This is a genomic window from Aliidiomarina sp., assembly GCF_022565475.1.
In the GTDB taxonomy this organism is placed as follows: domain Bacteria; phylum Pseudomonadota; class Gammaproteobacteria; order Enterobacterales; family Alteromonadaceae; genus Aliidiomarina.
In genome coordinates this window covers 57,672-115,342 of the sequence record NZ_JAIUMR010000001.1, presented here as the reverse complement: position 1 = coordinate 115,342, position 57,671 = coordinate 57,672, and the positions used below count along the sequence as shown (strand labels likewise).

At 48.3% G+C, this 57,671-nt stretch carries 46 protein-coding genes (2 of these 46 cut by a window edge); 35 read left to right on the top strand and 11 right to left on the bottom strand.

Annotation, left to right across the window (positions count from 1 at the left end; all coding sequences use genetic code 11):
- The 10 genes in view from LAT77_RS00505 to LAT77_RS00460 are tightly spaced (at most 49 nt apart) and all read left to right on the top strand, a layout consistent with a single transcriptional unit that may run on beyond the window.
- A protein-coding gene (locus LAT77_RS00505; RefSeq protein ID WP_290562579.1) for a DUF523 and DUF1722 domain-containing protein crosses the window boundary here: on the top strand, positions 1-466 show its 3' end. Its footprint begins 479 nt before the window's first position; only the last 466 of its 945 coding nucleotides appear in the window; its start codon lies beyond the left edge, outside the window; its stop codon occupies positions 464-466.
- A gap of 31 nt (positions 467-497) precedes the next feature.
- Positions 498-1,931 (top strand): deoxyribodipyrimidine photo-lyase, encoded by a 1,434-nt coding sequence (gene phrB / locus LAT77_RS00500; RefSeq protein WP_290562578.1) that lies wholly within the window; start codon positions 498-500, stop codon positions 1,929-1,931.
- A gap of 26 nt (positions 1,932-1,957) precedes the next feature.
- Positions 1,958-2,410 carry a nuclear transport factor 2 family protein gene (locus LAT77_RS00495; protein WP_290562577.1) on the top strand — a complete coding sequence of 151 codons (453 nt, stop codon included), beginning with the start codon at positions 1,958-1,960 and terminating at the stop codon, positions 2,408-2,410.
- A complete protein-coding gene (locus LAT77_RS00490) occupies positions 2,407-3,144 on the top strand; it encodes an SDR family NAD(P)-dependent oxidoreductase (protein ID WP_290562576.1) in 738 nt (245 codons plus the stop codon). Before LAT77_RS00495 ends, LAT77_RS00490 begins: the two co-directional genes overlap by 4 nt.
- 49 nt (positions 3,145-3,193) lie before the next feature.
- Positions 3,194-4,495 carry an FAD-dependent oxidoreductase gene (locus tag LAT77_RS00485; protein ID WP_290562575.1) on the top strand — a complete coding sequence of 434 codons (1,302 nt, stop codon included), beginning with the start codon at positions 3,194-3,196 and terminating at the stop codon, positions 4,493-4,495.
- The gene (locus tag LAT77_RS00480; protein ID WP_290562574.1) at positions 4,488-5,249 is read left to right on the top strand and encodes a DUF1365 domain-containing protein; all 762 of its coding nucleotides are present in this window, start codon (positions 4,488-4,490) and stop codon (positions 5,247-5,249) included. Before LAT77_RS00485 ends, LAT77_RS00480 begins: the two co-directional genes overlap by 8 nt.
- A gap of 44 nt (positions 5,250-5,293) precedes the next feature.
- Complete coding sequence (locus LAT77_RS00475) at positions 5,294-6,538, top strand: cyclopropane-fatty-acyl-phospholipid synthase family protein (protein ID WP_290562573.1); 1,245 nt, start codon at positions 5,294-5,296, stop codon at positions 6,536-6,538.
- The gene (locus LAT77_RS00470) at positions 6,511-7,077 is read left to right on the top strand and encodes a DUF2878 domain-containing protein (protein ID WP_290562572.1); all 567 of its coding nucleotides are present in this window, start codon (positions 6,511-6,513) and stop codon (positions 7,075-7,077) included. The genes LAT77_RS00475 and LAT77_RS00470 overlap by 28 nt, the downstream gene beginning before the upstream one ends.
- A gap of 12 nt (positions 7,078-7,089) precedes the next feature.
- Positions 7,090-7,641: a chalcone isomerase family protein gene (locus LAT77_RS00465; RefSeq protein ID WP_290562571.1), complete on the top strand. Its 552-nt coding sequence runs from the start codon at positions 7,090-7,092 to the stop codon at positions 7,639-7,641.
- Positions 7,638-8,180: a DUF3833 domain-containing protein gene (locus LAT77_RS00460; protein ID WP_290562570.1), complete on the top strand. Its 543-nt coding sequence runs from the start codon at positions 7,638-7,640 to the stop codon at positions 8,178-8,180. The genes LAT77_RS00465 and LAT77_RS00460 overlap by 4 nt, the downstream gene beginning before the upstream one ends.
- A gap of 17 nt (positions 8,181-8,197) precedes the next feature.
- Here the strand turns inward: LAT77_RS00460 and LAT77_RS00455 are convergent, their stop codons facing one another.
- A complete protein-coding gene (locus LAT77_RS00455; RefSeq protein ID WP_290562569.1) occupies positions 8,198-8,539 on the bottom strand; it encodes a hypothetical protein in 342 nt (113 codons plus the stop codon).
- A 90-nt stretch (positions 8,540-8,629) separates the two neighbouring features.
- On the opposite strand from LAT77_RS00455, the gene LAT77_RS00450 reads away from it, so the two are divergent.
- The 3 genes from LAT77_RS00450 to LAT77_RS00440 are packed head-to-tail and all read left to right on the top strand — an operon-like array spanning position 8,630 to position 11,150.
- Positions 8,630-9,385 (top strand): Nif3-like dinuclear metal center hexameric protein, encoded by a 756-nt coding sequence (locus LAT77_RS00450; RefSeq protein ID WP_290562568.1) that lies wholly within the window; start codon positions 8,630-8,632, stop codon positions 9,383-9,385.
- 10 nt (positions 9,386-9,395) lie between these two features.
- Entirely contained in the window at positions 9,396-10,244 is an 849-nt protein-coding gene (locus LAT77_RS00445; protein WP_290562567.1) for a methyltransferase domain-containing protein, read from the top strand.
- A gap of 18 nt (positions 10,245-10,262) precedes the next feature.
- The gene (locus tag LAT77_RS00440; protein WP_290562566.1) at positions 10,263-11,150 is read left to right on the top strand and encodes an NAD(P)-dependent oxidoreductase; all 888 of its coding nucleotides are present in this window, start codon (positions 10,263-10,265) and stop codon (positions 11,148-11,150) included.
- Between the two features lie 68 nt (positions 11,151-11,218).
- Here LAT77_RS00440 and LAT77_RS00435 read toward each other — a convergent pair whose 3' ends face one another.
- Positions 11,219-12,568 (bottom strand): DUF1329 domain-containing protein, encoded by a 1,350-nt coding sequence (locus LAT77_RS00435; RefSeq protein WP_290562565.1) that lies wholly within the window; start codon positions 12,566-12,568, stop codon positions 11,219-11,221.
- Positions 12,569-12,795: 227 nt separating this feature from the next.
- Between LAT77_RS00435 and LAT77_RS00430 the strand changes: the two genes are divergently transcribed.
- The 5 genes from LAT77_RS00430 (at position 12,796) to LAT77_RS00410 (ending at position 26,073) form a co-directional block, all read left to right on the top strand.
- The gene (locus LAT77_RS00430) at positions 12,796-13,941 is read left to right on the top strand and encodes a YCF48-related protein (protein ID WP_290562564.1); all 1,146 of its coding nucleotides are present in this window, start codon (positions 12,796-12,798) and stop codon (positions 13,939-13,941) included.
- Between the two features lie 15 nt (positions 13,942-13,956).
- Positions 13,957-16,323, top strand: a complete 2,367-nt coding sequence (locus tag LAT77_RS00425; protein ID WP_290562563.1) for an MMPL family transporter — start codon at positions 13,957-13,959, stop codon at positions 16,321-16,323.
- A 184-nt stretch (positions 16,324-16,507) separates the two neighbouring features.
- Positions 16,508-19,462, top strand: coding sequence for a TonB-dependent receptor plug domain-containing protein (locus tag LAT77_RS00420; RefSeq protein ID WP_290562562.1), 2,955 nt, complete (start codon positions 16,508-16,510; stop codon positions 19,460-19,462).
- A 399-nt stretch (positions 19,463-19,861) separates the two neighbouring features.
- On the top strand, positions 19,862-22,816 hold the full coding sequence (locus tag LAT77_RS00415; protein ID WP_290562561.1) for a TonB-dependent siderophore receptor: 2,955 nt from the start codon (positions 19,862-19,864) through the stop codon (positions 22,814-22,816).
- 314 nt (positions 22,817-23,130) lie between these two features.
- Positions 23,131-26,073 (top strand): TonB-dependent receptor, encoded by a 2,943-nt coding sequence (locus tag LAT77_RS00410; RefSeq protein ID WP_290562560.1) that lies wholly within the window; start codon positions 23,131-23,133, stop codon positions 26,071-26,073.
- Positions 26,074-26,148: 75 nt separating this feature from the next.
- Here LAT77_RS00410 and sbcB read toward each other — a convergent pair whose 3' ends face one another.
- Positions 26,149-27,597, bottom strand: coding sequence for an exodeoxyribonuclease I (gene sbcB / locus LAT77_RS00405; protein WP_290562559.1), 1,449 nt, complete (start codon positions 27,595-27,597; stop codon positions 26,149-26,151).
- 218 nt (positions 27,598-27,815) lie between these two features.
- Between sbcB and LAT77_RS00400 the strand changes: the two genes are divergently transcribed.
- The 3 genes from LAT77_RS00400 to hrpA all read left to right on the top strand — a co-directional run bounded on the left by LAT77_RS00400 (position 27,816) and on the right by hrpA (position 33,145).
- A complete protein-coding gene (locus LAT77_RS00400) occupies positions 27,816-28,868 on the top strand; it encodes an isoaspartyl peptidase/L-asparaginase family protein (protein ID WP_290562558.1) in 1,053 nt (350 codons plus the stop codon).
- Positions 28,869-28,873: 5 nt separating this feature from the next.
- Positions 28,874-29,290, top strand: a complete 417-nt coding sequence (locus tag LAT77_RS00395; RefSeq protein WP_290562557.1) for a CBS domain-containing protein — start codon at positions 28,874-28,876, stop codon at positions 29,288-29,290.
- A gap of 90 nt (positions 29,291-29,380) precedes the next feature.
- Positions 29,381-33,145 (top strand): ATP-dependent RNA helicase HrpA, encoded by a 3,765-nt coding sequence (gene hrpA / locus LAT77_RS00390; protein ID WP_290562556.1) that lies wholly within the window; start codon positions 29,381-29,383, stop codon positions 33,143-33,145.
- Positions 33,146-33,208: 63 nt separating this feature from the next.
- Here hrpA and LAT77_RS00385 read toward each other — a convergent pair whose 3' ends face one another.
- The 6 genes from LAT77_RS00385 to ubiG form a co-directional block, all read right to left on the bottom strand.
- Positions 33,209-33,472, bottom strand: coding sequence for a GrxA family glutaredoxin (locus LAT77_RS00385; RefSeq protein ID WP_290562555.1), 264 nt, complete (start codon positions 33,470-33,472; stop codon positions 33,209-33,211).
- A 100-nt stretch (positions 33,473-33,572) separates the two neighbouring features.
- Positions 33,573-33,836 (bottom strand): class I ribonucleotide reductase maintenance protein YfaE, encoded by a 264-nt coding sequence (gene yfaE, locus LAT77_RS00380; RefSeq protein ID WP_290562554.1) that lies wholly within the window; start codon positions 33,834-33,836, stop codon positions 33,573-33,575.
- A gap of 5 nt (positions 33,837-33,841) precedes the next feature.
- Positions 33,842-34,972 carry a class Ia ribonucleoside-diphosphate reductase subunit beta gene (gene nrdB / locus LAT77_RS00375; protein WP_290562553.1) on the bottom strand — a complete coding sequence of 377 codons (1,131 nt, stop codon included), beginning with the start codon at positions 34,970-34,972 and terminating at the stop codon, positions 33,842-33,844.
- Between the two features lie 8 nt (positions 34,973-34,980).
- Positions 34,981-37,320 (bottom strand): class 1a ribonucleoside-diphosphate reductase subunit alpha, encoded by a 2,340-nt coding sequence (gene nrdA / locus LAT77_RS00370; protein WP_290562552.1) that lies wholly within the window; start codon positions 37,318-37,320, stop codon positions 34,981-34,983.
- Between the two features lie 287 nt (positions 37,321-37,607).
- Positions 37,608-38,273 (bottom strand): HAD family hydrolase, encoded by a 666-nt coding sequence (locus LAT77_RS00365; RefSeq protein WP_290562551.1) that lies wholly within the window; start codon positions 38,271-38,273, stop codon positions 37,608-37,610.
- Positions 38,274-38,299: 26 nt separating this feature from the next.
- Positions 38,300-39,037: a bifunctional 2-polyprenyl-6-hydroxyphenol methylase/3-demethylubiquinol 3-O-methyltransferase UbiG gene (gene ubiG / locus LAT77_RS00360; RefSeq protein ID WP_290562550.1), complete on the bottom strand. Its 738-nt coding sequence runs from the start codon at positions 39,035-39,037 to the stop codon at positions 38,300-38,302.
- 248 nt (positions 39,038-39,285) lie between these two features.
- On the opposite strand from ubiG, the gene gyrA reads away from it, so the two are divergent.
- The 11 genes from gyrA (at position 39,286) to LAT77_RS00305 (ending at position 51,258) form a co-directional block, all read left to right on the top strand.
- On the top strand, positions 39,286-41,910 hold the full coding sequence (gene gyrA / locus LAT77_RS00355) for a DNA gyrase subunit A (RefSeq protein WP_290562549.1): 2,625 nt from the start codon (positions 39,286-39,288) through the stop codon (positions 41,908-41,910).
- Entirely contained in the window at positions 41,900-42,982 is a 1,083-nt protein-coding gene (serC, locus tag LAT77_RS00350; protein WP_290562548.1) for a 3-phosphoserine/phosphohydroxythreonine transaminase, read from the top strand. The genes gyrA and serC overlap by 11 nt, the downstream gene beginning before the upstream one ends.
- Positions 42,983-43,062: 80 nt before the next feature.
- Positions 43,063-44,163 carry a histidinol-phosphate transaminase gene (gene hisC / locus LAT77_RS00345; RefSeq protein ID WP_290562547.1) on the top strand — a complete coding sequence of 367 codons (1,101 nt, stop codon included), beginning with the start codon at positions 43,063-43,065 and terminating at the stop codon, positions 44,161-44,163.
- Positions 44,164-44,174: 11 nt separating this feature from the next.
- Entirely contained in the window at positions 44,175-45,485 is a 1,311-nt protein-coding gene (gene aroA, locus LAT77_RS00340) for a 3-phosphoshikimate 1-carboxyvinyltransferase (protein WP_290562828.1), read from the top strand.
- Between the two features lie 176 nt (positions 45,486-45,661).
- A complete protein-coding gene (cmk, locus tag LAT77_RS00335; RefSeq protein ID WP_290562546.1) occupies positions 45,662-46,387 on the top strand; it encodes a (d)CMP kinase in 726 nt (241 codons plus the stop codon).
- 143 nt (positions 46,388-46,530) lie between these two features.
- Positions 46,531-48,204, top strand: a complete 1,674-nt coding sequence (gene rpsA, locus LAT77_RS00330; RefSeq protein WP_290562545.1) for a 30S ribosomal protein S1 — start codon at positions 46,531-46,533, stop codon at positions 48,202-48,204.
- Positions 48,205-48,215: 11 nt separating this feature from the next.
- The gene (gene ihfB, locus LAT77_RS00325; protein WP_290562827.1) at positions 48,216-48,539 is read left to right on the top strand and encodes an integration host factor subunit beta; all 324 of its coding nucleotides are present in this window, start codon (positions 48,216-48,218) and stop codon (positions 48,537-48,539) included.
- Positions 48,540-48,622: 83 nt separating this feature from the next.
- Positions 48,623-48,898, top strand: a complete 276-nt coding sequence (locus LAT77_RS00320) for a LapA family protein (protein ID WP_290562544.1) — start codon at positions 48,623-48,625, stop codon at positions 48,896-48,898.
- Between the two features lie 9 nt (positions 48,899-48,907).
- The gene (gene lapB, locus LAT77_RS00315; protein WP_290562543.1) at positions 48,908-50,065 is read left to right on the top strand and encodes a lipopolysaccharide assembly protein LapB; all 1,158 of its coding nucleotides are present in this window, start codon (positions 48,908-48,910) and stop codon (positions 50,063-50,065) included.
- The gene (gene pyrF, locus LAT77_RS00310) at positions 50,066-50,770 is read left to right on the top strand and encodes an orotidine-5'-phosphate decarboxylase (RefSeq protein WP_290562542.1); all 705 of its coding nucleotides are present in this window, start codon (positions 50,066-50,068) and stop codon (positions 50,768-50,770) included.
- A 71-nt stretch (positions 50,771-50,841) separates the two neighbouring features.
- Positions 50,842-51,258: a helix-hairpin-helix domain-containing protein gene (locus LAT77_RS00305; protein ID WP_290562541.1), complete on the top strand. Its 417-nt coding sequence runs from the start codon at positions 50,842-50,844 to the stop codon at positions 51,256-51,258.
- Positions 51,259-51,336: 78 nt separating this feature from the next.
- Here LAT77_RS00305 and rne read toward each other — a convergent pair whose 3' ends face one another.
- A complete protein-coding gene (gene rne / locus LAT77_RS00300; protein ID WP_290562540.1) occupies positions 51,337-54,387 on the bottom strand; it encodes a ribonuclease E in 3,051 nt (1,016 codons plus the stop codon).
- Positions 54,388-55,038: 651 nt separating this feature from the next.
- Here rne and rluC point away from each other — a divergent pair.
- Both rluC and LAT77_RS00290 read left to right on the top strand, forming a co-directional pair.
- Positions 55,039-56,028 (top strand): 23S rRNA pseudouridine(955/2504/2580) synthase RluC, encoded by a 990-nt coding sequence (rluC, locus tag LAT77_RS00295; RefSeq protein ID WP_290562539.1) that lies wholly within the window; start codon positions 55,039-55,041, stop codon positions 56,026-56,028.
- Positions 56,029-56,095: 67 nt separating this feature from the next.
- Positions 56,096-56,776, top strand: a complete 681-nt coding sequence (locus LAT77_RS00290) for an HAD-IA family hydrolase (protein WP_290562538.1) — start codon at positions 56,096-56,098, stop codon at positions 56,774-56,776.
- Here the strand turns inward: LAT77_RS00290 and LAT77_RS00285 are convergent.
- Positions 56,747-57,337 carry a nucleoside triphosphate pyrophosphatase gene (locus LAT77_RS00285; RefSeq protein WP_290562537.1) on the bottom strand — a complete coding sequence of 197 codons (591 nt, stop codon included), beginning with the start codon at positions 57,335-57,337 and terminating at the stop codon, positions 56,747-56,749. The genes LAT77_RS00290 and LAT77_RS00285 overlap by 30 nt on opposite strands.
- 227 nt (positions 57,338-57,564) lie before the next feature.
- On the opposite strand from LAT77_RS00285, the gene yceD reads away from it, so the two are divergent.
- Positions 57,565-57,671, top strand: the 5' portion of a protein-coding gene (gene yceD, locus LAT77_RS00280) for a 23S rRNA accumulation protein YceD (protein WP_290562536.1). 412 nt of this gene lie beyond the right edge of the window; the window shows 107 of its 519 coding nt (coding positions 1-107); the start codon lies at positions 57,565-57,567; the stop codon falls past the right edge of the window.

Genomic DNA, 57,671 nt, shown 5'->3' with positions numbered 1-57,671 from the left:
TGTTTTACGCCTGTATGTTTACTATGAGTGGAAGAATCTGCCACAACCGGTTAGCAAAAAAGATTTGTATCAATTTCATGCACGTCACAAGCTACTGTTGCTTGCGCATAATCAACCTGTGTATCGAGCGCTTGGCAAAGAGCTTGCCGAACAGAAGGAACTGCATGAGGCGTTTCTGAGTAACTATATTTTTCGTTTGATGCGCGCGCTCACCGGGCCCGCATCGCGCCGCGACCACACCAATGTCTTACAACATGTGCAAGGCTATTTCCGCAAACATATTGACTCTAAGCAACGCACGGCATTAGCAAATCTCATTCTTGATTATCGCAAAGGAACAGAGCCCTTAGCCGCGCCATTAACCATGATGCGGCACTACTTGAATATGTACCCTGACGCTTATCTTCAGAGCCAATCTTATTTTCAGCCGTATCCCGATGATCTCAAATTGCGTTACGGTCTGTAAAAGGGGCTGATAATTAAAGAGGAAGGTGAACATGGGCAATGCACTCGTTTGGTTTCGTAACGACTTGCGGTTATTGGATAATGATGCGCTCAGGCTTGCTTGCGAACGTCATCAAACGGTTAAAGCAATCGTTGTACGTACGCCCAAACAATGGCTACAGCATGATTGGTCGGCAATTAAGTGGGATCTATATGAGCGCCGCCTGTGCGCCTTAGCCGACGATTTAGCTAGCTTAGGCATTGAATTGACCGTGTTTAGCACAGATGACTATGCGCAAGTGCCAGAGCTTATCAGTCAGTTTTGCCATACTCAGAAACTTGATAGGGTCTTTTGGAACCGTGATTATCCGCTCGATGAACTTAATCGTGATGCGGCTGTCGATGCGCGATTGCGGGCTGCAGGCATCGACGTCGTTCAATGCGACAGCAATCTCTGTGTTGCACCTGAGCAGATCAAAAACGGTAAAGGCGAATACTATCGCGTATTCACGCCGTTTTTTAAAGCCTGGCTAAAGCGTTTAGCAGAGAATGAGGTATCGCCGCCATACACACGCGACGCGCTGTTAAAGAGCAGCAACGTTGAGCATCGAGTTAGCAGAGAACAACCATTGCAGGATGCAGTACCTGTTTTGACGAGCGAAGGATGGTCGGTTTCCGAGTCTGATATTCGCCGGCAAACGCAAGCCTTTGTTCGTGAGCGGGTGAGTGCCTACAAGTCCGATCGCGATCGACCGGCAATTGATGGCACGTCAATCCTCTCAGCGTACTTTGAAATTGGCGTGATATCACCACGGGTCGTTTTGCATCTGCTGCAAAAACATAGCCCTGAGTTCCCTCACGGACTTAATCAAGGGATGCATACCTGGTTGTCAGAGATTGCTTGGCGTGAGTTTTATCAACACCTCATGTTTCATGAACCGCGCCTCAGTCGCGGCGAAAGTTTTGTCGCTGAAACGGACGCGATTAAGTGGCGGAACAATGCCCGTGAATTCAAAGCATGGTGTGAGGGAACGACCGGGTTTCCGATTGTTGACGCCGGCATGCGGCAATTAAATGCGACTGGCTGGATGCATAATCGGGTCAGAATGATTGTAGCTAGCTTTTTAGTGAAAGACTTACATATCGATTGGCGTTGGGGTGAGCGTTATTTTATGCAACGTTTGATCGATGGGAGTTTTCCCGCTAATAACGGCGGCTGGCAGTGGAGTGCGGGAACAGGAACCGATGCAGCGCCGTATTTTCGTGTATTTAATCCCGCTCGACAAAGTGAGAAATTTGATCCTGATGGTGAATACATTCGTAAGTGGATCAAGGAATTAGAACCGGTCCCGACAAAATACATTCATGAACCTGCAAGTTATCTACGAGCCACCTATGGTGATGAAAGTCCCTATCCGCAGCCGATCGTCGATCATAGTGAACGTCGCGAACAATTTATTGCTATGTTTAAAGCAGCGAAAGGTTAATAGCCTGAAGAGAAGAGGGATAGGTCATGATTAAAACCGCTGAACGACGTGAATTAATAACTCGCTTTCGTGACTTCTATAGTGATCTAGGCGAAAGCAACCTGACTACACTTGACCAAATTTACATCGAGGATTTAACGTTCAAAGATCCAGTGCAGTTAGTGCAAGGGCGAGATAACCTTTTGCATTATTTGGACCATGGTTTAGCGAATGCAATCCACTGTAAATTTGCCATCGAAACCGAAATGGTTGACCGCGAACAGGCCTTTTTAGTCTGGCAAATGCGGTTACAGCACGAAAAACTTGCGGGTGGTCGGGAAATTCAGGTGCCGGGCACGAGTCATTTGCGCTTTGCCGAAGACTCCAACCTTATTAAAGAGCATGTCGACTATTACGATCTTGGCGCTATGGTGTATGAGCATGTGCCTGTGTTGGGGTGGGTCATCAATAAAGTGCGTAGGAAAATGGAGGGCTCATGAACATTTTAATTACGGGCGCGAGCTCAGGAATCGGTAAGCAGCTCACGTGCGACTATTTAGCCGCTGGTCATACGGTGTATGTCTGTGGACGTAACGCAGAAAAACTCGACGCATTTCGGTCGACACTGAACCTTGCAGAGCAAGAACGTTTTCGCCCTCTGGTTTTCGATGTAACCGTGCAAGCAGAGGTGCATCAAACGTTGGCAAACCTTACTGATATCGATTTGGCGATTTTAAATGCGGGCGTTTGTGAATACGTAGACGATGTGATGAATTTCGATGCAGCACTGGTTGAGCGTGTTTTTGCCGCGAATTTTTTCGGCGTTGTGTATTGTTGCGAGGCACTGGTGAAAGTACTGCGTGCAGGAAGTCGCATAGCGATTGTCGACAGTATGGCTCGGCTGATTCCTTTCACTCGCGCGGAGGCCTATGGTGCCAGCAAAGCAGCAGTGCATTACTTTGCCGGTAGTTTACGTTCAGATCTACGCCCACACGGGATTGCGGTGACAACCATTTCGCCTGGGTTTGTTGAAACACCGATGACCGACGCCAATGACTTTGAGATGCCTATGCGCATTTCCGTCACCAAAGCGAGTGAAGCGATTCAAAAAGGTTTGCAGCGAGGTAAACCACATATTGCCTTTCCACGTATCTTCGGTTTGATTTTAGCAGCGCTCCATCGCTTGCCGTACCGCTGGCAGATCGCTCTTTCTGCGCGTATGCGCAATCAATGATGGTTGACGTTTGTTTTGCCTTGTTTCGATGAATTAGGAATGACTACCGATGAAAATAGCCGTGATAGGCTCCGGCATCGCCGGGATGACTGCAGCACATCTGCTCAGTCGTGAACACACTGTATGGATGTTTGAAAAAAATGATTATATTGGCGGCCATACAGCAACCATAGATGTTGAAGTAGAGGGCTCGAAATTTGCCATCGATACAGGTTTTATTGTCTTTAATGACCGGACTTACCCGCATTTTAAGACCTTGCTACGCGCCAACGGCGTCGACTGGCAAGACACGGAAATGAGTTTTAGTGTGACCAACCCAGTCACGGGACTCGAATATAATGGTCATTCATTTGCCACTCTCTTTGCGCAAAAACGTAATTTATTCCGTCCACGCTTCTATCGAATGCTGAGCGACATTGTTGCCTTTAATAAAGCTGCAAAACAAGCATTGGCAGAGCGCAGTCAAGTCGAGCTCGATACACTGACCCTCGCTGATTTCGTTGCCGAGTTAGGTTTAGGTGATGACTTTTCGCAGAACTACTTATTACCTATGTGTGCGGCAATATGGTCTGCAAGTTTGCGTGAATCTAGTCAGTTTCCTCTCGGGTTTTTTCTGCGTTTCTTCATAAATCATGGCCTGTTAAATATTCAGGATCGACCACAATGGCATGTCATTAAAGGGGGCTCACGTAGCTATATTCCTGCATTGACGGCTCCTTTCGCGGAGAGAATCATACTGAACGCGAACGTGGCCGCTGTAAGCCGTAATCCTGACGGCGTTACCTTGCACTTTGCAGATCAGCGCGAGGAGCAGTTTGATCAGGTTATTTTTGCCTGCCACAGTGATCAAGCACTCGCACTACTTGCTGATGCGACGCCCGCAGAAACTGAGATCCTCCAAGGTATTCCGTATCAAGAGAATGAGGTTGTTTTGCACACCGATATCGGCCAGTTACCGCGCCGTAAAGCGGCATGGGCCAGTTGGAATTATCGCCTGCCGAAGGATCAGGGACGTGAGGGTGCTGAGTTACCAGCGACGGTGACCTACAACATGAATATTTTGCAGGGAATTCAACAGGCTCCGGTGACATTCTGTGTCACCTTAAACAATACTGCCGCGATAGAGCCAAGTAAGATCTTGCGCACCTTTAAGTACGCCCATCCGGTGTATTCGGTCTCGTCATTTCAAGCGCGAGCCCGGCGGCATGAAATTTGTGGACACAACCATACCCATTTCTGCGGTGCTTATTGGTACAGTGGTTTCCATGAAGACGGTGTGCGTAGTGCTGTTGATGTTGTTCGTCGACTAGGCATTGAAGTCGTTGCGGATGAACCGGCCTATTATGAATAATCATGCAATTTATTTAGGTCAGATTGGCCATCAACGCTTCACCCCGAAAACCCATGGTTTCGGTTATAGGTTGTCGCAATGGTGGTTTGATCTCGATGATCTCGATTCAGCGAGTAAAACAAGTCGGTTGTTGTCGATCGATGGCGGCTTTGCGGCCTTTATGTTTCGTAGCTCGGATTATCTGCGTGACGAGTCGAGCGCAAGCCATCCGCGTTTGGCGGATAAAGTGCGTGCGAAAATGTCGGCATTGGCTGGACGTCCGCTGCAAGGACGTGTCTATTTACTTGGTAATGTGCGCTGCTTTGGCATTTATTTTAGTCCACTGAATTGCTACTACCTCGCTGATGAAAACGGAACGTTCACGCACCTGTTGGCGGAAGTGAGCAATACACCCTGGAATGAACGTCATTACTATTTACTTGCGTTGGACCAAGCACTCGAACACGAAAAATCATTTCATGTATCGCCCTTTAATCCAATCGAGATGGACTATCGCTGGCAATTACGGTTGCCGGAACTGCGGGAGGGCGCACCGCTTGGCGTCACTATTGAGTTATGGCGTAAAGAAAAAATTTTTACCGCCAGTATGAATTTAAAACGCTTACCACTAAACCGATCAAATATTCGCTACGTATTCAACAAAACGCCATGGATGACTGTCAAAGCGGTGGCGGGAATCTACTGGCAAGCATTACGGCTTGCTCTGAAACGAGTGCCATTTTATGGACATGCGCGCCGCAACATTAATGAGTAGTTGTACTTATATGAACGTGCGTTCTAAGTATCCAAGGAACCGATATGTCTTTATCAACCAGTGAATCTTTTGTGACTTCTATGCAAACCGTTTCAAAAATAGAGCGCTTCGCTCGACGCGTTTTATTTGCCGTACTATCCCGCAGTCAACGCGGTAGCTTTCTCGTCAAAGAAAATAATCGTGAAGTCGCGCACTTCCAGGGACAGTTGCCGGGGCCGCGTGCAGAAATTAATGTACTGAATGGCAAAACCTATCAAGCCATGGTTTTTTCGGGTGATATCGGCGCCGGCGAGGCCTTCATGGCAGGGCACTGGACGTCGCCTGATTTGACGTCCGTGATTGAATTTTTCGCTGCCAACCTGAACGTTTTGGATGCGTTAGAAAAACGTCTGTCTTGGTTAACTTGGCCGCTACATATGTTGTCGCACGTTCGTCGCCGCAACAGCAAAACCCGAGCGAAAGAGAACATTGCAGCCCATTACGATTTAGGCAATGAGTTATATACGCGCTTCCTCGATACGCGGTTGCAATATTCCAGTGCAGTTTTTGTATCGCCAGAAATGTCGCTTGAAGACGCTCAAGAGGAGAAACTACGTCGTCTGTGTGATCAATTACAACTTCAGCCGACGGACCACCTTGTTGAGATCGGTACGGGCTGGGGCGGCTTGGCCATCTTTGCCGCCGAACGATATGGCTGTAAAGTCACCACGACTACCATTTCGGCAGAGCAGTACGCGTACACTGAGCAGCTCATCAAGGAGAAAGGCTTACAAGACCAGATCACGCTTTTACAAGAAGATTATCGCGATTTAACCGGCCAGTACGACAAACTTGTCTCTGTGGAAATGATCGAGGCGGTTGGTGCTGAGTACATGAGCACCTTCTTTAAAAAGTGTAATGCTCTATTGAAACCCGGTGGGCTCATGGTGTTGCAAGCAATCACCATTGCTGACCAGCGTTTAGAGCGCTACAACCGGAGTGTTGATTTTATTCAAAAGTATATATTCCCCGGTGGCTATTTACCTTCGGTTGAATTAATTAGCGCCATGTATCGCAAGCACACGGACATGGTCGTGCGCTCGTTAAATGACATTGGCCTCGATTATGGCATGACCCTGAATGCTTGGCGCCAGCGCTTCAATGACCGTCGTCACGAACTCGAACCCATGGGGTATGACGAGCGTTTCTCGCGCATGTGGAACTATTATTTGTGTTATTGCGAAGGTGGCTTTAAGCAGCGAACAATTAGTGCGATTCAGTTATGCGCCAGCAAATCAGCGCTCGTATGATCGAGCTTATCAAGGGCGTGTTGCGTAACCACAGGTTAGCCGCATTCGTCATATTCGACTTTGTTTGGTTAGCGGCGGTGCTCGGTCGTGGTGAATGGTTGTGGGTCACAGCGCTACTCATCCTTGGCATGTTTGCGGCGACGCCAAAATTGCTTTGGCGCCAACGCCAGACGTTATTTTTTCTCGTCGTACTCGGTTGTCTAGCAGAATTCGCTACCGTTTATTTTGGTGTGATTCGTTACGAAGGCTCAGCACTCATTCCGATGTGGTTGATTTTACTGTGGGTAGGCTTCAGCGGTATGGCATTAATCGTTTTCGATTACTTGCATCGGCGTTATCTCGTGGCTGCCATTCTCGGTGCTATTTTTGGTCCAATCACTTACTTTGCCGGAGAGCGTTTAGGGGCGGCCGAAATTCTAGTTCCTTATTTTACCGCCGTTGTGGTCTACAGCATATTTTGGGCCGTAATCATGGTCATCATTGCCCGGTTTGCTATTCCTGCAACAGCGAACAAGGCTGTAAACGAGCCATCACGTTGATGAGAGATTTTTATGCGTTATATCCGTAAAGTTGCTGTTGCTGTATCGCTCATTGTACTCGCTTGTTCTGCCTCAGCAACGGCAGGGCAGCAGTGCTACTCTGCCTTATTGGATCAAGAACATGCTCCAACTTCGGTGCTCAAGCCGGTAGGTGAAACGCGTTTGCGGGTTCTACTTATGCGCATTTATGATGCCGCTTTGTTTACCCGTTCCGGAGAGTTTAATGGCATGGAACCGATGGTGTTGGCCATTGAATATGCGCGGGATATCTCTGCTCAGCAGTTAGTCAATCAAACCCGTGACGAGTGGCAACGTATGGACTTGTTCGATGAAAACTCAGAACAGTGGCTTGAACAACTTGCGAAAATGTGGCCGAACGTGTCGTCAGGTGATTGCTTGATTGCAGCGCGTACTGAAGACGGCACAACGCAGTTTTTTTCTGCTGAGAAATCTCTTGGTGAAATTGACGCACCTGAGTTTGCTGAGAAATTCTTTTCGATTTGGCTTGCCGAAAACGCACGCTTCCGCCGCAGCCGAGACGAATTAGTAGGAGAACGAGGATGAAAATTTTAATTGTAGTTATAGTGGCGCTGGGTTTTCTCGTCGGTTGCAGTAGTAAAATTCAAGACTATCAAGGCGTAGAACCCGCGTTACATCTCGATGAGTTTTTCGTTGGCGACTTGGTTGCCTATGGTATGGTTCAAGACCGCTCGGGTGCGGTTACGCAACGTTTCCGCGCGGACATAAAAGCCTCTTGGGACGGTAATCAAGGTCTGCTTGATGAAGTTTTCTATTGGGATGATGGTCGTGAGCAAACGCGTGTTTGGCGCTTGACTAAAACGGGCGAGAACACGTACGTGGGCACAGCCGGTGATGTCGTCGGCGAGGCAAAAGGAACAACAGCGGGCAATGCCTTACACTGGGTTTATCAGCTTGAAGTTCCATTTCGGGATGGCACCATCGCTATTACTTTAGACGATTGGATGTTCTTGCTTGATGAGCACCGCTTGATCAATAAGACTGAAATGCGTAAATTTGGCTTTCGCGTTGGTGAGATCACCATATTTATTGAACGCATGGATTCCGCGCGCTCACCCCTGTGAGTGCGCGCTGCCGTCAACTAACGCTCGGATTGCATGCCGCGAGGTAGTCTTGAGTAACTTCGCGTTTCTTCTAGGCGTTTCATCCACAATGCCTTAGCAGACAAACCAGCTGATTTGGCTGTTTCCGTTGTGCGTTTCTTACTCGCAACGTTCTTTTTGGGCGCTGATTTTTTCGGTGCTGAGTGAGCTTGACCCGTCAATGTCTTGGCCTCGTCGGCAAGCTGCGCTAAGCGCTTGTTTTTGCCACCATCAATACTATACCAACCGTTATTCTCTACAATTTCTGGCGGCTTGCCGTTCGCTTTCTCGTACGCTGCAGTGAAGTCGGTAAGCACCTGGTCTTTATCAAGTTTGCTCATCGTTGTTTCCCTGTGTGTTAAGATAATGAATTCAATATTTTTATACCGATTTTTTTCCTTGCTGTCTAATTTCTCGATTAAGGAGCAGCTATGCAACGCGCAGCTTTACTCGCCCAACTGAATGAATGGTTACAACCGGACATGGTACAAGACTATTGTCCTAACGGATTGCAAGTGCAAGGCCGCGATGTAATTGAACGGATTGTAACGGGTGTGACTGCGTCTCAGGCATTGCTTGATGCTGCTGTAGAAGTACAAGCCGATACAGTGATTGTCCATCACGGCTACTTTTGGAAAGGCGAACCCGAGGCTGTTGTCGGCATGAAGTATCGACGCCTACGCACGTTGTTTGCCCATGATATGAATTTGATTGCCTATCATTTACCGTTAGATATTCACCCCGAATTTGGCAACAATCGCTGTCTATTGCAGCTACTAAATTGCTCTGACATTCAAGCGGTCGAGGCGGTTAAACCGCAGGGAATTCTGCAACTGGGAACTTTCGCCGATGCGCTTTCAGGATATGAACTAGCGGATCGGATTGAATATGCGCTTGCACGTACCTTAGTTGCTTGTGAACTCAACGAACAGCCCATTTCTCGCATTGCAGTGTGTACGGGCGGTGGTCAAGGCTTTATTGAGCAAGCGCTTGCAGCTGGTGCCGATGCGTTTATTACCGGCGAGGTGTCGGAACAGACGATTCACGTTGCCCGCGAATGTGGTATTCAATTTTTTGCTGCGGGGCACCATGCGACAGAGCGTTATGGCGTGCAGGCATTAGGTGATAAAATCGCGTCACAATTCAATCTTGACGTGCAATTTATTGATATTGATAACCCTGCATAGGTCGTCCCGCGTGAAATTGCCAAACAAGAATGAACAAGTGAACCGTGACCGTGCCTTTAACGATGATGTGAGCCGGTTTCAACAGAATATTTATGCCACAGCTAAAGGCCGCATTCGGCAAGCTGTGTTGCAAGCTGATCTCGGTTTTCTGTTCGATAAACCGGCGTTAACTGTGCTCGACGTTGGCGCCGGCATAGGGCAAGTCAACAGTGAGTTTGCTCGCGTCGGGCATCGTGTGGTGCATACGGATATATCTGCAGAAATGGTGGCTAGCGCAGAAGCCTTTCACCGTCAGCAAGGTCTTTCAGAGCAGTACGAATATTATGCTTGTGCGTTACAAGCGTTGTCGCAACCACTCGGCGATCAACAGTTTGACGTAGTGCTATGCCACGCTGTCTTTGAGTGGTTAGAAGACCCAATGGCGGCTTTGCCGGCACTCATTGATCGCGTTAAGCCAGGCGGTTGGTTATCCTTGATGTTTTATAATGAGCATGCCCAGCGCATGGCGAACATGGTGTACGGTAATTTTGCGTACGTTCAAGCCGGCTTAAAAGTTAAGAAGAAGGTGAGGTTCAGCCCTAACTCACCGTTAACTCCGGACTATGTGCTCAGTCGTCTTCAGCAATACCCATTGACGCTTTATCGTCATAGCGGGGTTCGTTGTTTTCATGACTATTTGCGCGAGCCCACTCATCAAGCAATCTATCAGGAACGACGAGAAGCAACACAACTGGCTACCACGGCGCAGAATCTGCAAAATAGCCCAGAACTGATTGCGTTGGAATTGAAATATCGGCATACAGAGCCGTATCGTCAGCTTGGGCGTTATCAACATGTGTTGTTGCGCCGCACAGATTAATCGTTAAAAGGAGTACATATGCGTATTGCGTTTATTGGCTTAGGTGTCATGGGCTACCCGATGGCGGGACACCTACAACAAGCTGGCCACGATGTTCAAGTGTTTAATCGGACGGCGAAGAAAGCACAACAGTGGGTTGAGACGTATGCTGGCACAGCATTCCCCACGCCGGCGCAAGCGGCTCAGGGTGCTCAGGTGGTTTTTGTCTGTGTGGGCAATGATGACGACGTTCGTAGCGTGGTTTATGGCGAGGATGGCGTTCTTGCCAGTATGGCAGCAGGGACGGTGCTCGTTGATCATACGACGGCGTCAGCCGATCTCGCGCGCGAGTTAGATAGCGTTTGCCGGCGGCAACACGTTGCATTTCTCGATGCACCAGTTTCTGGTGGTCAGGCCGGTGCTGAGAACGGTCAATTGACCGTAATGGTTGGTGGCGAAGCGTCAACGCTAGATCAGGTTCAGCCATTACTGGCGACCTATTCCCGGTATGTCGGCCTGCAAGGCCCAGCCGGCTCTGGCCAATTGGCGAAAATGGTTAATCAGATCTGTATCGCCGGCGTGGTTCAAGGCCTAGCCGAGGGTTTACAATTTGCGAAGAATGCAGGTTTAGACCAAGAGAAATTGGTCGCAGCGATTAGTAAAGGTGCGGCGGGTAGTTGGCAGATGGAGAATCGCTCTGCGACAATGTGGCGCGGTGAATTCAATTTTGGTTTCGCCGTTGACTGGATGCGCAAAGATTTACAAATCGCAATAAATGAAGCGCAAAACAATGGTAGCCGTTTACCTTTGACTGCTCTGATTGATCAATTTTATGGTGATATTCAGGCGTCAGGCGGCAATCGCTTTGATACCTCCAGTTTAATCACACGCTTGGGTTCCGCGAAGGAAACGCAGGCAAAGTCCTAACAGCGATTAATTTACGCATAAAAAAACGGCAGCGAAGGCTGCCGTTTTTACTTCAGTAATTCGTTAACTTACCGAATACCCATGCGGCGTAGGGCCTGTTGGGTAAAGTCTTGACGACGAGGAGTAATGTCAAAGTTAATGAAATTACTCTCTTCGTTGGCTAGACCCAGTGCAATGTAACGGCCGTTATTAAGGTCATAGAGTGCCTCAGCCGCCATCCACGGAACATCACTACCGTAGAATTGTGCATTGTATGCTTCGGCCACACGCCACAGTTCGCCGCGACCGTCGTAGTGGTCGACAACTGATGCAGTCCACGTGTCTTCGTCGATAAAGAAGTTACGTTGTGCGTAAATATGACGTTCGCCGTCTTTCACGGTCGCTTCAACCACCCAAACCCGATGTAATTCATAACGAATATGTTCTGGATTGAGGTGACCTTGCTTAATGATATCGTCGTAACGTAGCGATGGATCCATCAACTTGTAGTTGTTGTATGGAATGTACATCTCTTTCTTACCGACTAAGTTCCACTCGTACTTATCTGGCGCACCGTTGTAGATATCGAGGCCATCGGATGTCCGCAGACCGTCAGAAGCAGTACCTGGACCGTCGTAGGCTACGTTTGGAGCACGACGTACACGACGTTGACCAGCATTGTACAACCATGCACGACGGCTTTCTTTGACTTGGTCAATCGTGTCATGAACTAACAGCACGGTCCCGGTTAGGCGCGCTGGTGCTAAAACTTCTTGTAAGAAGTAGAAAAGAATATTGTCGTCATCCGCAGTACGGCCACCTTCAAGGTGTTCAGGCCATACTAGCTGTTCACGTAAACGCACCATTTCGTAACGGCCGTTTGCCTGCACTGGGAACTGACCGACGGTCCGCTGCACGGCACCACCGCGATAACGGGTCAGGTGGTTCCAAATGACTTCTAAGCCGCTGTTCGGAATTGGGAAGGGGACATAACCTTCAAATCCGGCTAAGCCACTACCACCTTCAATTAAGCGTGCGTTCTCTGCGTTGCGGCGTACGATGTCATAAATTTCTTGCGGATAAGCGGCAGTCCGACGCGTTTCGTAAACATGCATACGATACGTGTCATAGCGCTCAAACATCGCGATTTGGCCTGGGCTCAGGCGGTCACGATGTTCGTTTAAATTTTCACGCGTAATGGTAAATAATGGACGATCATCTGGAAACGGGTTTTGCGGACGGTTAACGTCTTCACCCGGGCGCGAATAACCACCAGTCCATTCAGGGATGGTGCCATCGGCATTACCAGCACGCTCAGCACCTAGCGGAGTCAGGTCCTGACCCAAGCGGGCTGCTTCTTCTTGCGAAACCGCTGCGTTGACACCAGCTGATACCAGCGATAGCGCCATGACCCCGGCAGTAAGCATGATTTTTTTCATTGTCGTTGTCCTTAAGTTCCTGTGCGTTCTTTTAATTATGAACACCAGTCCGGAAATTAGTTCCGAATGGGTTAATCTGTAAGCTACACCAATTTGAAAGAAAATAAAATACAAGAAAAATTAGGTTAGAAGGGTTTTCAAACGCCTGTTAGACTATACAATCGTGAACAATAACAAATTTTGGGCGAAACGCCAGTTTCGCAGACAACAAAAACCGGAGTTAATCTATGAAACGGATTGCCATTGCGGGAATCTTAGCCAGTGTACTCGCCACAGCGTACGCGAGTGCTCCAGAGCCAATAGAGAATTATGACCCGCTACATACCCCAGCACCACAAGCTCAGCGTGCAGACCGTGGCCTGATTACGGGCATCTTGCAGCAGGGCGAGCAGTTTATCGCTGTGGGTGGTTTTGGAACCATTATTGAATTTAGTGATCCCGGACAATGGCAACAACGCGATGTGCCGACCAGTGTATTACTCACTGCAATCAATGCGATCGATGATCAGCACATTTGGGTCTCTGGCCACGACGGCGTGTTATTGCAAAGTACTGATGGTGGTCAAACATGGCAAATGCGTCTTGATGGTCATCAATTACTTGAACTTGAGTACGAATGGTTGCAGATGCGCCAAGCAGAGCTCGAAGAGGCAATTGAAAATGCCGAAGATGAATTCGAAGCTGAAGAACTCGAATTTGAACTGGATGAATTATTTTTCCATATTGGTGGGGCCGAAATTCAATTTGATGTCGGACCAACGAAGCCATTTCTTGATGTGCACTTCTTTAATCGCGATGTCGGTTTAGCGGTCGGCGCATACGGCACTATCTTGCGTACCACCGATGGGGGTGCCAATTGGTCGGTTAAGAACGGCGCAATTGACAATATTGTCGGTAATCACATCAACAAATTAGTTGAAGGCCCAAATGGCGAGCTTATCCTTGTTGGTGAAGCAGGTCTCCTTGCCCGTAGCGATGATCAAGGTGAAACCTTTGAAATGTTAGATTCACCGTACCATGGGTCTTTATTTGGCGCATTATTCGACAATCAAGGGCAACTTTGGATTTATGGTTTGCGCGGTAACGTGTTCGTGTCGAACGATGGTTATGACTTCGAGCAAGTCGAGACCAATACACGCTACAACTTGAATGCAGGGACCTTACTTAATGACGGTCGTGTGGTTTTAGCCGGACACTCGGGGACTTTGCTCGTGATTGATCCAGCCACGCGCGCATTGTTGCGTTTCGAGCATGAGTCCAGTTCACCTTTAGCTGGCGTGCGTCAAACCTCTGATCATCAATTGATTCTAATTGGTCGCTCAGGACTTCTCACCTTTACTTTGCCGGCAGTTACGGCAATGCGCGGCAACTAAGGGGATAGCATTCGAATGAACGAATCAAACAACAAAAAATTTGACCTTGTCGAGATTCATGGTCACTCAGGGCGTTTTGAAAAGATTTTATTTAATTTCCGCCTACCTTGGTTACTGTTTTTTGCAGTGATTACAGCGTTTTTATTCTATCACGCAGCACAAGTGCGCCCAGACGCAAGCCTGCAGAAAATGATTCCGGGTAATCATGAGTTCATCCAGAACTTCTTTAAGTACAGTGACGACTTGGCAGCAATGGGTAATGCGGTGCGCATTTCTGTGGAGACCACAGAAGGCGATATCTTTACCCCAGAGTATCAGGACTTACTGCGTGAAATCACCGATGAAATATCCTTTTTAAATGGTGTTAACCGTTCTGGCATGCGCTCGATTTGGACACCAAACGTGCGTTGGTCGGAAGTAACCGAAGAAGGTTTCGTTGGCGGGCCGGTGATTCCACAAAATTATGACGGCACGGAAGAATCCCTTGAACAACTTCAGCAGAACATTTTACGTTCGGGCACCGTGGGCGATTTAGTTGCGAATAACTTCCGCTCGGCTTTGATCTATGTACCGCTGAATGAAATCGATCCGGAAACCGGTGAAAGCCTCGACTATCACCAGTTTTCACAGCAGTTGGAAGCACAGATTCGAGCGCGCTATGAGACCGACACGATAAAAATTCAAATTGTCGGTTTTGCCAAGGTCATTGGTGATTTGATCGATGGGGCGTTGTTAGTGGGGGGCTTTTTCTTCCTCGCTATGCTGATTACGTTTGCAATGTTGTTTGCCTACAGTCGCTGTGTGCGCAGCTCTGTCGTGGTATTACTCTGCTCGGGTATCGCCGTAATCTGGCAGCTCGGTATTATTAAACTGATTGGTAGTGGCATTAACCCTTATTCGATGTTGGTCCCGTTCTTAGTCTTTGCGATTGGGGTCAGCCATGGCGTGCAAATTATCAATGCCGTGATCGCGAATCGCGTAGAAGGGTATGACAATCTTGGCGCCTCGCGCATTGCCTTCCGAGGTTTGTATGTTGCTGGCTTGACGGCGCTTATCTCTGATGCCGTCGGCTTTACTACCTTGATGGTTATTGATGTTGCGGTGATTAAAGAACTTGCGATTGCGGCGAGTATCGGCGTAGCGGTTATTGTGTTGACGAACCTAGGTTTGTTGCCCATTTTAACCTCGTACATTGGTGTGAGCCCACGCGGTGTTCGGTATTTGGAAAAGGTGCAGAAACAAGATCATCCTATTTTCCAGCTATTCGATCGTTTTACGCAGCCAAAATGGGCAATTGGTGCGGTGCTTATCGCAGGTTTGATGGCAACTTGGGGCATTTATAAGGCACAAGATCTACAAATCGGCGATTTAGACACAGGTGCACCAGAATTACGCGCTGATTCGCGCTACAACCTCGATAACGCCTTCCAAGTGGCCAACTACAGTGCTAGTACCGATATTTTCGTGGTCATGGCAGAGACCGCTCCAGGCGCCTGTATTCATTATGAGAACATGGCACTCATGGACCGTTTCCAATGGCACATGGAAAACGTTCCAGGCGTCCAAGCCGTTCGTTCGATTGCGTACGTGTCAAAACTAGGTATGGCTGGAATTAACGAGGGTAACTTGAAATGGTCGAGCATTAACCGTGATAACTTCGTCATGAATGCGTCGATTTCACAAGCACCTTCGGGTCTCATCAATGGCGACTGCAGTATGGCGCCGGTGATTATTTATCTGAACGATCATAAAGCCGACACATTAAATCGTGTGGTTGACGAAGTGCGAGCGTTTTCCGCCGCGTTCCCGTCGGATGATCTCGACTTCCTGCTTGCGGCCGGTAATGCCGGTATTGAAGCGGCAACCAATAAGGTCATCGAAGATGCGCAGTTCCGTATGTTGTTGTGGGTCTATGGTGTAGTGATTGTACTGTGTTTGATCACATTCCGAAGTATTCGAACCGTATTGTGTATTGTTCTGCCACTGATGTTTACCACGATTATGAGCCAAGCCTTAATGTCGATGCTCGGTATTGGTATTAAAGTTGCGACACTGCCAGTGATTGCGTTGGGTGTGGGTATCGGTGTCGATTACGGTATTTATATCTACAGCAAAATGCAGGAAGCCCTGAAGCAAGGCATGGATTTGACAGAAAGTTACCTCTACGCATTGTCAAAAACAGGTAAAGCGGTTGGGTTTACCGGTTTAACACTTGCTATAGGTGTCGCCACTTGGATTTGGTCGCCGATTAAATTCCAAGCAGATATGGGTTTATTGTTAACCTTCATGTTCATCTGGAACATGTTAGGTGCTTTGATCCTCATCCCAGCATTGGCGCGACTTTTCGGCGTAAAACCGAAGAAAAAGGCAGTTGGTTTATAAACACTGAATGTTAAGTGCATAAAGTTTTTTTAACATTCGGTTGATTTTTCATTTCATTTACATTTATTCTTGAGCTCACGGGGCGGATTATCCGCCCCGTACTAGTGCAGAAAAATAAGAAGTAGTCTGTGCTTGATAATAATAAATCCAAAATCACTATGTAGTGATCCAGGGAGAGCTCAAAATGTACACAAACTCAAAACTAAGCAAAGCTGTGCGCTTAGCACTCGCGTTCGGCGCTGCCTCAACGATGGCATTAGCTGGCGTTGCTGGGGCACAAGAAGAAGAAAATGAAGAGGAACGTGAAGCTCGTGAGAGCGAGCGTCCTGAACGAATTCAGGTAGTTGGTTCACGTATTCGTACTGACGGCATCGATAACGCGACACCAATTGACATCATTAGCGCGGAAATCGCCACCGAGCAAGGCTTGAACACGCTAGGTGAATTACTCCGTACTTCAACCATCGCATCAGGTTCTGACCAGTTAATCTCAGCATACTCGGTAGGCTTTGTAACCGCTGGTGGTGCTGGTGCTGAATCTATCTCAATGCGTGGTCTTGGTGCAAACCGTACACTCGTATTGTTAAACGGGCGTCGTGCCGGTCCTGCGGGTACCCGTGGTCAGGTCGCCGCGTTCGACATGAACTCATTACCTGTAACGGTTGTTGAACGTGTAGAAATCCTCAAAGATGGTGCGTCGTCACTGTACGGTTCTGACGCAGTTGCGGGTGTAATCAACATCATCACTAAACGTGGCGATGAGAAGAGCATCAACGTCAGTGGTAGCCAGCCATTTGATTCAGGCGGGGAAACCTTCCGTATCAATGGTACTTGGGGTACTGCATTTGACCGTGGTTCTTACCGCGTCGTGGCAGACTTCAACCATAACACTGGCTTGAAGCGTGGCGATCGTGACCACTTCGGTTGCCCAACCCGTTACTTCTTTGACCCTACATCAGGTGAGCGTGCTGACCCTATCGATCCGCGCACCGGTGACTATCACTGTAACGACTCAGGTTTTGGCTTATGGGTTAACAACGGTGGTCGTTTCCAGTTTGACCGTGATGGCTTTGGTTTCCCTGGCGCAGCATCGGGCTCGCCGTATGGCAACCCATTACTCACTCAAGCACCAGCAGGCTGGTACTGGGCGGGTCATACTAAAGAAACTGATGGTTGGTTTGACAATACAAGCGCTTTGCACAAAAATCGGACGATGATTCCAGAGACGCGGGTCTGGTCGGTTTATCAACAAGCGGACTATGATTTAACGGATACCGTGTCAATGTACGGTGAGATGATGCACAGCTCACGTGAAACCTACATTGACTCAGTACGTCAGTTCTGGACTAGTAACCCAGGTCTTGCGTCATACATTCCGGTGAACACCTTACCAGGCTGGGAAGCTTCAAACCCTGCGCTTGGCGTTATGCCAGTTGGTTTAACTGACCACTTCAGCAGCAAAACCACGGTTGACTACAGCCGCTTTGTTGCCGGTTTGGAAGGTTCGTTAGGCTATTGGAACTGGGACATCTCTTGGCAGCGTTCATTGAACCGTGGTGAATACCGTAACCAAATCATTTTCCAAGACTCAATGATCATGGCGCATGAGCATTTACTTGGCTTGAATGATTGTACCGGTATTACTGCAGTTTCATTGAAGCAGTGTACACAGGTCAACTGGTTTACTGACGGTCACTTATCAGGTACTGATTACGGCCCCGGTGTGAAAGACTTCTTATTCGGTGAAGAAGTAGGTAACACCATCTATAAGCAAGATACTATTGATGCGTATATCACGGGTGACTTATTCGACTTACCTGCAGGTGTATTAGCAACAGCAGTGGGTGTTTCCTATCAAACGGATAACCTGCAAGATACTCCGGGCTACCATACGCGTATGGGCAACTCGTGGGGCTTGACGGGTGCAGGTATCACAGCAGGTCGTTCAACGACCAAAGCAATTTATGCTGAGATTCAAGCACCACTGATTCGTGATTTACCATTAATCGAAGCGTTAGACCTCACTGCGTCAGCGCGTTATAACGAAGTCAACACCTACGGTAGCGGTGATACCTATAAGATCAGCGCAAACTGGACGATTGGTCACGGCTTCCGCATGCGTGCATCACGCGGTACGTCATTCCGTGCACCTGCACTGTTTGAATTGTTCCTCGAGAACCAAACTGGTTTCGCCGGTCAGAATACTGACCCGTGTGTGAACTGGATTGAATCAACCAACGAAATCTTGCAAGCAAACTGTCGCGCTGCTGGCGTACCAGAAAGCTACATTGCAGCCGTTGGTGGATCAATGACGTTAGTGACCGGTGGTGGTGCAGGTCAGCTTGACGCTGAAACTTCAACCTCTGAAGGTATTGGTTTAGTGTATACCAGCCCACAAAACCGCTTTGCAGCGTCGGTTGACTACTACGATGTAACGATTCGTGGTCAAATTTCAAACGTTGCGGGCAGTTCAGTCATGAGTCGTTGTTACTTCTCAGAAGCTGGCTTTGCAAACGAACCGTTCTGTCGTCAGATCACGCGTCGTACTGGTAACGAAGGTAATAACTTCGACTGGGGTGTGGAAGAAGTTCGTGGTGGTTACTTGAATACGTCTGAGCAGCGCGTACGTGGTGCTGACTTCGTGTTGACGTATCAAGACGAAACCCCTTGGGGTATGTTGCGCGTTCGCTTGAACCACACCTCGCAAATCGAGCGTTACTTCAAGCAGTTCGATGACAGCACACCAACTCAATTCGTTGGCCGCATCGGTAACCCGAAACAAACGGGTACGTTAAACACCACATTGATGCGTGACGGTATTAGTTACAACTGGAACATTCGCTACGTGAGCAGCGTGTCTAACTACCACTTATACACTCGTGGTAACCTGACGGCGTATCGTGGTGAAGACGTTCGCTTCATTGCTGATGCACCAACTTACTTCATGCACTCGTTCTCAGTGAACAAGCAGTATGACAGTGGTTTTGATGTGACTTTAGGTCTATCAAACGTATTTGATAAGCGTCCACCACAAGCGTCACCAGCTGCAGTTAATACTGCTGGTAACACTATGTTGTTTGCTTCTCAGTATGAACTGTTAGGTCGCCGTGCGTTCTTGAACGCGTCGTACAAGTTCTAAATTTAGTCGAAATTTTTCGACGTTAGAATGAATAAAACACCAGCTACAAAGCTGGTGTTTTTTTATGCTCATCGACATCTTATGCCTGTTTAATATTAGTAAATTTTAATTTTAACATTCCTCAGCGTATGTAAGTGTATGTAAGATAGAGACTTATAAAACCAGAGGTATATTAATTGTGTGTTTTTCCACCTTTTTTGTAAAGATTGCGATGAAACGTGCAAAATTAGCGTTTAAGTCGGTGTTGCTCTACATCCATTACCCCTAGTATCGGGCGTCAGGCGAACTTTGTAAGTGGTTGGTTATTGACTGCGAGTAAAGTTTTGCCGCAAAAAAATAACATACACACACGCAGATTTACTGCTGTTTACAGTAGAGAAATCTCCAGGGAGTAATGGGATGTTTACAAACTCACGATTAACTAAATCTGTGCGCATTGCACTTGCATTTGGTGCCGCTTCAACATTGGCACTAGCAGGTACTGTCAGCGCACAAGAAAATGACGATGAAGAAGAGCGCGAAGCTCGCTCAAGCGATCGTCCAGAACGAATTCAAGTTGTTGGTTCACGGATTCGTACTGACGGCTTAGATAATGCTACTCCGATTGATATCATTAGCACCGAAATTGCCACCGAACAGGGCTTAAACACCCTTGGTGAATTATTACGGACGTCAACGATTGCATCGGGTTCTGACCAGCTGATTTCAGCTTACTCGGTTGGTTTTGTCACCGCCGGTGGTGCTGGTGCGGAATCCATTTCGATGCGTGGTCTTGGCGCAAACCGTACCCTCGTGTTGTTGAACGGTCGTCGTGCTGGACCTGCAGGTACGCGTGGTCAGGTCGCATCTTTCGATATGAACGCACTGCCAGTTTCTGCGGTTGAGCGTGTTGAGATTTTGAAAGATGGCGCATCTTCGCTTTATGGATCTGACGCCGTAGCGGGTGTAATCAACATCATCACCAAGCGTGGCGACGAGAAAAGCATTAACGTTACTGCTAGCCAGCCGTTTGACTCAGGCGGAGAAACTTTCCGTGTTAACGGTACTTGGGGTACTGCGTTTGACCGTGGTTCATACCGTGTTGTTGCCGACTATAACCATAATACGGGCTTGAAACGCGGCGACCGTGACCATTTTGGTTGCCCAACGCGTTATTTCTTCGATCCAACCACAGGCGAGCGTGCTGATCCGATCGATCCGCGCACCGGTGAGTATCACTGTAATGGTTCTGGTTATGGCTTGTGGAACAACCACATGGGTCGTTTCCAATATGACAACACTGGCTTCGGTTTCCCACACTTAGCCTCTGGCGGCGACTACGGTAATCCGTTCGTCGTATCAGCTCCAGACGGCTGGTACTGGGCTGGTCACACGAAAGAAACTGATGGTTGGTTAGACAACACCAGTGACTTGCATCGTAACCAGACCATGATCCCTGAGTCAATTGTTTGGTCGATCTTCCAGCAAGCGGATTACGACGTCACTGACACCATGTCAGCGTTTTTCGAGTTGATGCACAGTCAGCGGACCACCAAAATTGACAGCGTGCGTCAATTCTGGACCAATAACCCTGACTTAGCATCTTACATCCCGATTAATACGTTGCCGGGCTGGCAGGACAATGGAGCTGGTTTAGCAGTCATGCCAGTTGCATTGACGGACCACTATAGCAGTGAAACGACTGTCGATTACACTCGCTTTGTTGCCGGACTTGAAGGTTCAATTGGTTACTGGAACTGGGAAGCCTCGTGGCAGCGTTCATTGAACCGTGGTGAGTACGAGCAAGAGATCATTTTTGCTGACTCGATGGTCATGGCGCATGAGCATTTACTTGGTTTAAATGACTGTACTGGTGTAACTGAATATTCAGGTCGCCAATGTACGCAAGTCAATTGGTTTACCCATGGCCATCTAAGTGGAACTGATCTGGGTCCAGGCGTTGCTGACTTCTTATTCGGCAATGACAAAGGTAAAACGGTTTATAAGCAAGACACAGTGGAAGGTTATATCACGGGTGACTTGTTTGATTTACCGCACGGTACGCTTGCAACGGCAGTCGGTGTTTCTTACCAAACTGACGAAATCCAAGATACTCCAGGCTTCCACACGCGCAATGGTAACTCGTGGGGCTTAAGCTCTGCAGGTATTACTGCGGGTCGCGGAACAACTACAGCAGTTTTTGCTGAAGTACAAGCTCCATTACTACGTGATTTACCGTTAATTGAAGCGTTAGATGTGACTGCATCTGCACGTCATACGCGTGTGAATACCTACGGTAGCGGTGACACCTATAAGTTGAGCGCGAACTGGACCATCGGTAACGGTTTCCGTGCACGTGCTTCACGTGGTACTTCATTCCGTGCTCCAGCGTTGTTCGAATTGTATCTTGAAGGTCAAACTGGTTTCTTAGGTCAGAACTCTGATCCATGTATCAACTGGGTTGAGTCAACTAACGAAATCCTTCAGGCTAACTGTCAAGCTGCTGGCGTTCCAGAAAGCTATGTTGCTGGTGTTGGTGGATCAATGACTTCAGTTACCGGTGGTGGTGCAGGCGTTCTTAACGCTGAAACTTCAACCTCTGAAGGTGTTGGTTTAGTGTATACCAGCCCTGAAAATACCTTCGCCGCATCTGTCGATTACTACGACGTGACCATCCGCAACCAGATTTCGAATGTTGCTGGCGGAAACGTATTGAACCAGTGTTACTTCTCAGAAAATGGTTTTGAAAACGAACCATTCTGCCGTCAGATCGATCGCCGTACTGGTACTGAAGCAAACAACTTCGACTGGGGTGTTGACGAAGTACGTGGTGGTTACCTGAATACTTCAGAGCAGCGTATTCGCGGTGCTGATGTAGTCTTGACTTATCAAACTGAAACGCCGTTTGGTCACATTCGTATGCGTTTGAACCACATGACGCAAATCGAGCGTTACTTCAAACAGTTTGCGGATAGCGTACCGACTCAGTATATCGGCCGTTTAGGTAACCCTAAGCAATCGGGTACGTTGAATACTACCTTGACGCGTGACGACTGGCGTTTCAACTGGAACATCCAGTACGTTAGCAAAGTGTCAAACTACCACCTTTACACTCGTGGTAACCTGACTACTTATCGTGACGAAGACGTGCGCTTCATCGCTGACGCTCCAACCTATTTGATGCATTCATTCTCAGTGAACAAAACACTGATGGATAACATGGACATCACACTTGGTTTAGCGAACGCATTTGATAAGCGTCCACCGCAAGCTTCTCCTGCAGCAGTAAACACCGCGGGTAACACCATGTTGTTTGCATCGCAGTATGAACTATTAGGCCGTCGTGCATTTGTGAACTTCTCTTATAGTTTCTAATTAACGACGAGAAAACGTACATTTTGTAGTTTCTTTTTGCACCAACTCTGCGGAGTTGGTGCTTTTTTTTTGTAAATTATTCTGAACTTTCTCGCTAATTTGGGCCATCAACGTTGCAATTAACATGGATTTAACCTTAATATGAGGTGTCAGTCTCAGTTTTTGACTGTTAATTTGGGTTTTTAATGCCTTTGTAGCGCCTGAATGGGCAGTCGACAGCTGCAGCTGTCTCGAATAATAAAACTTACGCTTACATCACTAAACTACATGTTTGTATAAAATGTAGTATGAGCAATGTACCAGGGAGTCTTGGAATGTTTACAAATACAAAACTGAGTAAATCAGTTCGTCTAGCCCTAGCGTTTGGGGCTGCGTCAACAATGGCATTAGCCGGCGTTGCTTCCGCACAAGACGAAAATGAAGAAGAAGAGCAGGCGCAACAGGAACGTCCTGAGCGTATCCAGGTGGTTGGTTCGCGGATCCGTACAGACGGTCTCGACAATGCGACTCCAATTGACATTATCAGTGCTGAAATTGCGACCGAGCAGGGTCTAGGTACATTGGGTGAACTACTCCGGACCTCAACCGTTGCATCGGGTTCAAACCAAATCATCTCGGCGATGACCGTCGGTTCAGTTACCGAAGGTGGTGCGGGTACTGAAACCATTTCAATGCGTGGTCTTGGTGCAAACCGTACACTCGTCTTGTTGAATGGCCGTCGTGCTGGACCGGCAGGTACACGTGGACAGGTTTCTGCATTCGACATGAATGCCCTGCCAATCTCTGCGGTAGAGCGCGTTGAAATCCTGAAAGACGGCGCCTCTTCACTGTATGGTTCTGACGCAGTTGCGGGTGTTATCAACATCATCACTAAACGTGGCGACGACTCGAGCGTCAACGTGAGCATGAGTCAGCCGTTAGAGTCTGGCGGTGAAACCTTCCGTATTAACGGTACCATGGGTCGTTCGTTTGACCGTGGTTCGATGCGGATTGTTGCCGACTACAATGTACAAACAGAAATGAAGCGCGGCGACCGTGATCATTTCGCTTGTGGCCAACGATATTTCTTTGATCCAGTAACTGGTGAGCGGGCTGATCCAATCGATCCAATTACCGGTGACTATCACTGTAACGACTTACCTTATGGTATGTGGTTATGGAACGCTGGTGCAGGTAACTATACTTCACAGATCACTGCGTTCGATTATAGCGGCTGGCATCGTCAGAACGGTAGCCCGGGTTATACACCAATGAACCCAGGTGATATTTCTGCCCCTCCAGGCTGGTTGCCAGTCGGTTATTCGAAAGAAACGGATGGTTGGGTTCCAGCGGATCACCCATTCCAAGATTTACAAAGTATGATCCCAGAAACGAAGAGCTGGTCGTTGTTCTTCCAAGGTGACTACGATTTAACTGACACCGTTTCAATGTATTCGGAGTTAATGCATTCAAACCGTCAAACAACGATTAACAGCTATCGCCAATTCTGGGAACCCTTCATTCCTGCATGGGCAGGTTTAGTTCCGGGATGGGATGGCTTTGTCTATCTTGACCCAACAGCAGTTACTGACCATTCAGGAAGTGTGACGACAATCGACTACTCGCGAGCCGTTGTTGGCCTCGAAGGTTCAATTGGTTTCTGGAACTGGGACGTTTCTTATCAGCGCACCATCAACCGCGGTGAATATGACACCAAGATCATCCTTCGCGATGGTTTAGAAATGGCATCAAATGCGATTTGGGGCGATCCTTGTGAAGGTCTACTGACGCCAGTTTCAGGTCGTCCGTGTTATGAAATCGACTTTTTCACACCGGATTACATCTACGGTAACTTTGACCAAGGTACCCGTGACCTGTTGTTCGGCATGGACTACGGTAAAACCATCTATAAGCAAGATACCTTAGATGCGTATATCACCGGTGACTTGTTCGATTTACCAGCAGGTACGGTCGCAACAGCGGTGGGTGTGGCGTATCAAACGGATGAAATCCAGGATACTCCGGGCGAGCAAACCATGCTGAACAACAGCTGGGGTATGACAAGCTCAGGTATCACAGCAGGTCGCTCAACGACGAAAGCTGCCTATGCTGAGTTCCAAATCCCACTGGTTCGTGACTTACCACTGATGGAAGCTTTAGACCTGACGGCTTCTGGTCGTTGGACTGACGTTTCTACTTACGGTAGCGACACGACTTATAAAGTGAGTGCAAACTGGACCATCGCGAATGGTTTCCGTATGCGCGCGTCACGCGGTACGTCGTTCCGTTCACCTGCACTGTATGAACTGTTCCTGAAAGACCAGACCAGCTTCTTTAACCAGAGCAGTGATCCATGCTGGAACTGGGGTGCACGTCAAGACGACGGTACAATCAACCCAATCGTTGCAGAAAACTGTGCGGCGGACGGCATTCCACGTGACTACGCTCTGAACTTTGGTTCAGCAACGGCAGTCACCAGTGGTGGCTTCGGCTCGCTTGAAGCAGAAACGTCAGTATCGAAAGGTATTGGTTTAGTCTATTCAAGCCCAGAGAACCGTTTCGCTGGTTCAATCGACTATTATGACGTTGTCATTAACGGTCAGGTCAGTAACGTCGGAAGTGGTCAGGTATTGAACTTGTGCTACACTTCAGAAGATTTTGCTAACGAACCATTCTGTGCGCAGTTTGATCGTAACGATGGTACAGCGGGTAACTACAACATCATCGAAGTACGCGGTGGTTATACCAACATTTCAGAGCAGAAGATTCGTGGTGCTGACTTAGTCTTGTCATACACTGACGAAACGCCTTGGGGTATGTTGCGTATTCGTTTAGATCACACGATTCAGCTTGAGCGTTCGTTCTTGCAATTCCCGGATAGCGCACGTACTCAGTTTGTTGGTCGTATGGGTAACCCGAAACATTCAGGTACCTTAAACACCACATTGATGCGTGACGATTGGCGCTTTAACTGGTCTGTTCGTTACTACGACGCAGTCGACAACTACAGCATGTTTACACGCGGCAATCTTACAGGCTATCGTGGCGAAGATATTCGTTTCGTTGCTGAAGCTCCACGGACTTTCTATCACACGTTATCAGCGGGTACCGTCATGGACAATGGTCTTGACTTAACCTTCGGTGTCGCTAACGTGTTTGATAAGAAGCCACCTCGTGTGAGCCCTGCAGGTGCATCAGCGGTCGGTAATGCGGCGCTGTACTCACAATACGACAACCTTGGTCGTCGTATTTTCTTCAACTTAGGTTTCCAATTCTAAGCACGAAGAACTGAAGTGAAAATAATAGAGCCCCGCGAGTAGCGGGGCTTTTTTATGGATTAAGACTAAGCTTTTTTAAAGCGTCATAATATAGTCGGCAAGGGCTTTAATGATTCGCATTTTATCGGCATTATCCTGCTGCGTTTCAGCAAGCTCCTCAAGCTTCAATACATAGTCGTCGACACTTAAAAACTTCGCTGACCCATGCAAAATACGGTCTTTGCAATGTTGTTGCCAGCGTTGCATTTCTCCCGCGCTCAAAGAGTGTGGGAAGTTGCGAGCCCGATATCGAAATAGCAAAACTGGCATACGCGTATCGTCCCACGGCAACTTCAATGCAGCTAATTGTTCCGGCGTTGCTTGCCGAATCATGTCACAGTGAGAACGGCTTTGTTGGCTCAGAAAGCCACCGCTATAAAGCGCCAGATCGGCATCGTCGCTATTGTGTTCGCCCTCATTGAATTCGTCGTCAGCACGACCGACGGTTAACACCGACATCAGATGTTCGCGGAACGTCGGCGAGTTAATCAGCAGTTGTCGATGCCCCTCGAGGTTTTGCAAGTCCAAGCCTGCAGCTTGCGCTTGCTCAGGCAAGAGGGTTTTTACCGGTGCTAGAAAAGGGCATTGGTTAAGCGTTACAGTGACGAGTCCCGGACGCTCACCATCGAGTTCAGCCGTTGCTGCATACAGCTGCGCCTGAATGTACTCAGGGGTTGCATCGGCCCATTGTGTCGGGTCATAATCGAGCCGCCAAGCAATGACTTGATTCGCTTGGTCAGGATGAAAGCCGAGGGGCAATATCAAACTCAAAAACCGCTGGTCACTGCCGTAATGTCCTGAAACATGCACCAAAGGCTGCTGTTCGTTGATTGCACGGCGAACTAAATCCATCAAGGCTTGCTTGCGACGAATACTGAAGCTGTATTGGTAGAGCTTTGGCTGTGTGTTTTTGATCCGCTTAGCCAGTTCAATACTGGCATAGACGTCGGCGATTGCGTCGTGCGCGTTACTGTGCTCAATGCCGTTGGCGGGCGCTAACCGGTCGAGCTTGAGTGTCACGCGACCATCGTCGTTCAGTGGCCACTCAATGCCTTCTGGGCGCAACGCGTATGCAGCCCGCACTAGGGTGAGTAAATCCCAACGCGAATTACCATCCTGCCAACTGTAAGCGTAAGGATCGATGAAATTGCGATAGAACAGAAAACGCGTCATTTCGTCGTCGTAGCGAATTGAGTTATAACCACAGATGGTTGTTTCCGCTTGACTAAACTGTTGGTGGATTTTGTTGGCAAATTGAAACTCTGGAATGCCGTCACGAAGGGTTTTCTGGGGCGTAATCCCCGTGATTAAACAAGCTTCTGGATGGGGCAGGTAGTCGGGCGCGAGCTGACAATACTCGCTAAGCGGCTCGCCGATAGTATTCAGGTCATAGTCTGTGCGGATGCCGGCAAATTGCATCGGGCGATCGGCACGAGGATTGACCCCGCCAGCCTCATAGTCATACCAATAAATCGTTGCAGTCATAGTACTCTCACGGCGTTGCTTTCAGGATTTATTGCTGGAAAGCAAACGTGGATTAATCTTTGACACTAAGCATACCATCGCGAAATGGTTGAGTGCGAGCGGAAGTCATGCTGATAATAGCGTAAATTAGTCAAATAATAGGCCTGTGTTTCCGTCTTACGAGTCGGCATTTTTTCCTACAGCGTCTACACTTATAACAATCATCAAGGGGAACGTGAATGAGTAAACTTAGTATTCAATTGACAGCTTTAGCGCTAGCGACAGGTTTCGCTGCGAGTAGTGCGCTGCCAGCAACTGCGATGCAAGCCACTGAGCAACCCATTGCTATTGCGATTCATGGTGGTGCCGGTACGATTACCCGCGAGAATATGTCGGCTGAGCGTGAAGTTGAGTTTCAACAAGCACTTACTGAAGCGCTCCAAGCCGGTTATGCCATACTTGAACAAGGTGGTGAGAGTATCGATGCAGTGATCGCTGCAATTCAGTTGATGGAAGAGAATCCATTGTTTAATGCTGGGCGTGGCGCTGTCTATACCTATACGGGTGAGCACGAACTCGATGCGTCGATCATGCGAGGGGACACCATGGATGCGGGAGCCGTTGCCGGCGTCAAAACGGTGCGTAGTCCGATTGCTTTAGTCCGTGCGATTATGGAAAACTCCCGCCATGTGATGTTAAGTGGTGAAGGTGCAGCGCAGTTTGCTCGTGAACAAGGTTTAGAGCAAGTTGAGAATAGTTATTTTAATACCGAACATCGATTCCAGCAGCTTGAACGTGCTTTGGAACGTTTACGTGAACAACACAATACCGGTGACCAAATAGCCCAACACGTCGATTGGGACCCTGCGTTCAACATGGGCACTGTTGGCGCAGTCGCGCTAGATCGCGAAGGTAATCTAGTCGCGGGTACGTCAACCGGCGGCATGACGGCTAAGCAATATGGACGGATCGGTGATTCACCCATTATCGGTGCGGGAACTTGGGCTGACAATGATAGTTGCGCGGTGTCAGCGACCGGTCATGGTGAATACTTTATTCGTTTTCATGTCGCGGCAGCAATTTGTGCCCGTGTGAAATATCTTGGCGAATCAATCGAGGACGCGGGTCACTATGTCATTCATGAAACCTTATTGCCCGCAGGTGGCACTGGCGGCGTGATTATTCTTGACCGCCAAGGACAGGTCAGTATGCCGTTCAACACCGAGGGTATGTATCGTGGTAGTTTAGTGAACGGTGAGCTAACGATCGGGATTTATCAGCAAGAGGAGTAGTATTTATGCGTTCGATGAAAGTAGCGGACTATATGAATCGATACCCACTGCAATTTACTCGGTCCATGCCGATTGAAGAAGCGGTAGCACTCTTAGTGCAAGCACAGCAAACCGGTGGTCCAGTTGTCGATGAACATGGCACCGTCATCGGCTTTTTGTCAGAACAGGATTGTCTTGCCGCTATGCTCAAGGACACGTATCACAAGGAACAAACAGCCAACGTCGAAGATTGCATGCACGGCGACGTTCTGACCGTGAATAGTGATATGGCGATTCTGGATTTGGCTCAACAGTTAGGCAATCAGAAGCCGAAACTCTATCCTGTTCTCAATTATGCCGGTACGCTGGTTGGGGTTATTAGTCGAACGGATATTTTGCGTGCAATTGATCTGCATTTAAAAGATTCATATCAAAATCGCTAACGTTAAAAATCCATCTACATAGGCCGCCCGTTTTGTTAAACTTGGCGGCCTTTATTTTTGGCCAAAATCGCACTGGCTAATGATAACCTAATGAATCTGGAAAGCATGGACACGTCACTCACACGAAATTTTAATTACCCGGACCAACTGCCGGTCGTCGCTGAGCGCGAACGCATTCAACAAGCGATTCGTGAGCATCAAGTGATCGTGTTAGCCGGCGAAACGGGTTCTGGGAAAACCACACAGCTGCCGAAAATGCTTCTTGAAATGGGATTTGGCGAACTCGGCTGTATTGGACACACCCAACCACGGCGAATTGCGGCTCGTTCAGTCGCGCAGCGGATCGCGGATGAACTCGGAGAAGCGATTGGCACAACCGTTGGTTTTAAGATTCGGTTCCAAGAAACGTCATCGCAACAAACCGCTATCAAGCTCATGACCGATGGTATTTTGTTGGCTGAATTGCAACGTGATCGACTGTTAAAACAATATTCAGCAATTATTATCGATGAGGCTCATGAACGTTCCTTAAATATCGACTTTTTGCTTGGTGTGTTGCGGCAACTCATCGATAAACGTCCCGACTTAAAGGTTATTATTACCTCGGCGACTATTGAAACCGACCGTTTTTCACAACATTTTAAGAATGCGCCGGTGATTGAAGTATCCGGCCGAACTTATCCGGTTGAGATTCGCTATCAGCCGCTTTTGCGTGAAACTGAAGACGGCGAAATCGATCTTGACCTCATTCAAGGTATCTGTGACAGCGCGGAGTCGCTTGTCCGCGAAGGGCCGGGGGATATTCTCGTGTTTCTCAGTGGCGAGCGAGAAATTCGCGATAGTGCCGATGCATTGGCGGATACATTTCGTAACAGTCGCGAGTCGATTGAAATTTTACCCTTGTATGCCCGACTTTCCGCCGCCGAACAAAATCGTGTGTTTCAACCGCAGGGGCGGCGGCGAATTGTCTTAGCGACCAATGTCGCTGAAACTTCGTTGACGGTGCCGGGTATTCGCTATGTAATCGATCCTGGAACCGCGCGGATTTCACGTTATAGTTATCGTACCAAAGTACAACGCTTGCCGATTGAGCCGATTTCGCAAGCGAGCGCAAATCAGCGAGCAGGTCGTTGTGGCCGAATCGGGCCAGGTATCTGTGTGCGTCTTTACAGTGAAGATGACTTTCTAAATCGTCCTGAATTCACTGATCCAGAAATTTTGCGTACCAACCTAGCGTCTGTTGTGTTGCAAATGGCGACCTTGAAACTCGGTGATATACGCAAGTTTCCCTTCCTACAGCGCCCAGACGACCGTTTTATTAATGACGGCATTCGCCTCCTCGAAGAGCTCGGTGCCATGGTACCGCAAGGGCGGCGGAAGCCTCCGAAGTTAACTGCTATCGGAAGAGCGTTAGGGCGTTTACCTGTTGACCCCCGATTAGGACGCATGCTGTTAGCCGCAGCAGATCAACATGCTTTGCGCGAAACTCTGATTATTACCGCCGCGTTGAGCATCCAAGATCCGCGTGAACGTCCGCATGATAAGCAGCAAAAAGCAGACGAATTGCATCGGCGTTTTCATGATGAACAATCGGATTTCAGCAGTTATCTTAAGCTTTGGGATTATTTACAAGCAGAGCAGAAGAGCCTCAGCGGTAATCAATTTCGCCGCCTCTGTAAACAGGAATTGATTCATTACTTGCGCGTTCGCGAGTGGCAGGATCTGTATGCGCAACTGCGTCAGGTCGTGCGCGAACTGGGCTTGCGTATCAACAGCGAGCCGGCAACCTACCAGCAAATTCATCAGTCATTATTGACCGGTTTGTTGTCGCAGATTGGCCAGAAGGATGAGAAGCACCAGTATTTAGGGGCTCGTCAAAGTCGCTTCTTTATTTTCCCTGGCTCAGGATTATTTAAACACGCACCGAAATGGATAATGGCCGCGGAACTGGTGGAAACCAGTCGTCTTTATGCTCGCTATGCGGCGAAAATTGAACCGGAGTGGATTGAGCCGGTCGCCGAGCATTTAGTTCGGCGCAATTATCATGAGCCACGTTTTTCGAAAAAGCGCGGTGCCGTGGTCGCGACCGAGCAAGTGTCTTTATACGGTCTGCTCATTGTCCCTAAACGGACCGTGCAGTATGGGCCGATTGACCCCATAGTCGCTCGTGAAGTTTTTATACGTGAAGCCTTAGTCACCGGAGAACTGCGCAAGCCGTTAGCATTTATCCGGGCAAACTTAGCCTTAGTCACCAGTGTCCGAGAACTGGAAGAAAAATCTCGTCGACGCGATATCTTGATTGATGAAGAAGCCTTATTTCAGGCATACGACGAGCAGCTACCAGCGGATATTTATGACGAACGACGGTTAGCTGCATGGTATCAGGATGCGCGTAAGCAACAGCCCAACATCCTCCAGTTTAGCCGTGATCAGCTCATGCAACACGAGGCTGAGCACGTGACCGCGGCTGATTACCCTGATGAGTGGGTGCAAGGCCGTTTGCGGTTACCGCTGACCTATGTATTTGAACCGAGTGATATTGACGATGGCGTTTCTGTTGATATTCCTTTGCCTGTACTCAATCAAGTCAGTGCGCAAGGGTTTGATTGGCAGGTTCCGGCATTTCGAGAAGCGTTGGTCATCGCTTTGATTAAGTCACTGCCAAAAGCATGGCGACGAAACTTCGTGCCGGCGCCGAACTATGCGAAAGCATTTTTGCAAGCTGTAGCCGGTAATCCGGGGGTGGGCGAGGATCCGTTGTTACCCGTTTTAACCCATCAGCTCAAGCGCATGACCGGTGTTGAAATTCCTGCCGATGCGTGGGACTGGCAGCAGATTGATCGGCATTTGCGGATAAACTTCCGAGTGATGGATGGCGACAATAAGGTGCTTGCTCGTGGTCGCGACTTAAAGCAATTGCAGCAGGAACTGCAACCGACGTTGAATGCGACACTCAAAGCCACGGCCGGTGATGACATTGAACAGACGGGATTAACCGACTGGACTTTTGGTCAAGCACCCAAGCCAGTTGAAAAGACGCAGGGTCGGTTTGCGATTAAGGCCTTCCCAGCACTTAAAGATGAAGGTAAAACCGTTGCGATTCGGGTGTTTGATCGTGCCGATGAAGCCGAACGTTCGCACCGACAAGGTTTACGCAAACTCGTGATGCTGCAAATTCCTTCGCCGGTGGCGTACTTGCGTGAGAAGTTGCCGAACAAAGCTAAATTGGCGATGTACTTTAATCCTTGGGGCAAGGTCGAAGCATTGATTGAAGATTGTATGCTCGCTGCGATCGATCATTTAATCGGCGCACAGCTACCAAGTAATGAATCTGAATTCAAAGTATTGACGCAATCGATTCGTGCTGAGCTGAATGATGAGACGTTGCGGATTGCTTCACATGTCGAACGTTGTTTACTGCTTAGCCATCAGATCCAAAAGGCGACCAAAGGCAAGATTCCATTGCCACTGGTGCAGTCTTATGGCGACGTTAAAGCACATCTGCAGCGCTTGGTCTACCCGGGATTTGTTAGTGATTTTGGGGTTGCGCGATTAGCGGATGCGGAACGCTACTTAAAAGCGCTTGCTCAGCGGGTGGAGAAGCTGCCAGTCGATCCAAATAAAGATCGTGTTCGCCTATTGTTATTTGAGCGATTGGAACAACGGTGGCAGTCGCTTTACGGGCTGGTCGCAAAAGGTACGGCTGTGCCACAGGAACTCACAGACTTTCGCTGGTACTTGGAAGAGTTTCGGGTGTCGACGTTTGCGCAGCAACTGGGTACGGCATTCCCGGTGTCAGAGCAGCGCTTAAAGCAACGGCTTGACGAACTCGAGGTATTGTTGAAACAGCTTTAATGATGGGCACAAACGAAGAAGCCCCTGAGGTGGGGCTTCATGCGATCTTGAACTTATCTGGACTTAGGCGTAGAGACCTAGGTGCTCTTTCGCGTAAGCTTCAAACTCCGTGCACCCGCCCACGTGCGTCTCATCGACAAAAATCTGTGGCACGGTAAGAACGGGCTTACCAATTGTTTTCTCGAGGTCAGCCTTAGTGATTCCTTCCGCTTGAATGTCAACATAGCGATATTCAAAATCGTCTCGTTGGGTGCTTAACTGCTTCGCGATTTGAACGGCACGCACACAAAAAGGACATGCTGGACGACCAAAAATAACGGTTAACATAGTGCTCTCCTGAACTGGGTATAAAATTGTTGGAGATTATGCCAGAAGTCAGCGGGCCTTCAAAGATTGATTAAACGAACAGCCCGATAGGAAGAATCGATTAATCGTGTTCGATCACCATATCGCTGACTGGGCGACAGACGCATGGAAGAATATCTCCTTGACGCACGTAGGCGAGGGGCTCCGTATCGTAGACCACTGAACCGGAGATTAAGCGGGTTCGGCAAGCTCCGCAGAAACCGTTACGGCAATGAAAGCGGGCTTCAATGCCGACCGCCTCAATCACTTCAAGCAAAGAGGCCGGGGCATCAGCCGCGACCTCTGTTGTGATGGTCTGATTAATACGAATGTGGTAACGGTTCATATCAATTAGAGATCGAAGTCTCCGAAGTCATCGACACTGACGGAACTATCGATTTGACCCACCAAGTAAGAGCTAATCTCAGCTTCCTGTGGTGCGACTTGCACGTTATCCGACACGAGGTACTTGTTCATCCACGGTAGCGGATTACTTTTTTGCGGGTACTCAGCGTCAAAACCAATCGCTTGCATGCGTAAATTAGCGATGTACTCGACGTACTGACACAGAATTTGTTCATTCAAACCGATCATCGAGCCGTGCTGGAACAGGTAACCTGCCCATTTTTTCTCCTGCTCGACCGCTGAGCGGAAAATGTTCAATGCCTCTTCACGACATTCTTCTGCTATTTCCTGCATTTCTGGGTCGTCTTCCCCATACTGCCACAGATTGATAATGTGTTGGGTTGAGGTCAGGTGCAGGTTTTCGTCACGGGCGATCAGGCGAATGATTTTTGCATTACCTTCCATAAGCTCGCGTTCCGCGAACGCAAATGAACAAGCGAAGCTGACGTAAAAACGAATGGCTTCAAGAGCGTTCACTGAATTCATGCACAAAAAAAGCTTCTTCTTTAATTCGCGCACTGTCACTGTGTAGGTTTCACCGTCAATGGTGACCGAACCTTCACCGTGGGTTTGCCACAATTGCGTGTGAAAAATAAGGTCGTCGTAATACTTAGAGATATCCGTCGCACGCTTCTGTATTTCAACATTGTTGACGATGTCATCGAAGACATGACTCGGATCCGTAAACAAGTTGCGCAAAATATGCGTGTACGAGCGGGAATGAATCGTTTCCGAAAAGGACCAAGTTTCAATCCAAGTTTCTAATTCAGGCAACGACACAATCGGTAAAAAAGCAATATTCGGGCTGCGTCCCTGCACTGAGTCGAGCAGCGTTTGATATTTTAAATTGGAAATAAAAACATGCTTCTCGCTGTCACTGACTTTTTGGAAATCAACGCGATCGCGGCTGACGTCAACCTCTTCTGGGCGCCAGAAGAAACTCAACTGTTTTTCGATTAGTTTTTCGAAAATTGAGTGACGTTGTTGATCGTAACGCGCCACATTGACCGAGTTACCGAAGAACATAGGTTCGGTTAACGGGTTCACACTTTCTTGACTAAACGTTGAATATCGCATGGTTATCCTCAGATTTTACAAGCGCCGCCGGCGCAATCATCATCTTCTTCAATGACTGCTGTAACCGCTTGGTTTGCTTCTCGTTCAGCTAATTTCTTACGCATTTCTACAGACATTTCCGCTTGGCTGTCGGACGCGCCGTCACGGGTGTTGTGGTAATACAGCGTCTTAACACCGAGTTTGTAGGCTAACAACAGATCTTGTAGCAATTGCTTCATCGGCACTCGGCCACTTTCAAAGCGCGTTGGGTCATAATTGGTATTGGCCGAAATCGTTTGGTCGACAAATTTCTGCATAATGCCAACCAATTCTAAATAACCTTTGTTACTAGGAATTGACCAAAGCAGTTCATATTGATCACGTAAGCGCTCAAACTCAGGCACGACTTGCTTCATGACACCGTCTTTCGATGACTTCACGCTGACATGGCCGCGCGGTGGTTCAATGCCATTGGTTGCGTTGGAAATCTGTGACGAGGTTTCAGAAGGCATCAAGGCTGATAAGGTTGAATTGCGTAAGCCATACTGTTTGACCGACTCACGTAAGCCATCCCAGTCATAGTGTAGTGGCTCAGCACAAACCGCATCGAGTTCCTTTTTATAGGTATCAATGGGCATAATTCCTTGCGCATAGGTGGTCTCGTTGAATTTCGGACACGCACCTTTTTCTTTCGCCAGCTGGTTCGATGCTTTCATTAAATAGTATTGCATGGCTTCAAAGGTGCGATGCACGAGCCCATTGGCACTGCCATCGGAATAACGAACGCCATTCTTTGCCAAGTAATAGGCGAAGTTAATCACACCAATACCCAAGGTACGGCGCGCCAACGACGCGTTTTTCGCCGCTGGGACAGGGTAATCTTGATAATCCAGCAAGCTATCGAGTGCGCGCACGGCTAAGTCAGCCCATTCTTCAAAATCATCAAGTGACTCGAGTGAACCAAGGTTAAAGGCTGACAGCGTACAGAGCGCAATTTCACCTTCTTCGTCATTAATGTGCTGCAAAGGTTTAGTCGGCAGGGCGATTTCAAGGCACAGGTTACTCTGCCGGATCGGTGCTACTTTCGGGTCGAATGGGCTATGCGTATTGGTGTGGTCAACGTTCTGAACGTAGATCCGACCTGTACTTGCGCGTTCTTGCATGAACAAGCTAAACAGTTCAATGGCTTTGATGCGCTTTTTCCGAATTGACTCGTCTGCTTCGTATTGCTCATACAAACGCTCAAACTCGTCTTGGTCAGCAAAGAAGGCGTCATAGAGTCCTGGTACATCAGACGGGCTGAATAGGGTGATGTATTGGTCTTTAACCAAACGCTGGTACATGGTGCGGTTAAATTGAATACCGTAGTCCAAGTGACGGACGCGGTTTTCTTCAACACCACGGTTGTTCTTCAATACGAGCAGTGATTCAACTTCTAAATGCCAAATCGGATAAAACAGGGTTGCTGCACCACCGCGGACGCCACCCTGTGAACAGCTTTTCACGGCGGTTTGGAAATATTTGAAAAACGGGATACAACCGGTATGGAATGCTTCGCCGTTGCGAATCGGGCTGCCCAATGCGCGAATGCGGCCAGCGTTGATGCCAATACCGGCGCGCTGTGACACGTACTTGACGATCGCACTTGCGGTGGCATTAATCGAATCGAGGCTATCGCCACATTCAATCAACACACACGAACTAAACTGGCGGGTAGGGGTACGTACACCTGACATGATGGGTGTCGGTAAGGAAATTTTGAACATCGACGTTGCGTCATAGAAACGACGGACATAGTCCAAGCGCGTGTCCTTTGGATAATTTGCAAATAGACACGCAGCTACTAATAGGTAGAGGAATTGAGCACTCTCGTAAACATCGCCAGTCACACGGTTTTGGACTAAATACTTGCCCTCAAGCTGTTTCACTGCAGCATACGAAAAGTTTAAGTCACGGCCATGATCGAGGAAGCCATTCATGGTTTCGAATTCAGCTTCACTGTAATCGGCGAGTAGATGTTCGTCATACCGCTTCATCTCAACCATACGCGTTACATGTGCATACAAATGCGGCGGCTCGAACTGACCGTAAGCCTTTTTGCGTAAGTGGAAGATGGCCAAGCGTGCTGCGAGGTATTGGTAGTCTGGTGCATCTTCGCTAATTAAATCGGCTGCAGAACGAATCATGGTCTCATGGATGTCCGCAGTTTTGATGCCGTCATAAAACTGGATTCGTGCTTTCAGTTCAACTTCAGAGACAGACACATTCGAGAGGCCTTCAGCGGCCCAACTCACAACACGATGAATCTTATCTAAATCAAGTGGTTCGCGATTTCCATCGCGTTTAGTGACAAAAATTGACTGGCTCATGGTTCCCTCGCGTGATTGTTCTTATCACTATATATTGTGTTCAATATTCATTGATGGGGGATTTTTACACAATATATAGTGTTGCGTGATTGACCGATATGCTAGTCACCAACGGCCAATTGATCAAGCACGAAATTTCGCTTCGAGCGGTTTTTTCGGCTTGATTTTTTCTGTCTTCAAGCCTGACGTGCGTTTGCGCGAGGTTCGTTGTTAAAGAATTTTTTGTACTTAGAAAAATTGTTGTGTCTTTGTTTTGTAATATATAACAAAAGATATACTTCGAGGTGTCATTGTGGTGCAATAACTTGCAAAATATCCAACGGCGTCGCGATGCTGTGATCAGCGAACCAGGTTGCAGTCTGATCATGCTCGGCAAGATAACCATATTCAGCGAGTACGGTCGTCATTCCCGCATTCCGCCCAGCAACAATGTCACGTTCGGCATCACCAACATAAAGACAGTGCTGGTAAGCAACCTGCAATAGGTCGGCCGCGTGACGAATGGGTGCTGGGTTTGGCTTATTCACGCTTAACGTATCGCCACAAACAATACTTGGCAGTTGCGCGAGTTCTGGAAAGTAACGCAGCACCAGCTGGGTATAATGTGTCGGCTTATTGGTGACAATGCCAGCCGCGATTTTGCGTTGTGCTAGCGTCTGCAAAAGTTCGGAAACGCCCTGAAATAGGCAGGTTTCTTGACAAATATTCGCTTCATACGCGGCTAGAAATTGCTTGCGTAAACGGTTCTTTTCAGCGTCAGAAGCATGGCTAAAGTCTTGACCGAAGCCCAGTGTTAAAAGTCCGGTCGAACCATGAGACGCATAAGGGCGCATTTTCTCGTCAGCGAGGGGCTGACGCCCATTCGCTTGTAATACAACATTGAGCGCGGCACCTAAATCGGGAGCTGTATCCAATAAGGTTCCATCAAGGTCGAATAAAACAGCAGCAACCATGGATGATCAATTCCTTGCGTTAGGTTCTAAGGACACACCGGCTTTTCGCAGGCGACGAGGTAATTCACATCGAGATTACGGTCGCTGATGTAGAATTGGTTCAACAGTGGGTTAAAGTGAATGCCGGTTGCTGCAAGCGGTATTAGCCCTGACTGCTCAGCCATGCCGATAAGTTCTGAGGGGCGAATAAATTTGTCCGCATCATGAGTGCCTTGTGGCACCCAACGTAAAACGTATTCAGCGACAAAAACACCCAACAGCTTAGCTTTTAATGTTCTGTTCAACGTTGCAAAAACAACACGGCCGCCAGGTTTTACCAGTTGCGCACAGGCAGCAATAACTGCAGCGGGGTCCGGCACATGCTCGAGCATTTCTAGGCAGGTGACAATGTCATATTGCTCAGGATTTTCGGCAGCAAATGCTTCCGCCGTAATTTGCTGGTAATCGATGGTTAATCCGGACTCCAGCGCATGCAGGCGAGCAACATTCAGTGCGTCAGGGCTCATATCAATACCAGTCACCTCGGCACCCGCTTTGGCCATTGCTTCCGTCAGTATGCCGCCGCCGCAGCCGACGTCCAAAATTTTTCGGCCAGCAAAGCCTTGACCATGTTGGTCAATAAACTGCACCCGCAACGGATTAATTTGATGTAATGGTCGAAAATCGCCCTCAGGATCCCACCAGCGCGACGCCATCGCGTTAAATTTTTCAATTTCGGCGGCATCTACGTTTGCATAAGTTTGCGATTTTGCCTTGTCGTGCATGTCTGTGGTCCCAACTGAGCGTTGCTGAAAAAAATGCAACAGTGATAAGAGTAGCGTTTGATGCGCCGAGTTTACCGAAACCTGTTTGATGAGGCTAGTGTTTCACTTCAGTAACGAAAAATGGTGTAAATAGGGCGGCGCGAATAGTCGTCAACGGCAGAACCCTGTGGTATGCTGCTCGGTTAGAAAACAGAGACGATTTACTCAAAAATTATAACGATACCAAGAGTACTAGTTAGGGAAAAAATATGAGCGATCTTGCCAAAGAAATCATGCCCATCAATATCGAAGATGAGCTGAAGAATTCCTACCTTGATTATGCCATGAGTGTCATCATCGGCCGAGCGTTACCAGATGTCCGTGACGGCTTGAAGCCGGTTCACCGTCGCGTGTTATTCGCCATGAATGTCCTTGGCAATGACTTTAATAAGCCCTACAAGAAGTCTGCACGGGTCGTCGGTGACGTCATCGGTAAGTATCACCCTCACGGTGACTCTGCGGTGTACGACACGATTGTTCGGATGGCGCAGCCATTTTCACTGCGTTACATGTTGGCCGATGGTCAAGGTAACTTTGGTTCGGTCGACGGTGACTCTGCCGCAGCAATGCGTTATACCGAAGTGCGGATGTCGAAAATTGCCCATCAATTGCTGGCCGATCTGGATAAAGAGACGGTCGACTTTGTTCCTAACTACGACGGTACTGAATTTATTCCTGAAGTCTTGCCGACCCGTGTACCGAATCTCTTAGCCAATGGCTCTTCGGGTATCGCCGTTGGTATGGCAACTAATATTCCGCCACACAACTTAACCGAAGTGATTAATGGCTGTTTAGCCATGATCGATAAGCCGGATATTCAGCTTGAAGAGTTGATGGAATACATTCCGGGACCGGATTTCCCAACGGCAGCAATCCTTTCTGGTCGTCAGGGCATTATTGACGCCTATCGGACGGGGCGCGGTAAGATCTACATTCGTGCCCGAGCTGACGTGATCACCGATGAGAACAATGGTCGTGACACCATTATCGTGCACGAGATCCCTTATCAGGTAAACAAAGCCAAGCTGATTGAGAAAATCGCTGAGTTGGTCAAAGAGAAACGGATCGAAGGGATTAGTGCATTACGTGATGAGTCGGATAAAGACGGCATGCGCATCGTTATCGAGTTGAAGCGCGGTGAGTCTGGCGAAGTCATGCTGAATCACTTATACCAAAACACCCAGTTGCAGGTTGCGTTTGGTTTTAACATGGTTGCGCTTGATAAAGGTCAGCCGAAACTCTTTACCCTGCGGGAAATGCTCGAGTGTTTCATTACGCACCGTCGCGAAGTTGTTACCCGTCGTACTGTTTATGAACTGCGGAAAGCACGTGAACGCGCTCACATTCTTGAAGGTTTGGCGGTTGCGCTGGCGAATATTAACGAGATCATTGAGTTAATTAAGGCCTCACCGTCGCCAGCAGAAGCAAAAGCACAATTGATCGAGAAAGCCTGGCTGCTCGGCGACGTTGCGGTCATGCTGGAGCGAGCCGGTGTTGATGCGGCGCGTCCAGACTGGGTCGAAGATGGTTTTGGCGTGCTTGATGGTAATTACCGTCTCACCGAAAACCAAGCGCAAGCGATTCTGGACCTGCGATTGCATAAACTGACAGGCCTCGAGCACGAGAAGATTCTTAACGAATACAAAGGATTGTTGGAAGCGATTGAAGAGTTGCTGCATATCTTGAACAGCACTGAACGCCTAATGGAAGTGATTCGTGAAGAACTTGAGCAAGTCAAAGCGGAGTTCGGCGATGAACGTCGAACTGAAATTACCGCTGCAAGTCATGACATCAACATGGAAGACCTCATCGAGCAAGAAGATGTGGTTGTTACGTTATCGCACCAAGGTTACGTGAAATACCAGTCGTTGACTGAGTATGAAGCGCAGAAACGTGGCGGCAAAGGAAAAGCCGCAACCAAGATGAAAGATGAAGATTTCATTGAGCGCTTGTTGATTGCAAACACCCACGACATGATTTTGTGCTTCTCGAGTCGTGGTCGTGTGTATTGGATGAAGACGTATCAGCTGCCATACGCAAGTCGCGCTGCACGTGGTAAGCCTATCGTTAATTTACTACCGCTCGAAGAAAATGAGCGGATTACTGCGATTTTGCCAATTTCAAACTTCGAAGACGACAAATTCGTCGTTATGGCAACCCGCAAGGGCACAATTAAGAAAACGCCATTGGTTGAGTACTCACGTCCACGTTCAAGCGGTATTATCGCGCTGAATCTGAACGATGGTGATGAGCTCATCGGCGTCGATATCACGCATGGAAATAGCGAAATTCTGTTGTTCTCTGATGCGGGTAAAGTCGTTCGCTTTACTGAAACGCAAGTTCGCTCCATGGGCCGCACCGCAACTGGTGTGCGCGGTATGAAGATTGCCGAGAACCAGAAAATTGTGTCGTTAATTGTTCCGCGCGGTGGCGACAGTGACATCCTTACCGTAACCGAAAATGGTTTCGGTAAGCGTACACCGATTGCCGAATATCCAGCGAAGAGCCGAGCGACCATGGGCGTCGTATCGATCAAAGTGTCAGAACGGAATGGCGCGGTGATTGGTGCAGCGGAAGTGGTTCCAGGTGAACACCTGATGTTGATTAGTAATCGTGGCACACTGGTCCGCACTCGCGTTGATGAAGTCTCACAAGTAGGTCGAAATACCCAAGGCGTCACTTTGATCCGTACCGCGGAACAAGAGTTTGTCGTAGGTATGGCGCGCATCGCTGAGCTTGAAGATGAGGAAGTGCTTGACGGTGAGATGGTTGAAGGTGGTAGCGAAGACAGTGATGTCGAGCCTACGGCTGGAGAATCAGGTGATGAAGTATAACTTTTCAGCGGGGCCGGCGATGCTGCCGGCTCCGGTTTTAGCGAAAGCACAGCAAGAGTTAATCAATTGGCGTGGACTCGGTATTTCGGTGATGGAAATCAGCCATCGCGATCCGGTTTATGTACAAATGACCGAAGAAGCAGAGCAAGATCTCCGCGACTTGATGGCCATTCCGGATAACTACACCGTGTTATTCATGCACGGCGGTGGGCGTGGACAATTTTCAGCCGTTCCACAAAATATCGCCAGTGCCGATGCCACCGTTGATTACCTGGACTCAGGAATCTGGTCACAGTTTGCCATTCGCGAAGCGCAAAAATACGTTGAACAGGTGAATGTGGTCGCTCGCGTTACCGAAACAGCGGCTGGCAAAGCTATTCCTGATTTTTCAGACTGGCAACTGAGTCCTAATGCTGCGTATTTGCATTATTGCCCAAACGAAACCGTTGACGGCATTGCATTACGCCAGATTCCGCAAGTTTCGGTGCCGATTGTTGCCGATATGTCTTCGGTAATTTTGGCTGAACCTCTCGATGTCAGCAAGTTCGGCATTATCTATGCCGGTGCGCAGAAAAATATCGGACCTTCAGGTTTTGCCGTCGTGATTATCCGTAACGATTTGCTTGAAAAGACTCAGCAAGAGCGGGTCTGTACCGTCATGAATTACAAGGTACAAGCCGCAGACAAATCCATGTATAACACCCCCAATACGTTTGCTTGGTATCTCGCCGGTGAAGTCTTTAAATGGATTAAAGCCGAGGGTGGGGTCGAGGCAATGGCGGACTTAAACCATCGTAAAGCCTCGCTGCTGTATGAATGCGTGGATAATTCTAACTTCTATCGTAATACCGTTGCGGTCGCATATCGTTCAATCATGAATGTACCTTTTCAGCTGCGTGATGATGCATTAGACGCTGAGTTTTTACGCCAAGCACAAGCCGAGGGATTAATGTCCCTAAAAGGCCACCGCTTTGTCGGTGGCATGCGCGCAAGCATGTACAACGCCATGCCCTACGAGGGCGCACAAGCCTTGGTCGATTTCATGACCCGTTTTGCTAAACAATACAGCTAATAATACGTCTCGCTAGCGCGGGCTAATGGATTGATTGGTTCGCGCTGAAACGAGCATTACGACTATACATTGAGGAATTTATGCAAGATTTTGACGCAACAAGTCTAGCTTTACCAGGAATTCGCCAGTTACAACCTTATCAAGCTGGTAAGCCGATTGAAGAAGTTGAACGGGAACTTGGGATTCAGAATATTGTGAAGTTAGCGTCGAATGAGAATCCACTAGGTGTCAGTGCATTAGTTCGTGAAGCATTGACGAACAAAATTTCAAGTTTGGCACGTTATCCAGATGCGAACGGCTTTTATTTAAAACAAGCGCTTGCCGATAAGTTTGCCATTCAGATGAATCAAATTACGTTGGGTAACGGCTCGAATGATGTTCTCGAATTGCTTGCTCGTACCTATGTCACCAGCGAACATGAAGTCATCTTTGCCCAACACGCTTTTGTCGTCTATCCATTAGTAACCAAAGCGATTGGCGCAACACCAGTTGCTGTCCCAGCAAAAGACTATGGTCATGATCTAGACGCCATGTTGGCCGCCATTACTGCAAAAACACGAATGATTTTTGTTGCCAATCCGAATAATCCGACTGGTACATTCCTGACTAAAGACGAGTTAGAAGCTTTTATTGCCAAAGTGCCAGCACACGTCTTGGTGGTGCTTGATGAAGCTTATTACGAATACGTGCCAGAGCGAGATCGCGCACCTTCGTTCGCGTGGATCGAACAGTATCCAAATTTGGTTGTGACGCGAACGTTCTCGAAAGCCTACGGACTAGCAGGCTTACGTGCAGGTTATGCGGTATCACATCCGAATGTTGCCGACTTGATGAACCGTATTCGACAGCCATTCAATATGAATGAGCTCGCCTTAACAGCAGCACTTGCAGCCTTGCAAGATGATGAGTTTATCCAGCGTTCAGTGCAAATGAACGCCGAAGGGATGGCACAAATCACCACCTTCTGTGATGCACATGGGCTTAACTATATTCCCTCTCATGGTAATTTTGTCACCATTGAAGTCGGTGCAAACGCGGGTGAGATCTATCAACAGTTAATGCAACAAGGCGTCATCGTGCGTCCAATCGCTGGCTATGAGCTGCCTAACCACTTGCGTGTGAGCATTGGCTTGCCCGAAGAAAACGCAAAATTCTGCGCAGCCATGGAAACCTTGCTTTGACAGAGACATTCCTGAAGCTTGATTTTCGTCCGCAATGCTCTGGCGAAATCTATTTGCCAGGTTCGAAAAGCATCGCTAACCGCGCTTTGTTGCTGGCTGCTCTAGCCGACGGTACGACGATCTTGGAGAATATGCTCGACAGCGACGATACGCGTTATATGCGCTCAGCGTTGCGAGACTTAGGCATTACTATTAATGAAGTCGCCAATGTAGCTAGTGAGCAAACCGCCGACACGCTCGTTATTGGCAATAATGGCTTGTTTACTAGCCAATCGAGTCCGCTTGCACTGTTTCTCGGTAATGCCGGTACAGCGATGCGGCCGTTGACTGCCGCCTTAGCGGCGAGTGCAGGGGAGTTTTCGTTAAGCGGTGAGCCACGCATGCATGAGCGGCCGATCGGACCGCTGGTCGACGCATTAAACGCGTTGGGCGCTGACATTCGTTATGCAGGTGAACAAGGTTTCCCGCCTTTGAATATCAAGGGCAGGTCACTAAGAGGCGGTAAAGTCACGATTGATGGCAGCATGTCGAGTCAATTTATCAGTGCATTACTGATGGTTTTGCCTTTATTGCCGGAAAATTCAGAAGTAGAACTCTCCGGTACGATTGTGTCCGCACCTTACATTGAATTAACCATTGCGATGATGCGCCAATTTGGCGCTGAAGTTGAATGGTGCAGTCCGCGCTGTATCCAAATCGTTGGTAACCGAGGGTATAAGAGTCCTGGACGCTATTGGATCGAAGGCGATGCTTCCTCTGCATCCTATTTCCTCGCTGCTGCGGCGATTGCCGGTGGCACAATACGAGTGCATGGTGTCGGCAAAGAAAGCCTCCAAGGTGACAAAGCGTTTGCCAAGGTGTTAGCGGCAATGGGCGCTGAGGTTGACTATCAACCGCGTTCCATTGCGGTCACGCGGGGTCAGAAACCATTGCAGGGCGGCGATTTTGATCTCAATGCGATTCCTGACGCCGCGATGACGATAGCGACGACGGCATTGTTTGCAGAAGGAACTACGGCTATTCGTAATATTTATAATTGGCGACTGAAAGAGAGTGACCGATTACATGCGATGGCGACCGAACTTAGAAAAGTTGGTGCCGAAGTTGAAGAATATGACGATGCTATCGTAATCAAACCGCCGGCGGACATTCGTCATGCAGAAATTGCTACTTACGATGATCACCGTATGGCCATGTGCTTCTCACTACTCGCATTCTCACCAGCAGGAGTCACGATTCTTGAACCTGATTGCTGTCGAAAGACGTATCCCCATTTCTTCACTGACTTTGCATCGGTTTGTCATCCAGTAGCACTAAGGTAGGAGCGACAGCGATTTGCTGTCGCTTTAACCGAATAAGGGTGCAATTTTCTGAAAAATCCGTATAATTTCGGCGCCTTGGATCGCTTCTGCTCAGTGTTACTTTTAGTCAGTACGCTGATTCAAGGTCAGTATTTATTAATTGGCTGCAGCATTTGCTTGTAGTTTATGAGGTCGACATGTCCGATTTAGAACCAACGAATCCAGTCGTTAAGTCAACTGTGGCACCAGTTATCACAATTGATGGGCCAAGTGGATCAGGTAAAGGAACGGTAAGCCGTTTGCTGTCTGAGAAGTTAGGTTGGCATTTGCTGGATAGTGGGGCAATTTATCGCGTTTTAGCGATCGCTGCGATGCATCATGACTTTAGTCCGGAAGACGAAGAGAGTTTGGTGGCTTTGGCAACCGATCTTGATGTGGAGTTTGTTGCCAGCGAAGACACAGGTATGACACACGTCATTCTGGAAGGTGAAGACATCACCATGACGATTCGCACAGAAGAAATTGGTATGCGTGCATCAAAGATAGCTGCATTACCGAGTGTGCGAGAAGCGTTATTGCGCCGTCAACGGGGCTTTCGGGACTTGCCCGGCCTAGTCGCCGATGGGCGCGATATGGGAACCGTGGTGTTCCCTGACGCGGAAGCCAAAATATTTTTAACCGCAAGCCCAGAAGAGCGGGCCCAGCGCCGATTCCTACAATTGCAGGAAAAGGGCTTTGATGCTAATATAAACAGCTTGATCGAAGAGATCAAAGCGCGTGACGAACAAGATACGAATCGCTCTGTTGCGCCATTGAAGCCAGCGGAGCATGCGCTCATTCTAGATTCAACAGAAATGAGCATTGATGAGGTATTGCAAGCAATAATGCGATTTGCCCATAGTAAGCTTTCGGGCCAGCAATAATTTGCGGCTCAAGTAAGTATTGAAACGAAGTGCAAAGGCACTTTAATTCAAGGGTCGGAGCGACGGAATGTACCGACAAATTTAAACAACCCCGCCGAGAGGGAGTTCCGGTGGATGTCCATTAAGCGAAGTTAATTAAACTTATGACTGAAAATTTTGCCCAGCTGTTTGAGGAAAGCCTCAAAGAAGTCGAAACCCGTCCTGGTTCTATCATCAAAGGCACAGTCGTTGCTATCGAGAAAGACCTAGTTCTGGTTGACGCCGGCCTGAAATCTGAAAGTGCCATCCCTGCAGAGCAGTTCTTTAACTCTGAAGGTAAGTTGGACATCGTTGTCGGTGATACTGTTGAAGTAGCACTTGACGCGGTAGAAGACGGTTTCGGTGAAACCATCCTGTCTCGTGAAAAAGCGAAACGCTTTGAAGCGTGGTTGCAGCTTGAGTCTGCACACGAAAAAGAAGAAACAGTGATCGGTGTGATCAGCGGTAAAGTAAAAGGCGGCTTCACAGTCGACCTGAACGGTGTCCGTGCATTCTTACCAGGTTCTTTGGTAGACGTGCGTCCAATCCGTGATACTGCCCACCTTGAGAACCGTGACCTAGAGTTCAAAGTGATCAAGCTGGACCAGAAACGCAACAACGTTGTTGTTTCTCGCCGTGCAGTTATCGAGAAAGAAAACAGTGCAGAGCGTGATGAACTGCTTGAGAACCTACAAGAAGGCCAAGAAGTTAAGGGTATCGTTAAGAACCTGACTGATTACGGCGCATTCGTAGACTTAGGCGGTGTAGACGGTCTGTTACACATCACAGATATGGCTTGGAAGCGTGTGAAGCACCCAAGTGAAATCGTGAATGTTGGTGACGAAATCAACTGTAAAGTATTGAAGTTCGATCGCGACCGTACCCGTGTATCTTTAGGCCTCAAGCAGTTAGGCGAAGATCCATGGAGCGATATCGCTAATCGTTATCCAGAGAGCTCAACTCTATCTGGCCGCGTAACCAACCTGACTGACTACGGTTGTTTCGTTGAGTTAGAAGAAGGCGTTGAAGGTTTGGTTCACGTTTCTGAAATGGATTGGACAAACAAGAACGTTCATCCATCGAAGATCGTTAACTTAGACGACGTCGTTGAAGTTATGGTTCTTGAGATTGACGAAGAGCGTCGCCGTATTTCTCTGGGTATCAAGCAATGTAAACCGAACCCATGGGAAGAGTTCGCGAAGAACCACCAGAAAGGTGACAAGGTTAGCGGTAAGATCAAGTCAATCACTGACTTTGGTATATTCATCGGTCTTGATGGCAACATCGACGGTCTTGTTCACTTGTCTGACATTTCTTGGAACGCTACTGGCGAAGAAGCCGTACGTGACTTCAAGAAAGGTGAAGAAGTTGAAGCTGTTGTTCTGCAGGTTGACGCAGAACGCGAGCGTATCTCTCTGGGTATCAAGCAAATTTCTGAAGATCCAGTGAATAACTTCCTTGCAGCTCACAAGAAGGGTGCTATTGTTAAAGGTAGTATCACTGAAGTTGACGCGAAAGGCGCAACGGTGAGCTTGGCAGACGGTGTTGAAGGTTACATTCGTGCATCTGACATCTCTCGTGAGCGTATCGAAGACGCTTCGACTGTGTTGAAAGCCGGTGAAGAAGTTGAAGCTCGTTACATGGGCATCGACCGCAAAAACCGCGTAATCAGCTTGTCAATCAAAGCGAAAGACGAAGCCGAAGAGAAAGCGGCACTCGAAAGCGTTAACAGTGCTGACGACAACGCGTTCAACAACGCAATGGCAGAAGCATTTAAAGCAGCAAAGACTGACGATTAATTCAATGTCATCTGGCTGTTCGCTATCAGCATAAGGAATCTGTAATGACCAAGTCTGAACTGATTGAAAAACTGATAAATAGGCAGCCAGAGCTGCAACCGAAAGATGTTGAACGTGGTGTGCGAGAAATTCTCGAAGTCATGGTTCATTCATTAGCCGCAGGCGACCGCATTGAAATTCGCGGGTTCGGTAGTTTTTCATTACACTACCGCAAGCCCCGAGTTGGTCGTAACCCGAAAACCGGCGAGCAGGTTGATTTAGGTGGCAAATATGTCCCACACTTTAAACCTGGAAAGGCATTACGGGAAAGGGTAAACGAAGCGGCGCAAGGTTAACGTTTTGCAGAAGCCGAACTTTTAAAAAAGGCATGCTATAATGGCATGCCTTTTTGTTTTTCTGCGTTCAGCAAGGGAAAATTATGTTGCGTCTTATACTTACGCTGATTCCAGTTGCGGTTGTCTTCTTGCTAGCTTTCTTACTTGGCCGGCATAATGACACCCAAGTCATGGTTGACTGGCTGTTTGTTACTCAGCAAACCTCGTTAGCCGTGGTTTTAGCACTGACACTCAGTGTTGGCTTTGTCTTAGGTCTGCTAACCTTGATTGTCGGCTATCTTCGCTTGAAGTGGCAAAATCAACGTTTACGCAAGGCGCTGGTCAAAGCGTCGACTCGCGTACCACAAAAGGACGTCTAGTTAGCATCTATGCTTGAACTCCTGTTTCTTTTACTACCAATTGCTGCTGCTTATGGCTGGTTCATGGGTCGCAACAGTGTTCGTGTTGAACAACGAAAGGAACAAGAAGAGTTTTCGAAAAACTATGTGACAGGCATTAACCTCTTGCTGTCTGAACAAAGCGATAAAGCAGTCGATTTATTTATCGATATGTTAGATATAGACAGTGAAACGATTGAAACCCATTGGACGTTGGGGAAACTCTTTCGTCGTCGCGGCGAAGTCGATCGAGCCATTCGGATTCATCAAAATTTAATTTCTCGTCCTGCATTGTCAGAAGAAGAACGACATCACGCGATGTTCGAGCTCGGTCAAGATTATCTATCGGCCGGACTTTATGATCGCGCCGAAACTATGTTTGCTGAATTGCAGGCGCATTCAACCTACCAAGAGCAAAGCTTACGCAGTCTTCTTTCCTTGTATGAGGCAACCCATGAATGGGACAAAGCTATTAAAATAGCGCTGAAGTTGCGTCGATGGGATAAGCGGATCGAGCCGACAATTGCTCAATTTTACTGTGAGCTTGCGGATCTGCAAGAGAGCTCCGAACAAGCGATAAAGTTTTATGAAAAAGCCATTAAGCACGATGACGATTGTGTTCGCGCTCGTCTTGCGCTGGCTCGCTGGTGGCTTGGTCATCAAAAAAGCAAGCGGGCTATCGAATTACTCCTGCCAATCTTGAGTACACAACCCGATTTTATTCCTGAAGCTTTGCCGTTATTACAACAAGCATTTAAAGACGGCAATAATGAAGATGGGTTTACCGCCGTGCTTCATGATGTAGTTCTTGAGCACCCATGTGCTACGGCGGTTGTTATGTTGGCGAACATTATCGCGCAGCGTAACGGCGTTGAGGCCGCAGAACAGTTTATGCTTGCGGCTTTACAAAAGAATCCAACGATGAAAGCGTTTTATCAACTCATTCGCTTTCACGTCGCCTCAGCAGATTCAGGTCGAGCGAAAGATAGCTTGAGTCTCTTGAGCAATATGGTCAATGAACAATTAAAGCAACGGTCACGCTATCGTTGTCGCCATTGTGGTTTCTCGGGTCAGACCTTGTATTGGCATTGCCCGAGCTGTAAAACCTGGGGAACCATTAAACCTACCCGTGGACTTGATGGAGAATAGATGAATAAACGAATAGTGGTTGCTTTAGATTACGCCAAACCAACAGAAGCATTGCGTTTTGTCGACAGTCTTGATCCAGAAAAGTGTCGAGTAAAAGTTGGTAAAGAGCTGTTCACCGCTGGTGGCCCCGACCTTATAGCCGCATTACACGCACGCAATTTCGATGTATTTCTTGATCTAAAGTTTCACGATATTCCAAATACAGTCGCGAAGGCAGTCACAGCTGCTGCGGAACTTGGGGTGTGGATGGTCAATGTTCATGCAAGTGGCGGTGAAGCAATGCTAAGGGCAGCGAAGCAAGCACTTGAACCCTTTCACGACAAGGCGCCTTTATTGATTGCTGTGACGGTACTGACCAGTATGAGTGAAAACGACCTACACGCGGTCGGGGTAACGCGCAGCCTTGAGGAGCAGGTACTTGCCTTAGCCAAATTAACGAAAGCTTGTCAGCTCGATGGTGTTGTTTGCTCGGCGCAAGAAGCCGCCATGTTGAAATCCGAGCTCGGCGAAGAGTTTGTTTTAGTCACACCGGGAATTCGCCCAACCGGTAGTGAGCGACATGATCAATCTCGGGTTATGACACCCGTCCAAGCAGTCAACGCTGGTGTGGATTACTTGGTGATGGGGCGGCCTATCCGCGAAAGTAAAGATCCGGTGGCAACGCTTTCAGCGATTGCTGACGAAATCAGCATGGCCAAGCACTAGAAAACTCCCTCGCTCTGCTGAATACTAAAGTCACTGTCAGGAAGGCAGTGACTTTATCAGAGGGAATGATTATGAAAACATCTCGTTTAACATCGAATACCAATCGCTTATCAGTACTCAAATTAGTTCAACAAACGCGTAGTCGCTTCTTACAATGCTTAATACCAACACTTTTGGTTACGACCATGGGTGCGTCCACAGCTGTTAACGCTGGGGATGTCGGTGTTGCTGCAGTTAGCGTAGCGAATGTAAATACTCAGGTGCTGGCTGAAGCCAATGGCCAGAATAAAGTCGAAAAGGTTAATCTGAACACCGCAACAGCTGAAGAATTAGCGGCGGGGTTGCGCGGCGTTGGCAAAGCTCGAGCAGAAGCGATTGTCGCTTTACGTGAGGAGCTAGGTGGCTTTACTGACATTGAGCAGCTCTTGCAGGTTCGCGGGCTGGGCATGAAGGTCATTAACGATAATCGGGACAAACTTTCCTTGTAATTACGGCTGTAGTTTCGACCATAAAAAAAACAGCCAGGCGGTTGCCTGGCTGTTTGCTATTCATGGTTGCTTAGCCGCTTACTCTGACGGTTGGCAACGTGCTGCATTAGCCTGAACACGGTTCTGGGCATTACTGAGCCCAGAGTAACGGCCTGAATGAGAAACCTGTAGGCGTGTGCTAGCATCGGCAATTGCCAAACTTTCACCACTCGTGCTGGCGACCGCCGAGGCCTTGGTCATCGGCGACGAAGCACGCAACTGGGCAGTCGTTTTGGCTGCTGATTTCGCTTTCACCTTTGGCTTTTCAGTCACTTCAGACGCAGTTGTTGGGGTCGTTTCAGCGACTGGCTCTTGCGCAGGAGCATCTGACTCATCGGCAGCAACAGCAGGAGCACTTGCTGGCTCGGCTTTAGCGGTTTGCTCTGGTTCTTCAACAGTTTTCTCTTCCGGTTTAACCGAAGTTACTTCTGCTGTTTTCTTTTCAGATTCGCTCTCGGTCGACGTTTCCGTAGGTTTGTCAGCTTCGACGACAGCTTCCGCCGCTGGAGTAGCAGTTTCTGTGCTCTCAACAACAGAATCAGCTGCATCATTTGCGGTTGATTCTGTGGCTTTTTCAGCAGGTTCATCGGCGCTTTCGTTGACCGCTGAAGGTTGCTTCTCAGTACTTGAAGTCTCTGCAACGTCTTCGAAAACTGTGTCTTTAGTTTCTACAGCGATCGCTTCAGATTCAGACGACTCGTCAGTCGTAGCCTCATTGTCGGCGCTTTGCTCTTTAGCTTTTGCCGGTTTACGGCGAGTACGACGACGGGTTGGTTTCTTCTGCTCAGTGGCATTCGTTTCCGTGTTCTCGTCGACTGCTTGCTCGGCTGCCGCATCTGCAACTGCAGGTACTTGCTCATCACTACTATGATTCGCGTTTGCCGGTTTGCTTTCCGCTTTAGGCTCAGCAGCGCTTACATTTACACTGGCGTTAACCGTTTCTGCTTCTGCATTCGCTTTCTGTGCGTTTTCTTTTGCTTGTTCAGCATTCATGCGCACAGAACGGTCAAGCTGACGACGCTGGCGACGCTCGCGAGGCGGTTGCAACTCAGATTTCTGCTCTGCTTGCGGTTGCTCGGTTTGCTCAGTGTCAGTCGTTTGCTCTTTATTCGCTGTTGGCTTACGACGGCGGTTGCGGCGACGGCCATCTTGAGGCTTGTCTGACTTAGAGGCCGGCTTGTTACTGGCGTCTTGAGTCGTTGTCGTTTCGACGGTGGCTTTGTTGCCATCGCTTTTCTCGGATTTATCGTGACCTTTACCTTGGTTACGATTGCGTCCTTGGTTATTGCGACGACGGTTGTTATTCCGTCCACGGTTATCATTTTGACGCGGCGAACGTTGCTGTGGAGCCTTTTGCTCGGACTCCTTCGCCTCAGCAGCATCTTCAGTTGCGAAAATTGATTTAAACCACGCCGCTAAACGCGAGAGTACGCCGGGTTCTGCGTTCGTTTGTGCCTTTTCCTGCGGTACTGGAGCATTCGCTGCAGGTGGTGGTGCAACCGGTGCAACTAAGGTTTTCAATGCCGGTTCATCCGCTACTTTTTCGCGTGGAGCGGCGAACTCGATTTCTTTGATCTCAGACGCTTGTAATAACTTATAGCTCTGTACATCAGTGACTTCGTCGCTACGGATGCGTGCAACGTCGAAATGAGGTGTTTCTAAATACTGATTGGGAATAACCAACAGCTGTACTTTATTACGCTCTTCGATAACGCGTAAGGCTGAGCGTTTCTCATTCAATAAATATGTGGCGACGGTGACCGGCACTTGAGCATTAACTTGCGCCGTATTGTCTTTCAGCGCTTCTTCTTCAATTAGACGCAGAACGGACAGAGCAAGAGATTCATCACCACGGATCGTACCTTGTCCGTCGCAGCGCGGACACACTTGATTTGACGATTCACCAAGCGATGGACGTAAGCGCTGGCGACTCATTTCCAATAAACCAAAACGCGAAATGCGAGCTGTTTGAACGCGTGCTCGATCGTGTTTTAGAGCATCACGTAAACGGTTTTCAACTTCGCGTTGATGCTTTGGTGGTGTCATATCGATAAAGTCGATCACAATTAAACCGCCAACATCGCGCAGACGCAATTGGCGAGCTATTTCATCGGCGGCTTCTAAATTGGTTTGCAGCGCGGTCTCTTCAATGTCGCCGCCTTTGGTTGCTTTCGCCGAGTTAATATCGATCGAGGTGAGAGCTTCAGTCGGGTCGATAACAATCGATCCGCCTGAAGGCAGTCTAACTTCACGCTGGAACGCTGACTCGATTTGGCTTTCAATTTGATAATGACTAAATAGCGGCACTTCACCTTGATAACGCTTGACTCGTTGTACGAAGTCAGGACGAACGATTTTAATATGTTCGCGTGCTTGTTCAAAAATGGTTTCGTTATCAATCAGAATCTCGCCAATATCGCGGCGTAAGTAATCGCGAATGGCACGGAAAATGACGTTTGACTCTTGATGAACTAAGAACGGAGCAGGGCGTGTAGACGATGCCTGCTCAATCGCTTGCCAATGATGCAACAGAACGTTTAGATCCCAAGCCAGCTCTTCTGCTGACTTACCAACACCCGCGGTACGTACAATCAGGCCCATGCCGTCAGGTACTTCAAGCGTCGATAATGCATCCTTTAACTGGGTTCGTTCGTCGCCTTCAATTCGGCGTGAGATGCCGCCAGCGCGAGGGTTATTGGGCATTAATACCAAGTAACTACCCGCTAATGAGATAAAGGTGGTTAATGCTGCGCCTTTCTGTCCACGTTCTTCTTTATCGATTTGGACAATGACTTCACGGCCTTCAGAAATAACGTCTTTAATGTTCGGACGTCCTTTGAAGCTATAGCCATCAGGGAAGTAAGTGCGGGCAATTTCTTTAAGAGGCAGGAAACCGTGACGATCAGCGCCGTAATCGACGAAGGCGGCTTCTAAACTAGGTTCTACACGGGTAATTTTACCCTTATAGATGTTTGATTTCTTCTGTTCGTGACCAGGACTTTCGATATCTAAATCGTAGAGGCGTTGACCATCGACCAACGCGACACGCAGTTCTTCTTGCTGCGTGGCATTAATTAACATTCTTTTCATATTGTGTGACTCATACTTTTTATGGGTACGAAATCACAACACTGTACCGTCAGAGACGGTTCTGTTCCGTTGCTAAAGGACTTGCCGGCACCGTATATAGTTTGCTGGTGCGCGCTTTTTGGGCAAGAGGTCTCTATGCTATTTGTATGACTTCTGTTTATCTTTAACGCGGCCAGAATCTGAACCGCGAGGTTACCCGTATCTTTACCATTCGGGGCATCTATCACTGCTGCGATGGTTACGTCTTACCCCAGGTTGCTGGGGGGATTGCGCTCTTTCTGAACGTCAACCGCATAACCGAAAAATGTCGCAACGTGATAATAAGCTACGTGTAACAATAAATTTCTTAACTGCCGAAACAGGCGTTCGCTGCGTATCAGTGTTGTGCTTTTCGAGAACATTCATCGAGAAAAACATTATCGTGATTCCTAAGAATCCGACACACTATTGTCGCATTTACCTTGCAGTCTGACAAGCAACAAATATGCCGATTCATGAGTTTCGCTGAGATAAAGTGTTGAATTCAGGCAAAACGCGATCATAAAGTCCTGTGTACTGCGAGTAAGAGCGATGACCACTGTGTTAACTCATGTTATTATTTAGCGCTGAATGAACCTGTTTTGTGACTTCACAAGGAATATTGCGCCTGCTATGACACATCCCAATCAATCGACGACTGCGACCGATGCAACCAATCCGGGTGTACGATGGTATACCGTCGATGCTGATGAAGCCGGTCAACGGCTTGATAACTTTCTCTTGGCGCAATTGAAAGGCGTGCCGAAAAGCATGATCTATCGGATTGTCCGCAAGGGGGAAGTGCGGATCAATAAAAAACGTTGTAAACCGGATCAGCGTTTAGCTGCAGGTGATGAGATTCGCATTCCACCGGTGCGTGTTGCTGCCAAACAGAGTCTCCCTAATCCAAAGCTAGAGAAGGTTGCTGAATTAGAGGGTTGCATTCTCTACGAGGACGACATCATGCTGGTCGTCAACAAACCTTCAGGTACCGCAGTGCATGGCGGTTCAGGGCTGAGCTTTGGATTAATTGAAGGGCTGCGTGCGTTGCGTCCACAGGCTAAGTTTTTGGAACTTGTCCACCGCCTCGACCGTGATACCTCCGGCGTTTTACTGGTCGCGAAGAAACGCTCAGCTTTGCGCGCTTTGCACGAGCAGTTGCGGGATAAACAAATGGAAAAGATTTATCTCGCTCTGGTCTACGGCAGTTGGCCCGGCAAAATCAAGTCGGTTGATGCCCCCCTACAAAAGAACACCCTGCAGTCAGGGGAACGGGTGGTGAGGGTTGCCGATACTGGTAAACCGTCATTGACGAAGTTTCGCGTACGTGAGCGCTTTCCACAAAGTGAGATCAACGCAACCTTAGTCGAAGCGTCACCGATTACCGGACGGACTCACCAAATCCGCGTTCACGCTCAATGCGTTGGCCACCCCATTGCTGGTGATACCAAATATGGGATTCGAGGGTTTGATGAGCAATTGCAAGTGCTCGGGCTAAATCGCTTATTTCTACACGCACAGTCATTGACGATTCAACATCCAAAAACAGGTGAGCCGTTGCGTTTTGAAGCACCGCTGGATCCTAACCTGCAGGCAGTGATCAACAAGCTTCGCAATAGTTAGCACATATAATCAATAACATACGCGCTATGTTATTAACTAAATATCACTCTGTAGTGAGTAATTCGCAATGAGCGAGAGATTAATACAACCCGCATTAGTTGTTTTTGATTGGGACGGCACCTTGATGGACTCGGTGCCGCGCATTGTTTCCTGCATGCAAAAAATGGCAGCTGCGGCCGGATTGTCAGTACCGTCAGAAAGTGCAGTTAAGGACATTATTGGCTTAAGCCTTTGGGTCGCTTTAGAACGCCTTTTTGATTGCTATGATGCGCAGGAACAACAGCAGTTGATTGCCATTTATCGAGAATTCTATGTGCATACCGACCAAACGCCATCGCCGCTTTTTCCGGGTGTCGAAGAGGTGTTAGTCGATTTACAACGGCAAAACATACTGATGGGCGTGGCCACGGGAAAGGCCCGAGTCGGGCTAGAACGGGCTTGGCAAGAAACGAATACGGCCAAGTTTTTTCAAGTATCGCGCTGTGCCGATGAAGCAAAAAGTAAGCCGGCGCCACAGATGCTTGAAGAAATCCTTCAGCACACGGGCGTGAACGCCGCATCTGCGATCATGATTGGCGATTCCTGCTTTGACTTACAAATGGCCAATCATGCAGGTATGCCAGCTGCAGGTGTCACGTGGGGCGTTCATGATGAAGTGCGATTGCGCGTCGAAAAGCCGCGTTTTATTCTCAATGATATTCGTGAATTACCAGAACGCTTAAGGCAGCTGAACACCGTTCAGGCGTAACAGCTCCGCCAGTTGAATAAGAGGCAGGCCAATCAAGCTGTTTGGGTCATCACCGCGCATTCGTTTAAATAAAGTAATGCCAAAGCCTTCACTTTTAAAGCTGCCGGCACAGTTAAATGGTTTCTCTTGGTCAACATAGCGGCATATTTCTGCTTCTGTTAATTCACGAAACTCAACAGTGAATGGGTCCACGATGCAATGGCTTTCCTGCGTGGCACTGTTATATAAGCAAAGCCCAGTATAAAACACCACTTCTTGACCGCTGCTGCGCTTAAGTTGGTCTATCGCTCGTGCTCGCGTATGCGGCTTACCGAGAATGCGACCTTGGCATACAGCGACTTGGTCAGAGCCGATAATTAAATGTTCTGGAAACTCTGCTTTTAATGCCGTTGCTTTTTCAAAGGCCAAGCGACGCACTAAGTCGAACGCTGGCTCTTCGGCTAGACGCAGTTCATCAACGTCTGGCGTTGCGGTAATAAAAGGTATGCCGAACTTCTCGAGTAAGGCTTGGCGATACACAGAGCTACTTGCCAGTACAAGAGGAAGAGGGGACGATGCCATGGTTGCCTCCGGTTACATCTAGGTTTAAGTGCCCACGAACAACGAAATTTAATCCTTATTGGCTTTTATCATACACGTACTTTTATACGTAAGTATGATAGAATGGCACATTAAAGGGTGGAAAATGTATCAGGACTAGCAAAAACATCTGTTTTTTCGCGAAAACAGGGGCTTGTCTTGTAATTTTCTTTGACTATCAGTAATTCAACTATTATTATTCGCGCGCTATGCAAAAGGTTCGTATACCGCTTTCGGTTGATCCGGTACGAAACTCAGGTAAAAAGTTGTCATTTGACGGGGTTATTCCCGGACAAAACTTACCACGTTTCAATGA

Coding starts and splice junctions, on each gene's coding strand:
- phrB (WP_290562578.1), top strand. CDS start 498: ATGGGCAATGCACTCGTTTGGTTTCGTAACGACTTGCGGTTATTGGAT.
- LAT77_RS00495 (WP_290562577.1), top strand. CDS start 1,958: ATGATTAAAACCGCTGAACGACGTGAATTAATAACTCGCTTTCGTGAC.
- LAT77_RS00490 (WP_290562576.1), top strand. CDS start 2,407: ATGAACATTTTAATTACGGGCGCGAGCTCAGGAATCGGTAAGCAGCTC.
- LAT77_RS00485 (WP_290562575.1), top strand. CDS start 3,194: ATGAAAATAGCCGTGATAGGCTCCGGCATCGCCGGGATGACTGCAGCA.
- LAT77_RS00480 (WP_290562574.1), top strand. CDS start 4,488: ATGAATAATCATGCAATTTATTTAGGTCAGATTGGCCATCAACGCTTC.
- LAT77_RS00475 (WP_290562573.1), top strand. CDS start 5,294: ATGTCTTTATCAACCAGTGAATCTTTTGTGACTTCTATGCAAACCGTT.
- LAT77_RS00470 (WP_290562572.1), top strand. CDS start 6,511: ATGCGCCAGCAAATCAGCGCTCGTATGATCGAGCTTATCAAGGGCGTG.
- LAT77_RS00465 (WP_290562571.1), top strand. CDS start 7,090: ATGCGTTATATCCGTAAAGTTGCTGTTGCTGTATCGCTCATTGTACTC.
- LAT77_RS00460 (WP_290562570.1), top strand. CDS start 7,638: ATGAAAATTTTAATTGTAGTTATAGTGGCGCTGGGTTTTCTCGTCGGT.
- LAT77_RS00455 (WP_290562569.1), bottom strand. CDS start 8,539: ATGAGCAAACTTGATAAAGACCAGGTGCTTACCGACTTCACTGCAGCG.
- LAT77_RS00450 (WP_290562568.1), top strand. CDS start 8,630: ATGCAACGCGCAGCTTTACTCGCCCAACTGAATGAATGGTTACAACCG.
- LAT77_RS00440 (WP_290562566.1), top strand. CDS start 10,263: ATGCGTATTGCGTTTATTGGCTTAGGTGTCATGGGCTACCCGATGGCG.
- LAT77_RS00435 (WP_290562565.1), bottom strand. CDS start 12,568: ATGAAAAAAATCATGCTTACTGCCGGGGTCATGGCGCTATCGCTGGTA.
- LAT77_RS00430 (WP_290562564.1), top strand. CDS start 12,796: ATGAAACGGATTGCCATTGCGGGAATCTTAGCCAGTGTACTCGCCACA.
- LAT77_RS00425 (WP_290562563.1), top strand. CDS start 13,957: ATGAACGAATCAAACAACAAAAAATTTGACCTTGTCGAGATTCATGGT.
- LAT77_RS00420 (WP_290562562.1), top strand. CDS start 16,508: ATGTACACAAACTCAAAACTAAGCAAAGCTGTGCGCTTAGCACTCGCG.
- LAT77_RS00415 (WP_290562561.1), top strand. CDS start 19,862: ATGTTTACAAACTCACGATTAACTAAATCTGTGCGCATTGCACTTGCA.
- LAT77_RS00410 (WP_290562560.1), top strand. CDS start 23,131: ATGTTTACAAATACAAAACTGAGTAAATCAGTTCGTCTAGCCCTAGCG.
- sbcB (WP_290562559.1), bottom strand. CDS start 27,597: ATGACTGCAACGATTTATTGGTATGACTATGAGGCTGGCGGGGTCAAT.
- LAT77_RS00400 (WP_290562558.1), top strand. CDS start 27,816: ATGAGTAAACTTAGTATTCAATTGACAGCTTTAGCGCTAGCGACAGGT.
- LAT77_RS00395 (WP_290562557.1), top strand. CDS start 28,874: ATGCGTTCGATGAAAGTAGCGGACTATATGAATCGATACCCACTGCAA.
- hrpA (WP_290562556.1), top strand. CDS start 29,381: ATGAATCTGGAAAGCATGGACACGTCACTCACACGAAATTTTAATTAC.
- LAT77_RS00385 (WP_290562555.1), bottom strand. CDS start 33,472: ATGTTAACCGTTATTTTTGGTCGTCCAGCATGTCCTTTTTGTGTGCGT.
- yfaE (WP_290562554.1), bottom strand. CDS start 33,836: ATGAACCGTTACCACATTCGTATTAATCAGACCATCACAACAGAGGTC.
- nrdB (WP_290562553.1), bottom strand. CDS start 34,972: ATGCGATATTCAACGTTTAGTCAAGAAAGTGTGAACCCGTTAACCGAA.
- nrdA (WP_290562552.1), bottom strand. CDS start 37,320: ATGAGCCAGTCAATTTTTGTCACTAAACGCGATGGAAATCGCGAACCA.
- LAT77_RS00365 (WP_290562551.1), bottom strand. CDS start 38,273: ATGGTTGCTGCTGTTTTATTCGACCTTGATGGAACCTTATTGGATACA.
- ubiG (WP_290562550.1), bottom strand. CDS start 39,037: ATGCACGACAAGGCAAAATCGCAAACTTATGCAAACGTAGATGCCGCC.
- gyrA (WP_290562549.1), top strand. CDS start 39,286: ATGAGCGATCTTGCCAAAGAAATCATGCCCATCAATATCGAAGATGAG.
- serC (WP_290562548.1), top strand. CDS start 41,900: ATGAAGTATAACTTTTCAGCGGGGCCGGCGATGCTGCCGGCTCCGGTT.
- hisC (WP_290562547.1), top strand. CDS start 43,063: ATGCAAGATTTTGACGCAACAAGTCTAGCTTTACCAGGAATTCGCCAG.
- cmk (WP_290562546.1), top strand. CDS start 45,662: ATGTCCGATTTAGAACCAACGAATCCAGTCGTTAAGTCAACTGTGGCA.
- rpsA (WP_290562545.1), top strand. CDS start 46,531: ATGACTGAAAATTTTGCCCAGCTGTTTGAGGAAAGCCTCAAAGAAGTC.
- LAT77_RS00320 (WP_290562544.1), top strand. CDS start 48,623: ATGTTGCGTCTTATACTTACGCTGATTCCAGTTGCGGTTGTCTTCTTG.
- lapB (WP_290562543.1), top strand. CDS start 48,908: ATGCTTGAACTCCTGTTTCTTTTACTACCAATTGCTGCTGCTTATGGC.
- pyrF (WP_290562542.1), top strand. CDS start 50,066: ATGAATAAACGAATAGTGGTTGCTTTAGATTACGCCAAACCAACAGAA.
- LAT77_RS00305 (WP_290562541.1), top strand. CDS start 50,842: ATGAAAACATCTCGTTTAACATCGAATACCAATCGCTTATCAGTACTC.
- rne (WP_290562540.1), bottom strand. CDS start 54,387: ATGAAAAGAATGTTAATTAATGCCACGCAGCAAGAAGAACTGCGTGTC.
- rluC (WP_290562539.1), top strand. CDS start 55,039: ATGACACATCCCAATCAATCGACGACTGCGACCGATGCAACCAATCCG.
- LAT77_RS00290 (WP_290562538.1), top strand. CDS start 56,096: ATGAGCGAGAGATTAATACAACCCGCATTAGTTGTTTTTGATTGGGAC.
- LAT77_RS00285 (WP_290562537.1), bottom strand. CDS start 57,337: ATGGCATCGTCCCCTCTTCCTCTTGTACTGGCAAGTAGCTCTGTGTAT.